The sequence below is a fragment of the Aliivibrio fischeri genome, assembly GCA_038993745.2.
Lineage (GTDB): Bacteria > Pseudomonadota > Gammaproteobacteria > Enterobacterales > Vibrionaceae > Aliivibrio > Aliivibrio fischeri_B.
Genome location: CP160629.1, coordinates 2,650,409 through 2,708,079 on the forward strand (window position 1 = coordinate 2,650,409; position 57,671 = coordinate 2,708,079).

Annotated in this window: 50 protein-coding genes and 6 pseudogenes (2 of these 56 running past the window's edge); 30 read left to right on the forward strand and 26 right to left on the reverse strand. The window is 40.2% G+C overall.

From position 1 onward, the window contains the following. On the forward strand, positions 1-59 hold the 3' end of the coding sequence (frdC, locus tag AAFX60_012690; GenBank protein ID XDF77482.1) for a fumarate reductase subunit FrdC. Its footprint begins 325 nt before the window's first position; only the last 59 of its 384 coding nucleotides appear in the window; its start codon lies off the left edge, out of view; it ends in the stop codon at positions 57-59. A gap of 11 nt (positions 60-70) precedes the next feature. Then, complete coding sequence (frdD, locus tag AAFX60_012695) at positions 71-433, forward strand: fumarate reductase subunit FrdD (protein ID XDF77483.1); 363 nt, start codon at positions 71-73, stop codon at positions 431-433. A 120-nt stretch (positions 434-553) separates the two neighbouring features. Here frdD and efp read toward each other — a convergent pair whose 3' ends face one another. After that, positions 554-1,120, reverse strand: a complete 567-nt coding sequence (efp, locus tag AAFX60_012700; protein ID XDF77484.1) for an elongation factor P — start codon at positions 1,118-1,120, stop codon at positions 554-556. Positions 1,121-1,152: 32 nt separating this feature from the next. Between efp and epmB the strand changes: the two genes are divergently transcribed. Beyond that, the gene (gene epmB / locus AAFX60_012705) at positions 1,153-2,175 is read left to right on the forward strand and encodes an EF-P beta-lysylation protein EpmB (GenBank protein ID XDF77485.1); all 1,023 of its coding nucleotides are present in this window, start codon (positions 1,153-1,155) and stop codon (positions 2,173-2,175) included. A 63-nt stretch (positions 2,176-2,238) separates the two neighbouring features. Here the strand turns inward: epmB and pfkA are convergent, their stop codons facing one another. The 3 genes from pfkA to AAFX60_012720 all read right to left on the reverse strand — a co-directional run bounded on the left by pfkA (position 2,239) and on the right by AAFX60_012720 (position 4,977). Then, positions 2,239-3,201, reverse strand: coding sequence for a 6-phosphofructokinase (pfkA, locus tag AAFX60_012710; protein XDF77486.1), 963 nt, complete (start codon positions 3,199-3,201; stop codon positions 2,239-2,241). A gap of 220 nt (positions 3,202-3,421) precedes the next feature. Next, positions 3,422-4,327, reverse strand: a complete 906-nt coding sequence (gene fieF / locus AAFX60_012715; GenBank protein XDF77487.1) for a CDF family cation-efflux transporter FieF — start codon at positions 4,325-4,327, stop codon at positions 3,422-3,424. Positions 4,328-4,485: 158 nt separating this feature from the next. Continuing rightward, complete coding sequence (locus tag AAFX60_012720) at positions 4,486-4,977, reverse strand: CpxP family protein (GenBank protein ID XDF77488.1); 492 nt, start codon at positions 4,975-4,977, stop codon at positions 4,486-4,488. Between the two features lie 204 nt (positions 4,978-5,181). On the opposite strand from AAFX60_012720, the gene AAFX60_012725 reads away from it, so the two are divergent. The 3 genes and pseudogenes from AAFX60_012725 to AAFX60_012735 all read left to right on the forward strand — a co-directional run bounded on the left by AAFX60_012725 (position 5,182) and on the right by AAFX60_012735 (position 7,857). Then, a complete protein-coding gene (locus AAFX60_012725; protein XDF77489.1) occupies positions 5,182-5,865 on the forward strand; it encodes a response regulator in 684 nt (227 codons plus the stop codon). A 3-nt stretch (positions 5,866-5,868) separates the two neighbouring features. Then, a pseudogene (cpxA, locus tag AAFX60_012730) lies at positions 5,869-7,256 on the forward strand (envelope stress sensor histidine kinase CpxA). Between the two features lie 121 nt (positions 7,257-7,377). Continuing rightward, the gene (locus AAFX60_012735; GenBank protein XDF77490.1) at positions 7,378-7,857 is read left to right on the forward strand and encodes a tRNA (cytidine(34)-2'-O)-methyltransferase; all 480 of its coding nucleotides are present in this window, start codon (positions 7,378-7,380) and stop codon (positions 7,855-7,857) included. Between the two features lie 99 nt (positions 7,858-7,956). Here the strand turns inward: AAFX60_012735 and cysE are convergent, their stop codons facing one another. The 4 genes and pseudogenes from cysE to AAFX60_012755 all read right to left on the reverse strand — a co-directional run bounded on the left by cysE (position 7,957) and on the right by AAFX60_012755 (position 11,015). Continuing rightward, positions 7,957-8,778, reverse strand: a complete 822-nt coding sequence (gene cysE, locus AAFX60_012740; GenBank protein XDF77491.1) for a serine O-acetyltransferase — start codon at positions 8,776-8,778, stop codon at positions 7,957-7,959. An 18-nt stretch (positions 8,779-8,796) separates the two neighbouring features. Next, complete coding sequence (gpsA, locus tag AAFX60_012745; GenBank protein XDF77492.1) at positions 8,797-9,828, reverse strand: NAD(P)H-dependent glycerol-3-phosphate dehydrogenase; 1,032 nt, start codon at positions 9,826-9,828, stop codon at positions 8,797-8,799. A 150-nt stretch (positions 9,829-9,978) separates the two neighbouring features. Then, the gene (gene secB, locus AAFX60_012750; GenBank protein XDF77493.1) at positions 9,979-10,449 is read right to left on the reverse strand and encodes a protein-export chaperone SecB; all 471 of its coding nucleotides are present in this window, start codon (positions 10,447-10,449) and stop codon (positions 9,979-9,981) included. A gap of 129 nt (positions 10,450-10,578) precedes the next feature. Further along, a pseudogene (locus AAFX60_012755) lies at positions 10,579-11,015 on the reverse strand (rhodanese-like domain-containing protein). A gap of 222 nt (positions 11,016-11,237) precedes the next feature. Between AAFX60_012755 and AAFX60_012760 the strand changes: the two are divergent. Next, a complete protein-coding gene (locus AAFX60_012760) occupies positions 11,238-12,383 on the forward strand; it encodes a peptidoglycan DD-metalloendopeptidase family protein (GenBank protein ID XDF77494.1) in 1,146 nt (381 codons plus the stop codon). Between the two features lie 62 nt (positions 12,384-12,445). Here AAFX60_012760 and AAFX60_012765 read toward each other — a convergent pair whose 3' ends face one another. Beyond that, positions 12,446-12,979, reverse strand: a complete 534-nt coding sequence (locus tag AAFX60_012765; protein ID XDF77495.1) for an FxsA family protein — start codon at positions 12,977-12,979, stop codon at positions 12,446-12,448. 432 nt (positions 12,980-13,411) lie between these two features. On the opposite strand from AAFX60_012765, the gene aspA reads away from it, so the two are divergent. Together aspA and AAFX60_012775 are read left to right on the forward strand one after the other, a co-directional pair. Further along, positions 13,412-14,863, forward strand: coding sequence for an aspartate ammonia-lyase (aspA, locus tag AAFX60_012770; GenBank protein ID XDF77496.1), 1,452 nt, complete (start codon positions 13,412-13,414; stop codon positions 14,861-14,863). A gap of 165 nt (positions 14,864-15,028) precedes the next feature. Next, entirely contained in the window at positions 15,029-16,330 is a 1,302-nt protein-coding gene (locus tag AAFX60_012775; protein XDF77497.1) for an anaerobic C4-dicarboxylate transporter, read from the forward strand. A 63-nt stretch (positions 16,331-16,393) separates the two neighbouring features. Here the strand turns inward: AAFX60_012775 and AAFX60_012780 are convergent, their stop codons facing one another. Further along, a complete protein-coding gene (locus AAFX60_012780; GenBank protein XDF77498.1) occupies positions 16,394-16,819 on the reverse strand; it encodes a universal stress protein in 426 nt (141 codons plus the stop codon). Between the two features lie 214 nt (positions 16,820-17,033). On the opposite strand from AAFX60_012780, the gene AAFX60_012785 reads away from it, so the two are divergent. Then, entirely contained in the window at positions 17,034-18,881 is a 1,848-nt protein-coding gene (locus AAFX60_012785) for a protein-disulfide reductase DsbD (protein XDF77499.1), read from the forward strand. Between the two features lie 108 nt (positions 18,882-18,989). Continuing rightward, the gene (gene nagB / locus AAFX60_012790) at positions 18,990-19,790 is read left to right on the forward strand and encodes a glucosamine-6-phosphate deaminase (protein ID XDF77500.1); all 801 of its coding nucleotides are present in this window, start codon (positions 18,990-18,992) and stop codon (positions 19,788-19,790) included. A 110-nt stretch (positions 19,791-19,900) separates the two neighbouring features. Here nagB and arsJ read toward each other — a convergent pair whose 3' ends face one another. The 4 genes and pseudogenes from arsJ to AAFX60_012810 form a co-directional block, all read right to left on the reverse strand. Continuing rightward, on the reverse strand, positions 19,901-21,106 hold the full coding sequence (gene arsJ / locus AAFX60_012795; GenBank protein XDF77501.1) for an organoarsenical effux MFS transporter ArsJ: 1,206 nt from the start codon (positions 21,104-21,106) through the stop codon (positions 19,901-19,903). A gap of 68 nt (positions 21,107-21,174) precedes the next feature. Then, positions 21,175-21,672 (reverse strand): cyclin-dependent kinase inhibitor 3 family protein, encoded by a 498-nt coding sequence (locus tag AAFX60_012800; GenBank protein ID XDF77502.1) that lies wholly within the window; start codon positions 21,670-21,672, stop codon positions 21,175-21,177. Between the two features lie 28 nt (positions 21,673-21,700). Then, positions 21,701-22,701, reverse strand: a pseudogene (locus AAFX60_012805) (ArsJ-associated glyceraldehyde-3-phosphate dehydrogenase). Between the two features lie 12 nt (positions 22,702-22,713). Further along, complete coding sequence (locus AAFX60_012810) at positions 22,714-23,043, reverse strand: metalloregulator ArsR/SmtB family transcription factor (GenBank protein XDF77503.1); 330 nt, start codon at positions 23,041-23,043, stop codon at positions 22,714-22,716. A 251-nt stretch (positions 23,044-23,294) separates the two neighbouring features. Between AAFX60_012810 and AAFX60_012815 the strand changes: the two genes are divergently transcribed. Beyond that, positions 23,295-24,269 (forward strand): sensor domain-containing diguanylate cyclase, encoded by a 975-nt coding sequence (locus AAFX60_012815; protein ID XDF77504.1) that lies wholly within the window; start codon positions 23,295-23,297, stop codon positions 24,267-24,269. An 8-nt stretch (positions 24,270-24,277) separates the two neighbouring features. Here AAFX60_012815 and AAFX60_012820 read toward each other — a convergent pair whose 3' ends face one another. Continuing rightward, positions 24,278-25,465, reverse strand: coding sequence for a glyceraldehyde-3-phosphate dehydrogenase (locus AAFX60_012820; protein ID XDF77505.1), 1,188 nt, complete (start codon positions 25,463-25,465; stop codon positions 24,278-24,280). A gap of 398 nt (positions 25,466-25,863) precedes the next feature. Between AAFX60_012820 and AAFX60_012825 the strand changes: the two genes are divergently transcribed. Continuing rightward, on the forward strand, positions 25,864-27,090 hold the full coding sequence (locus tag AAFX60_012825; GenBank protein ID XDF77506.1) for an NAD(P)/FAD-dependent oxidoreductase: 1,227 nt from the start codon (positions 25,864-25,866) through the stop codon (positions 27,088-27,090). An 84-nt stretch (positions 27,091-27,174) separates the two neighbouring features. Here AAFX60_012825 and glmS read toward each other — a convergent pair whose 3' ends face one another. Further along, positions 27,175-29,007 (reverse strand): glutamine--fructose-6-phosphate transaminase (isomerizing), encoded by a 1,833-nt coding sequence (gene glmS, locus AAFX60_012830; protein ID XDF77507.1) that lies wholly within the window; start codon positions 29,005-29,007, stop codon positions 27,175-27,177. Positions 29,008-29,099: 92 nt separating this feature from the next. Continuing rightward, entirely contained in the window at positions 29,100-29,861 is a 762-nt protein-coding gene (locus tag AAFX60_012835; protein XDF77508.1) for a DeoR family transcriptional regulator, read from the reverse strand. Between the two features lie 226 nt (positions 29,862-30,087). Between AAFX60_012835 and AAFX60_012840 the strand changes: the two genes are divergently transcribed. From AAFX60_012840 to AAFX60_012855, 4 genes and pseudogenes are all read left to right on the forward strand, one after another. Continuing rightward, on the forward strand, positions 30,088-30,717 hold the full coding sequence (locus AAFX60_012840; protein XDF77509.1) for a response regulator transcription factor: 630 nt from the start codon (positions 30,088-30,090) through the stop codon (positions 30,715-30,717). A gap of 124 nt (positions 30,718-30,841) precedes the next feature. Beyond that, a pseudogene (locus AAFX60_012845) lies at positions 30,842-31,464 on the forward strand (MarC family protein). Positions 31,465-31,647: 183 nt separating this feature from the next. After that, positions 31,648-31,914, forward strand: a complete 267-nt coding sequence (locus AAFX60_012850; GenBank protein XDF77510.1) for a DUF4212 domain-containing protein — start codon at positions 31,648-31,650, stop codon at positions 31,912-31,914. Between the two features lie 11 nt (positions 31,915-31,925). Next, positions 31,926-33,629, forward strand: a complete 1,704-nt coding sequence (locus tag AAFX60_012855; protein ID XDF77511.1) for a sodium:solute symporter family protein — start codon at positions 31,926-31,928, stop codon at positions 33,627-33,629. Positions 33,630-33,705: 76 nt separating this feature from the next. Here AAFX60_012855 and AAFX60_012860 read toward each other — a convergent pair. After that, a pseudogene (locus AAFX60_012860) lies at positions 33,706-37,145 on the reverse strand (PAS domain-containing hybrid sensor histidine kinase/response regulator). 119 nt (positions 37,146-37,264) lie between these two features. Beyond that, positions 37,265-38,406: pseudogene (locus tag AAFX60_012865) on the reverse strand (3-phenylpropionate MFS transporter). Between the two features lie 205 nt (positions 38,407-38,611). Between AAFX60_012865 and AAFX60_012870 the strand changes: the two are divergent. The 9 genes from AAFX60_012870 to fis all read left to right on the forward strand — a co-directional run bounded on the left by AAFX60_012870 (position 38,612) and on the right by fis (position 48,463). After that, entirely contained in the window at positions 38,612-40,444 is a 1,833-nt protein-coding gene (locus tag AAFX60_012870; GenBank protein ID XDF77512.1) for a putative nucleotidyltransferase substrate binding domain-containing protein, read from the forward strand. Between the two features lie 3 nt (positions 40,445-40,447). Further along, positions 40,448-41,089, forward strand: a complete 642-nt coding sequence (locus AAFX60_012875) for a 3'-5' exonuclease (protein ID XDF77513.1) — start codon at positions 40,448-40,450, stop codon at positions 41,087-41,089. Between the two features lie 204 nt (positions 41,090-41,293). Beyond that, positions 41,294-43,243, forward strand: coding sequence for an acetate--CoA ligase (acs, locus tag AAFX60_012880; GenBank protein XDF77514.1), 1,950 nt, complete (start codon positions 41,294-41,296; stop codon positions 43,241-43,243). Positions 43,244-43,698: 455 nt separating this feature from the next. Continuing rightward, positions 43,699-44,148 (forward strand): type II 3-dehydroquinate dehydratase, encoded by a 450-nt coding sequence (gene aroQ, locus AAFX60_012885; GenBank protein XDF77515.1) that lies wholly within the window; start codon positions 43,699-43,701, stop codon positions 44,146-44,148. 30 nt (positions 44,149-44,178) lie between these two features. After that, a complete protein-coding gene (accB, locus tag AAFX60_012890) occupies positions 44,179-44,634 on the forward strand; it encodes an acetyl-CoA carboxylase biotin carboxyl carrier protein (GenBank protein XDF77516.1) in 456 nt (151 codons plus the stop codon). An 11-nt stretch (positions 44,635-44,645) separates the two neighbouring features. Further along, the gene (accC, locus tag AAFX60_012895; protein ID XDF77517.1) at positions 44,646-45,989 is read left to right on the forward strand and encodes an acetyl-CoA carboxylase biotin carboxylase subunit; all 1,344 of its coding nucleotides are present in this window, start codon (positions 44,646-44,648) and stop codon (positions 45,987-45,989) included. Positions 45,990-46,105: 116 nt separating this feature from the next. Beyond that, positions 46,106-46,990 carry a 50S ribosomal protein L11 methyltransferase gene (prmA, locus tag AAFX60_012900; protein XDF77518.1) on the forward strand — a complete coding sequence of 295 codons (885 nt, stop codon included), beginning with the start codon at positions 46,106-46,108 and terminating at the stop codon, positions 46,988-46,990. Between the two features lie 185 nt (positions 46,991-47,175). Then, positions 47,176-48,144 (forward strand): tRNA dihydrouridine synthase DusB, encoded by a 969-nt coding sequence (gene dusB, locus AAFX60_012905; GenBank protein XDF78947.1) that lies wholly within the window; start codon positions 47,176-47,178, stop codon positions 48,142-48,144. Between the two features lie 22 nt (positions 48,145-48,166). Continuing rightward, positions 48,167-48,463, forward strand: coding sequence for a DNA-binding transcriptional regulator Fis (gene fis, locus AAFX60_012910; protein ID XDF77519.1), 297 nt, complete (start codon positions 48,167-48,169; stop codon positions 48,461-48,463). 178 nt (positions 48,464-48,641) lie between these two features. On the opposite strand, the gene AAFX60_012915 is transcribed toward fis, so the two are convergent. Further along, the gene (locus AAFX60_012915) at positions 48,642-48,950 is read right to left on the reverse strand and encodes a hypothetical protein (GenBank protein XDF77520.1); all 309 of its coding nucleotides are present in this window, start codon (positions 48,948-48,950) and stop codon (positions 48,642-48,644) included. An 89-nt stretch (positions 48,951-49,039) separates the two neighbouring features. Further along, positions 49,040-49,459: a Zn(2+)-responsive transcriptional regulator gene (gene zntR / locus AAFX60_012920; protein XDF77521.1), complete on the reverse strand. Its 420-nt coding sequence runs from the start codon at positions 49,457-49,459 to the stop codon at positions 49,040-49,042. Positions 49,460-49,737: 278 nt separating this feature from the next. Between zntR and purH the strand changes: the two genes are divergently transcribed. Both purH and purD read left to right on the forward strand, forming a co-directional pair. Then, positions 49,738-51,330 carry a bifunctional phosphoribosylaminoimidazolecarboxamide formyltransferase/IMP cyclohydrolase gene (gene purH / locus AAFX60_012925; protein ID XDF77522.1) on the forward strand — a complete coding sequence of 531 codons (1,593 nt, stop codon included), beginning with the start codon at positions 49,738-49,740 and terminating at the stop codon, positions 51,328-51,330. Positions 51,331-51,507: 177 nt separating this feature from the next. Next, positions 51,508-52,800: a phosphoribosylamine--glycine ligase gene (gene purD / locus AAFX60_012930; protein ID XDF77523.1), complete on the forward strand. Its 1,293-nt coding sequence runs from the start codon at positions 51,508-51,510 to the stop codon at positions 52,798-52,800. A gap of 64 nt (positions 52,801-52,864) precedes the next feature. Here the strand turns inward: purD and AAFX60_012935 are convergent, their stop codons facing one another. Both AAFX60_012935 and AAFX60_012940 read right to left on the reverse strand, forming a co-directional pair. Beyond that, entirely contained in the window at positions 52,865-53,569 is a 705-nt protein-coding gene (locus AAFX60_012935; GenBank protein XDF77524.1) for a DUF1481 domain-containing protein, read from the reverse strand. 39 nt (positions 53,570-53,608) lie between these two features. After that, positions 53,609-53,881: an HU family DNA-binding protein gene (locus AAFX60_012940; GenBank protein ID XDF77525.1), complete on the reverse strand. Its 273-nt coding sequence runs from the start codon at positions 53,879-53,881 to the stop codon at positions 53,609-53,611. A 221-nt stretch (positions 53,882-54,102) separates the two neighbouring features. On the opposite strand from AAFX60_012940, the gene AAFX60_012945 reads away from it, so the two are divergent. Continuing rightward, positions 54,103-55,173: a hemolysin family protein gene (locus tag AAFX60_012945; GenBank protein ID XDF77526.1), complete on the forward strand. Its 1,071-nt coding sequence runs from the start codon at positions 54,103-54,105 to the stop codon at positions 55,171-55,173. 80 nt (positions 55,174-55,253) lie between these two features. Here AAFX60_012945 and AAFX60_012950 read toward each other — a convergent pair whose 3' ends face one another. Then, on the reverse strand, positions 55,254-55,847 hold the full coding sequence (locus AAFX60_012950; protein XDF78948.1) for a DUF416 family protein: 594 nt from the start codon (positions 55,845-55,847) through the stop codon (positions 55,254-55,256). A 71-nt stretch (positions 55,848-55,918) separates the two neighbouring features. Here AAFX60_012950 and AAFX60_012955 point away from each other — a divergent pair, with 71 nt between their 5' ends. Continuing rightward, positions 55,919-56,833: a D-2-hydroxyacid dehydrogenase gene (locus AAFX60_012955; protein ID XDF77527.1), complete on the forward strand. Its 915-nt coding sequence runs from the start codon at positions 55,919-55,921 to the stop codon at positions 56,831-56,833. 45 nt (positions 56,834-56,878) lie between these two features. Here AAFX60_012955 and AAFX60_012960 read toward each other — a convergent pair whose 3' ends face one another. Both AAFX60_012960 and hemE read right to left on the reverse strand, forming a co-directional pair. Next, the gene (locus tag AAFX60_012960) at positions 56,879-57,331 is read right to left on the reverse strand and encodes a TerB family tellurite resistance protein (GenBank protein ID XDF77528.1); all 453 of its coding nucleotides are present in this window, start codon (positions 57,329-57,331) and stop codon (positions 56,879-56,881) included. A 115-nt stretch (positions 57,332-57,446) separates the two neighbouring features. After that, on the reverse strand, positions 57,447-57,671 hold the 3' portion of the coding sequence (gene hemE, locus AAFX60_012965; protein XDF77529.1) for a uroporphyrinogen decarboxylase. The gene runs 843 nt beyond the window's last position; only the last 225 of its 1,068 coding nucleotides appear in the window; its start codon lies beyond the right edge, outside the window — the gene reads right to left on this strand; the stop codon is at positions 57,447-57,449.

Genomic DNA, 57,671 nt, shown 5'->3' on the forward strand with positions numbered 1-57,671 from the left:
TTCTTGCACAATGGGCAGCAGTTGCTGCTATCACATTACTTGTACTGGTTATCGTTTAAGGAGAATTATTGTGGTAAATCGTAATCCAAAGCGTTCTGACGAACCAGTATGGTGGGGCTTGTTTGGTGCTGGCGGCACTTGGTTTGCAATGCTAACACCTGTAACTATCTTAGTTCTTGGTATCTTAGTTCCACTAGGTGTGATCGGTCCTGAATCAATGAACTACCTACGTGTTGCTGGTTTTGTTACTAGCATCATTGGTGCATTATTTGTTATCGGTTCTATCTCTATGCCAATGTGGCATGCGATGCACCGTTTGCACCATGGTATGCATGACCTAAAATTCCACACAGGTACTGCGGGTAAAATCGCATGTTATGCAGCGGCGGCACTAGCAACTGTATTATCTGTTGTGTTTATCTTCATGATCTAATTATCATCTAGATACGAAAAAAAGGTTGGCTTTATGCCAACCTTTTTTGTATCTGCTATGTAATAAAAAAGGCCACCGAAGTGACCTTTTATATAAAGCTATTCTCGATATAAATCGAAATTACTTCACACGACCAACGTATTCGCCAGTACGTGTATCAACTTTAACTACTTCACCGATAGCGATGAATAGTGGAACACGAACTACTGCACCAGTAGATAGCGTTGCTGGTTTACCACCAGTACCTTGAGTATCACCTTTTAGACCTGGGTCAGTTTCAGTTACTTCAAGTTCAACAAAATTTGGTGGTGTCACTGTAATTGGATTATCATTCCAAAGAGTCAGCGTACAAGTATCGTTTTCTACTAGCCATTTAGCTGTATCACCAACTGCTTTAACATCAGCTGCGATTTGCTCAAAGCTTACGCTATTCATGAAGTGGTAGAACTCACCATCGTTGTATAGGTAGTCTAACTCTACATCTACAACGTCAGCTAGTTCAAAGCTTTCACCTGATTTAAATGTTTTTTCTAGTGTTTTACCAGAAAGCAATCGACGAAGTTTTACACGGTTGAATGCTTGACCTTTACCTGGCTTAACATATTCGTTTTCGATAATTGAGCATGGCTCATTATCTAACATAAATTTCAAACCGCCTTTGAATTCATTGGTACTTACTGACGCCATGATTTCCTCTTAACATCGTTGAGTTATAAATAATGTCACACATGATAACCCGAAATGACGCTCCTGTTGAGCAAAACTGGCTCAAAGAACTAGCGAATGCGATCTCTAACCCTCATCAGCTACTTTCAACACTTGGTATTGATAGCGCTCCGTGGGAAAAAGGATTGGAAGCGAAAAAGTTATTTGCGTTACGTGTGCCGACAAGTTTTGTCGATAGAATGGAATTTGGCAACCCTTTTGATCCTTTATTACGCCAAGTATTGCCTTTAGATCAAGAATTCGAGGTACATGAGGGATATTCGAACGATCCTTTAAAGGAGCAAGACAACCAACAGCCAGGTTTATTGCATAAGTATAAAAACCGAGTTCTATTGATTGTTAAAGGGGGATGCGCTGTTAATTGTCGCTACTGCTTCCGCCGTCACTTTCCATATCAAGACAACAAAGGCAGCAAAACTATTTGGCAAGAGTCCATTGATTACATCTCCAACCACCCAGAAATAAATGAAGTTATTTTCTCTGGCGGTGATCCATTAATGGCCAAAGATCACGAACTTCAATGGTTAATTGACCATATTGAAGCAATCCCGCATATCAAGCGCCTTCGTATCCACTCTCGCTTGCCGGTGGTAATACCAAACCGTATTACCGATACGTTATGTCAACTATTTACAAAAACACGCTTACAAATCATTCTAGTGACTCATATCAATCATGCTAATGAAATTAGCCAAGAACTCATCAGTAGTATGCACAAACTAAAGCTTGCTCATGTCACTCTATTAAATCAAAGCGTGTTATTAAAAGGCGTTAATGATAATGCAGATACATTAACTCAATTAAGTGAAGCATTATTCGATGCGGGTATTTTGCCTTATTACCTTCATGTATTAGATAAAGTCCAAGGGGCTGCTCATTTCTTTGTTTCTGACGAAAAAGCCAAACAGTTAATGAGTGAACTGATAGAAAATGTATCTGGTTACCTTGTTCCTACATTAGCTAGAGAGATTGGTGGTAGAAAAAGCAAAACACCTCTCGACTTATATTTGGAATAATTACAGGCATAAAAAAACCGAAGCACTCGCTTCGGTTTTTTGTATCTAGAATTCAATCCTAAATTAAAATAACTCTTCAGCTACTTTGTATAGCTCAAGTTTTTCTGGACGACGCATGTTTTCAATTGCATCGATGATATCGTGGTGAACAAGTTGTTCATTTTGAATACCAACACAACGGCCACCGTGACCATCAATCAGCAATTTAACACCGTAGTTACCCATACGAGAAGCTAGGATACGGTCGAATGCACCAGGTTGACCACCACGTTGAATGTGACCAAGAACCGTTGCACGAGTTTCACGACCCGTTTCAGCTTCGATTTCTTTTGCAAGTTGGTTAACATCAGTCATCAGCTCAGTGATCGCGATGATTGCGTGTTTTTTACCTTTCGCAATACCATCTTGGATATTTTGAATCAGAGCTTCTTTGTTTAAACCTGTTTCAGGAGTAATAACGTACTCACAACCACCAGCAATTGCAGACATAAGAGTTAAATCACCACAGTGACGACCCATAACTTCTACAATAGAAATACGTTGGTGAGAAGAAGACGTGTCACGTAGACGGTCAATTGCATCAATAACAGTGTTTAATGCTGTTAGGTAACCAATTGTGTAGTCAGTACCCGCGATATCATTATCAATTGTGCCAGGAAGACCGATACATGGGTAACCCATTTCAGTTAATTTCTTCGCACCCATGTAAGAACCGTCACCACCGATAACGATTAGCGCATCAATGTCGTGTTTCTTAAGGTTTTCGATCGCTTTTTCACGAACAGCTACTTCTTTAAACTCAGGAAAACGTGCTGAACCTAAGAATGTACCGCCGCGGTTGATCATATCAGATACGCTGTGACGCTCTAATTTTTCGATACGATCTTCAACAAGACCTAAGTAGCCATCATGAATACCAAATACTTCTAGGCCTTCCGTCAATGCTGTACGAACAACACCACGAACTGCCGCATTCATACCCGGCGCATCGCCACCACTTGTTAAAACACCAATCTTCTTGACCATGGTTACCCTCTAAATATGGTTGGGAATTTCAATTTCAATTTTGAACACAGCAAGCAAACTCCCTAATCTGCTCACCATTAATAATCTGTAATTTTTTTTCTTATGTAAGAGTATTACCAGTTTACTGAAAAAGTTCGTTGATTCACATCAGAATCAATCATGACAATTTTATTTTTCTGTTACCAAAAAACAAAAAACGCTAATAATACTACGCAAACACTTAACTAAACTGTTGTTGCTCTCTGTCTGAGTCTAGCACAACTGATAATGGGTCTTGATGAATTATAATATCAGAATGTGGGAACACAGATAAAAGCTCATCTTCTACGGCATCTGCAATCTTATGTGCTTGAACTAAAGGCATTTGATCTGGAAGCTCTAAATGTAGTTGAATAAATCGAGTTGGGCCAGCTAAACGAGTACGTAAATCATGAATCCCCTTCACTCCTTCAACTCGACAACACGCTTCTCTTATTTGATCTAACTCTTCTGCCGGTAATTGTCTATCAAGTAATAATTGAATCGCTTCATAAGCCATTTTAAAGGCACTTACTAATATATACACCCCAATCACTAAAGCAAAAATAGCATCGGCTTGATGCCAACCGTACCAGCTCAACGCCAGTGCCAACATAATAGCTGCATTCATAAATAAATCCGTTTTATAATGCAGAGAGTCCGCAGCAATCGCTTGGCTTCCTGTTTGCTTAACGACCCACTGTTGAACCAACACAAGGCCAAGGGTTAAAACAATAGCAAAACCACTGACATACACACCTAACTCAGGAGCAATCACATCTTGAGGACGGAAAAAACGCTCAACACCATTCAGTAACAAGAAACAAGCAGAGCCAGAGATAAACATAGCTTGAGCCAATGCGGCAAGAGATTCAGCCTTACCATGCCCAAATCGATGTTCTTCATCTGGTGGCTGAAGTGCATAACGCACAACCAATAAATTGGTAATAGAAGCGCCCATATCAAGCAATGAATCAACGAGTGAAGCCAGTAAACTCACCGAACCGGTTACCCACCAAGTTCCTAATTTAAATAACATTAAAACCGTAGCAACTATAGTTGCAAGCCATGCAGCCATTGTTACTAAAGAGGCGTATTTCTGAGTCATGTTTTTCCCATTGCTTAAAAATCAATCCCTAGTATAAAGATTTAATCTCAAAATCGTAATTCCATTTTTTAATATATTTACAACAATATTGGCATAAACAAAAAAACGAGCCCCTACTTTCATAAGGACTCGTTTCATTTTTATTCGACTAAAGCGAATTAATGTGCGCAATCAGCAATATATTTATCTTGGTTTGCTTTAAATTCTGCTTTTTGTTCAGGAGTTAAAATGTTCATCATTTCGTGACGTTTTTTCATCATTTCTACACGACGATCGATCTGACGTTGTGACATTTTTTCAGCTAAATCACGTACTGCTTGCTCATCAAAGTTATCCGCTAAGATTAAGTCCTGCATAGCTTGGTGATCGGCTTTCATTTCAGCAGTTGGTTGACGATGCTCACCTCTTTTCGCTTTATGTTCAGCTTTACGCTCCTCACGCATTTTTTCAAATTTTGCTTTCTGCTCATCGGTTAAATCAAGATCTTTAAATGCTTTTTTATTAGCTTTCATCATGCACTTACCACCATGCATCCCTTCACCTTTCATTCCACCATCATGATGACCACCACCAAAAGCAAATGCCGATGTTGACGCTAAAGAAAGAGGAAGAACAACTGCGCCTAAAACCATTTTTTTCATCATATTCATTGTATTATCTCCGTTGAAGAAATCTTATTGTATGGGTACACAACTCTGCGTTGTTTGGTATGAGATAAGAATAGCTCAGTCAACGTAAATGAGTGTATTTTGAGCGTAAAGCAACGTAAAGGTTATTTTGAAGGTTGGTATTCCTTCGTTTATTTGGCGATACTATCATTACCAAATGGTTGGTAAGAAAGCGAGTAGATAAGAATGGCAAAGATTTTATTAGTTGATGATGATATTGAACTGACAGCTCTGTTAAAAGATATCTTAAGTTTAGAAGGCTATAACGTAATAGAAGCTAATAATGGTATTGAAGGTTTAGCTGCAATAACCGATGATCTTGACCTTATTTTGCTTGATATCATGATGCCTAAAATGAATGGCATGGATATGCTCCGTAAATTACGAGAGACAAATGAAACGCCTGTTCTTATGCTCACAGCCAAAGGTGAAGAAATTGATCGTGTGATTGGTCTTGAGCTTGGTGCAGATGATTACTTACCAAAGCCATTTAGCGACAGAGAGTTACTAGCTCGAATTCGTGCCATCTTACGACGTACTCAAGGCAAAACAAAAGAGAGTAATAGCGGCAGTATCAAATACCAAGATATTGAACTCTTTGTTGGCAAACAAGAAGCTTATCGCAATGGTGAACTAATGGAGCTAACAGGAACTGAATTCGGTCTATTATCACAGTTCATCCAAAAGCCAGGCGAAATCATATCGAAAGAAGATCTCAGCTTAGAGGTACTAGGCAAACGTCTTGCACCGTTTGACCGTGCTATTGATATGCACGTGTCTAATTTACGCAAAAAATTACCGCCACTATCAGAAGGAAAACCTCGAATTAAAACATTACGAGGCCGCGGCTATTTGTTTGTAGAGGAGTAATCGGTGTTTAAGGTAAATACTCGCTTCCCCCTTTTATCCAGCTTATATGGCCGGATCTTTGCCATTTTTTGGTTAACCTTACTATTGGTACTTATTGGGGTTGTTATTGGCCCCAACTTTGACCCCCGTTCTCGTCACAATATTGCAGCTGAGCATCTAACTAAAATGACTCAAATTGCCGCTTACATTACAGGAAAGTACTCTGAGCGTGATAATTTGAAAAAAACATTGAAAGAGATCAGTCACCGAGCGCATAGACACGACGAAAATCTTGATCTATTTTTCACCACCCCAACGGTGAAATTTTAGATAAACCAAGAGAACTTCGAGGAAGAAAAAAAGCCTTACTTAACTTTTTAACGCTGTCTGATAATCCCGAATTACCACAACAAAAACTTTATGGAAGAACCATGATGGCTGGTCCTTTTGATATCGTGATTGCCCATGAAACCGTTTATATGTATGTGGGGCGATATTGGAAAAAGCCACCACCATTTATTCTTAGAATATTAGATAAACCAGGGCAATTACTCTTAGTTACCATGCTCGTTAGTACGCCCTTTTTACTTTGGCTTGCTTGGGCATTAAGTCAACCTGCAAGACGTTTACAAAAGGCAGCAGAGCGCGTTGCTAAAGGCCAATTTGAAAAAGATAAAGATCTTGAAAAAGGTCCAAGAGAGTTTAGAAAAACCGGACAAAGCTTTAATCAGATGGTTGGCTCATTAAATACCATGATTTCGGGTCAACAGCGTTTACTTTCAGATATTTCACATGAATTACGCTCCCCGCTAACCCGCTTAAGAATGGCGACTGCTCTTGCCACTCGTAAACAAGGGGAAAGTGCAGAATTATCTCGAATAGATATGGAAGCGGATCGTTTAGAACAAATGATATCTGAGTTATTGGAGCTTTCTCGCATTCAAGTTAATAGTCATCAAGAGCGAGAAAAAACCGATGCTTACTCATTATGGTTTGATATTTTAGAAGACGCCAAATTTGAAGCCGAGCATTTAAATAAAGTACTGACTTACTCTGATTTAAAAGAAACGCCTATCTTTGGTAATCCTAATTTATTAATGAGCGCCGTAGAAAACGTTATACGCAATGCAATCAAATACGGTAACGATGTCGTTACGGTAAACATCAATGACAACGGTAAAATTCTCACCATCATCGTTGATGATAATGGCGAAGGTGTCCCTGAAGATGAACTACAAGATATCTTTAAACCTTTCTACCGTGTCTCTACCGCTCGTGATCGAAGCAGTGGCGGAACTGGGCTTGGTTTAGCGATTACTGAAAGTGCCATTTATCAACACAATGGGACAATTATTGCGAGCCGAAGTCCATTAGGTGGATTACGAATGACAATAACACTGCCAATAGAATAAATTCTTCAAAAACGAACACTCATGGCTTATATCAAACAAAACGAATCTCGATATAAGTCATGTGTTATTTGGATGAGTTTAGATATACTGCTTTTAATTTCCGTTTATTCAAGAGTTCATTATGTTTGATATTGCGCTGTACGAACCTGAAATCGCCCCAAATACGGGCAACATTATCCGATTATCTGCTAACTGTGGTGCAAACCTACATTTGATTGAACCACTGGGTTTTGATTTAGAAGAAAAGAAATTACGTCGCGCAGGTTTAGACTACCACGATTTAGCACACGTAAAACGCCACAAAAACTACGCCGCATTTCTTGAATATTTAGCCAATGACAGTGATGTAGAGCACCGTATCTTTGCTTGTACAACTAAGACAACTGGTCACCACACAACACCAACCTATCAGAAAGGTGATGTGTTGTTATTTGGTCCTGAAACTCGTGGATTACCAGCTGATTTAATTGATGGTTTACCTATGGAACAGCGTATTCGCATTCCAATGATGCCAGACAGCCGTAGCTTAAACCTATCGAACTCTGTCGCCATCATAGTATTCGAAGCATGGCGCCAAATGGGATTCGAAGGCGGGTTATAATCCTCGACAATAAGAGACTTCAGATACAAAAATAGCCACTCTATAGTGGCTATTTTTATGCGTATTCTTGGATGATCTGTTCTGTAACTATAATAGGTGTTAAATCCCATCACCAGCAACAAACGTTTGAGATTTACCGTTAAACTGTTGGTCCATATCAAGAGAAGGCATTTCAGAGCTCGGACGCCCAACGATTTTTGCAGGAACACCCGCAACCGTCGTATGAGGAGGAACAGCCTGCAATACTACAGAACATGAACCAATCTTAGCGCCAACACCCACTTCAATGTTGCCTAAGATCTTCGCACCCGCACCGATCATAACGCCTTCACGGATCTTAGGATGACGATCACCACACTCTTTACCTGTACCACCAAGTGTCACGTCCTGCAAAATAGAAACGTCGTTTTCAACTACCGCAGTTTCACCAATAACGATACCTGTAGCATGGTCAAACATGATCCCTTTACCGATGGTAGCAGCAGGGTGAACATCCACCTGACAAGCAACAGAAATTTCATTTTGTAGGTACGTTGCTAATGCAACACGGCCCTGTTTCCATAGCCAGTTTGATACACGGTAGCCTTGCAATGCGTGGTAGCCTTTTAAATACAACAAAGGCATTGAGTACATAGAAACCGCAGGATCTCGAGTCACGGTTGCACAAATATCGCATGCCGCAGCATCAGTAATCGTTGGATCTGAAGCAAACGCCTCTTCAACAACCTCACGAACCGCCATCGCAGGCATTGAAGCCGTAGCCAATTTATTCGCTAAAATATAACTTAATGCTGCCGCTAAATTTTCATGTTTAATGATGGTTGCATGATAAAAGCTTGCAAGCATGGGTTCTTGTTCTGATTGCTCACGCGCTTCTCGAACAATACATTCCCATACTTTGTGTTTCTTACATTCATTCATCTTAATACCATCCTTGAATTACGATTCTGATTTTTTGTCTCGCGCTAATAAGTCCTGCGCAGCAACTCTTGCATCTTTTCCTTGATACAATACTTGATAAATTTGCTCAACTATAGGCATTTCAACACCCATACGATTTGCAAGCAGCCAAACTTCTTTGGTATTGCGATAACCTTCAACCACTTGGCCAATTTCTTCTTGAGCGCTATCTACATCACCACCTTGACCTAAAGCCAAACCAAAACGACGGTTACGAGACTGATTATCAGTACAAGTTAATACTAAGTCACCTAAACCTGCCATACCCATGAAGGTTTCAGCTTCAGCACCTAAAGCTACACCTAATCGAGTCATTTCAGCTAAACCACGAGTGATTAGTGCCGTACGAGCATTAGCGCCAAAACCAATACCATCAGACATACCCGCACCAATGGCGATGACGTTTTTCACCGCGCCACCTAATTGCATTCCCGTAAAGTCATTATTTGCATAAACACGGAATGTTTTAGAACAGTGGATTTTTTCTTGTAGGTCTTTAACAAACTCTTTATCAGGAGACGCTACAGCGATCGCCGTTGGCATACCAGAAGCAAGTTCTTTAGCAAAAGTAGGTCCAGAAAGCACAGCCAGTGAATGCGATTCACCTAACGCCTCAACTGCCACTTCTTTTAATAAACGACCTGTTTCAGGCTCAAGCCCTTTTGTCGCCCAGCAGATACGAGAGTCATCACGTAAAAATGGTTTTACATTACCAAGAACCAAACCAAACACATGACTTGGAACCACAACAAGTAAATCACGGCTCGCTTGAACTGATTTTTCAAGATCAGTCGACATGATTAATGATGGTGGGAAAGCAACACCAGGTAAAAACTCTTCATTTGCGCGATCGGCTTCAAGACGATTCATATGTGCTTCTTCATGGCCCCATAAAATCACTTTTGCGCCATTACGAGCAAGAGAAATAGCCAGAGACGTTCCGTATGAACCAGCACCAAGTACGGTCATTGAAATATCAGAGTAATCAGTTTGTGTTGTCATTGTGACCATCCAAAACAAGTATCAAGAGATACAGTTATATTAAAAGCAAAATGCACTTTCTACCAAAATACAGAAACTATAAAGCGTATAGAAACCATATTAGATAAAAAAGTGCATTTATTCTCTACAAATTAATCAATAGCACAAGGCTATTCATTATTATGCTTCAGAAGGCGCAGCTGCGTTTTCTTGAGCTTGGCTTTGTAGGTAGTTCATGAACAATGCGTCAAAGTTAACTGGCGCAAGGTTTAGTTGTGGGAAAGTACCTTTAACTACTAGGCTAGAGATAGTTTCACGAGCATATGGGAACAGAATGTTCGGGCAGAATGCACCTAGGCAATGAGCTAGTTGAGCTTCTTCCATTTGACCAGCTGTAAAGATACCGCCTTGTTGAACTTCACAAAGGAATGCAGTTTCTTCTTCGTTCTTAACCGTAACAGTCAGACGTAGAACCACTTCATAAACACCTTCACCTAGTTCACGGCTTTGAGTATCAAGATCCAGCTTAACATCTGGATTCCACTCTTTTTGGAACATAGTTGGTGAATTTGGCGCTTCAAAAGATACGTCTTTTAGGAAGATACGTTGAATTGCGAAGTTTTGTTGTTGCGCTTGTGCTGCTTCAGCCATGGGAAAAGTCCTTTATGTAATATGTATATGAATGCAGAATAACGATGTCACCTTACTCTGCATTCGTGATATCTAAAAAATGAGCCAGATATCACATCAAAATGAATCAATTGCTTAGGAAAGCGGCAATTATTTTTTGCCTTTAACTAACGGTAAGTTAGCTTCATTCCAAGAGATTAGGCCATTCTTAAGTAATTTAACTTGCTCAAAGCCAGCTTTATGCAAATCATTTGCTGCTGCTTGAGCTGTCTGACCTGTTTTACATACAACAATAATTGGGGTTGTTTTTGAGTTTTCAAGACCAGACAAGTTACCTGCTTTAATGTCACTTGGTAAAATGTGACGTGCATCCGTAATATGACCAGATTTAAACTCATCTTTAGAGCGAATATCTAAAACAATCGCATCTTCACGGTTCATTAGTGTTGTTGCTTGTGCTGGGTCAACTTCTTGGTAACCCGCTGTTTTTGTTTTACTACGTTTTGAATTAACGCGACAACAATACCAATCCACACAACAGCTAAAATCATGTTGTTGCTTACAAAATCAATGATCGAGGTTTCCATATTCTTTATCTCTGATGTATTAGATAACTCAATACCACTAATCGGATCGGTTACCATAGGCTCTAAATTTGAAGCGAAAGTATACCCTAGGGTTTGTTCTGAAACTAGCAAGGATAAAAAAACTCGCTAATCCAAAGAAAATGCTGTGATATTGGTTTTACAATTGAGACCAAAGTTAAACTCTATCTAGTCAGAACCCACTCGATCTGAAATAATGCAGCGATGAACATATCCCTTTTAAACAATTCTTTCTTTTGTCGTCGATTAGCTACGACAGCGTTAGTATGTCTGGCATTTTCTTCTCCAATCTTGGTTCACGCTAGTGATGCCGAATTAAAGGGAATGAAACAAGAAATATCTCGCCAAAATACCGTATTAAGCAAACAGAAAAAAGAACTCTCTAGCCTTCAAAACAGCCTTAAAAAGCATGAAGTTTCGATAGCAAACGCATCGAAAAAAATACGTAATGCTGAACAAGAGTTAACGACATTAAAAAGCTCTATTAGCAACCTTAAGCAGCAACAATCTGAATTAACACAACAACAGATTGGACAGACTGAGATATTAAAAGACCTATTAGTAAACTATTACTTAACCAGTCGAAATAACCAGTTATCAAATGTGCTTAGCGGTGATGATGTGACCAAAATGGATCGTATGACTCAATACGCTCAACGTATATCAGAAGCTCGTGTTGGTGCCATCTCTCAATTAGAGTTCACCAATATGCAGCTTGAAGAAAAAGAAGCTGATTTACTTGAAAAACAACAACGTCAAAGTGAACTTCTCGCTCAATACAAAAAAGAGAAAGTAACACTTCAAACATCACAAAATAAACGTAAAAAGACCGTTTCAAGTATCAGAAAACGCATTACAAACGAAAGCAGCTATTTAAATGAATTGCAGCAAAATGAAAAACGTTTAAAAACAGCGATAGCTAAAGCAAAAGCGAAGAATAATGTACCAATGGACGGCATTGGCCGACAAAAAGGCCGTCTACCTTGGCCAATAAGCAACCCAAAAACATTACACAGCTTTGGTACCAAACAAACAGGTCAATTAACTTGGAAAGGTATGGTACTCGCTGGTGATTACGGAACGCCTGTAAAAGCAGTCTATTCAGGTAAAGTTGTTTTTGCCGATTGGCTACGTGGTTATGGCTTGATGGTATTAATCGATCACGGTAAAGGTGATATGACGCTTTACGGCTACAACCAAAGCCTAATGAAGAAAGAAGGCGATAAAGTACGAGCAGGAGAAACCATTGCGGTTGTGGGTGACAGTGGCGGTCAAGACAGACCTTCACTTTACTTTGAGATCCGTCGTAACAGTAAAGCACAAAACCCACGTTCTTGGTTAAGACGCTAACAATGAAATACTAAAAAGCCGCATAATGCGGCTTTTTTATTTAATTCGATAAATTAAGAGGACTATTTTAAGGTCTTATTCGGATCATCTTCTTTACGTTGGAACTCACCCTCAAATACATCCCCTTGTTGATCATCCTGGCGTGAATGGTCAAATGGATTACCTTGATTAAACGGGCCATTTTGATCAAAGCCACCACCAAATCCGGCATGAAAACCTCCTTGAGACGACCCCATATTATTCACTTTCACTCGACTCATTAGCTGTTTAGCTAAGTAAGCTCTTGGAGCAGGTAATAGTACCAACATACCTAAAGTATCTGTCATAAAACCAGGAGTAAGCAGTAATACACCAGCAACCGCTAACATAACCCCTTCAACAATTTGCTGTGCAGGCAATTCACCTTGCTGCAACTTAGATTGCACAGACATTAGGGTTTGAATCCCCTGACTACGCACTAATGATGCCCCAACAAAAGCAGTAATAAGAACTAATGCAATAGTTGGCCACATTCCTAACATTCCTCCGACTTGCACAAACAGGGCAATCTCAATGATAGGTACAAATATAAACATCACTAATAAAATAGGAAACACGGTTCACCTCTAACGGATTTAAGACTATTTGAACGCTTTATTTAATTCACTTAGTGTAGCAGGCAAATACTTCAAACGTTTTTTTCTCTCTCTAATTTGTTAAATGAGGCACACAGGCCACTTTTTCAACAAAAAAGACTGTAAAAGAGTGTAAACAGCAATCAAAGTTATTAACTCAAGCTGCAAGTTATATAACTTATAAAGTCAACTTATTAACAACTGGTGAGAGCGTTATCGCAATTTGATACAATTTGCAAAAACGAGACTTAAAAAGTGATCAAGTTAACATTTTTACCACTAAAGAGGTGTATGATTACTTCAAAACAAGGCATCAGGTACGATATTGATCAACTCTGACGAACGGACTCTACTCGCAGATATGATCACTTGGAAAGAATCCAATAATTAAATATAGAACCTTAAAGGCTTACTATGACTCAGATGCTTGATTTAGATACAAAGAATACTGCAGCAACTCGTATTGAAGAAGATTTGCTAGGTGAACGTCACGTTCCTGCTGAAGCTTACTACGGTATTCATACCCTTCGTGCTATCGAAAACTTCAATATTTCTAACGTAACAATTTCTGATGTTCCAGAATTTGTACGCGGCATGATCTACACTAAAAAAGCGGCGGCACTAGCGAACAAAGAATTGGGCGCTATTCCTTCACAAGTTGGTGAATACATCATTAAAGCATGTGACCTTATCCTAGAAACAGGTAAGTGCATGGATCAATTCCCATCTGACGTTTTCCAAGGTGGTGCTGGTACTTCTGTAAACATGAACGCTAACGAAGTTATCGCTAACGTTGCTCTTGAATTAATGGGCAAAGAAAAAGGCGAATACGACATCGTTAACCCTAACGACCATGTAAACAAATCTCAATCAACTAACTGTGCATACCCTACAGGTTTCCGTATTGCGGTATACAACAGCATGATGAAACTGATCGAAGCGATTGAATACCTAAAAGGTGCATTCGATCTTAAAGATCAAGAATTCCGTAACATCCTGAAAATGGGTCGTACTCAACTTCAAGATGCGGTTCCAATGACTGTTGGTCAAGAATTCCACGCTTGGGGTGTATTACTTCAAGAAGAAGTGAAAAACCTTCACTACACAGCACAACTTCTATTAGAAGTGAACATTGGTGCAACAGCAATCGGTACTGGCTTAAACGCTGCGACTGGTTACCAAGAAGCAGCAGTTAAACACCTATCTGAAGTAACAGGTCTACCATGTGTTGCAGCTGAAGACTTAATCGAAGCTACATCTGACTGTGGTGCTTACGTAATGATCCACGGTGCGCTAAAACGTACTGCGGTTAAGATGTCTAAGATCTGTAATGACTTACGTCTTCTTTCTTCTGGTCCTCGTGCTGGTCTAAATGAATTGAACCTTCCAGAGCTTCAAGCTGGTTCTTCAATCATGCCTGCAAAAGTTAACCCAGTAATCCCAGAAGTAGTTAACCAAGTGTGCTTCAAAGTAATCGGTAACGATACTACTGTTACTTTCGCTGCTGAAGCGGGTCAATTACAACTAAACGTAATGGAACCTGTTATTGGTCAAGCTCTGTTTGAATCAATCGACATCCTACGTAATGCATGTGTGAACCTACGCGATAAGTGTATTGATGGCATCACTGTAAACAAAGAAGTATGTGAAGCTCACGTATTTAACTCTATCGGTATCGTAACTTACCTAAACCCATTCATTGGCCACCACGAAGGTGACATTGTTGGTAAAATCTGTGCTGAAACAGGTAAGAGTGTTCGTGAAGTAGTTCTAGAACGCGGTCTACTGACTGAAGAACAACTGGACGACATCTTCTCTGTTGAGAACCTGATGCACCCAGAATACAAAGCAAAACGTTACGATTAATTCTTAACGTTCAATAGCGAGCTCTCAGGGGCTCGCTTTTTTTATTTGTAATTTCTTATTTATAAAATACTCAAAGTAATTATTCATATTTTTTCCCAATTACTATATATAGCTACTCAGTTAAAATATGAATAATTATTTAATATTAAAAAAGTGGAGTTTCATATGATTGCTGTACAACTTTTCGTAGTACTGCTGTTCATCTATTTAGGTGCGCGCATTGGGGGTATTGGTATTGGTTTTGCGGGCGGCGCAGGTGTGCTAGTTCTAACCATGATTTTAGGTCTAGACGCTGGTTCTATCCCAATCGATGTTATCCTAATTATCATGTCAGTTATTACTGCTATTGCAGCGATGCAAGTTGCTGGTGGTATGGATTGGCTAGTTGACCTAGCAGAAAAATTCTTACGTAAAAATCCAAAGCGCATTACTTTCTATGCACCTATCGTAACGTATTTCATGACAATGCTAGCTGGTACTGGCCACACGGCTTTCTCTACGCTTCCAGTTATTGCTGAAGTTGCAAAAGAACAAGGTGTTCGTCCATCTCGCCCACTTTCTATCGCCGTTGTTGCATCTCAAATTGCAATCACAGCGTCTCCTATTTCAGCGGCGGTTGTTTTCTTCTCAGGTATCCTTGAGCCTCTAGGTGTAGATTACCTAACGCTATTAGCTGTATGTATTCCTTCAACATTCCTAGCATGTATGGTTGGTGCTTTTGTTGCTAACTTCCTAGGTTGTGAGCTAAAAGATGATGTTGTTTATCAAGATCGCCTTCAAAAAGGTCTAATTAAGATGAATGGCACAGGTAAGCGTGAAATCTTACCAACGGCAAAAGCATCTGTTTACATCTTCTGTGCGGCAATCATTGCTGTTGTGGCTTACGCTACAATGATCAGTGGTAGTGTGGGCCTAATTGAGCACCCAACAATCGGTCGTAACGAAGCTATCATGGCTCTAATGCTAACAGCTGCTGCAGCAATTGTTACTTTCACTAAAATTGATGCGTCTAAAATTGCTAACGCAGCAACATTTAAATCAGGTATGAGTGCTTGTGTATGTGTGCTTGGTGTTGCTTGGTTAGGTGATACATTTGTATCTTCTCACATTGGTGAAATCAAAGAATTCTCTGCACACATTCTTGAACAATACCCTTGGATGCTAGCTGTTGTTTTATTCTTTGCTTCAATGCTTCTGTACTCTCAAGGTGCAACAACAACAGCTCTAATGCCTGCAGCTCTTGCTATCGGTGTTGCACCAATCACAGCTGTTGCTTCTTTTGCTGCGGTAAGTGCACTGTTCGTTCTTCCAACTTACCCAACACTACTTGCAGCGGTTGAGATGGATGACACTGGTTCAACTCGTATCGGTAACCTAGTATTTAACCACCCATTCTTTATCCCTGGTGTGGCAACTATCGCAACATCTGTTGCTCTAGGTTTTGCATTCGGTGGTATTATTCTTTAATAGGTGAATTGCAATAATATCTCTCAAAATGGCAGCTGATTAAGCTGCCATTTTTTTATGTCTTTATGAAGGGATTGGAACCACCAAAATATCGACAGGTGAATGGTTTATCAATGGTCGAGAATAAGAAATAATCTTACTCAGGAAGTCATGGTGATGACCACAAATAATAAGGTCGACGTCTGTATCTGTAACAGCAAGACTCACCTTATTACTCAAATCGCCAGTACCTACCCAAAAATGTTCAACTGGAAATATCGTATATTGTTGAAATTCAGTAAGCCACTTATTTGAAGGTTCATTTAATGGCTTTAATTCAGGTTCAGCCTGAATATCAATTAACTCTGGATAAATTTCTCCATGAGTCCCATCAATATGAATAAACGATACTTTTGCCCCCACAAGTTCGGCTAATGAACCTGCTCTATCAATCAATAAATGGCTTTCTTTTGAAAGATCCAGAGCAACTAGAATATGTTTGTATTTCATCACCACACCCTCTTTGAATTGTCATCCAAACAAGCATAGTTTTAGTATGAGAAAAATAGTGTCGTAGGGATCCCGAAACCGCAACAAATGACAATTTATTCTCATAATAAGCAAGAAGAGATAGATATAAAATCGTGCGAATTGATACTATACTTGTCGAACTCTTGACCGTTTCTATAGTCATATCCGTACCTATATTTATAAAGATTTTCACATGACGCATTTATATCGCTTTCGAACAGCCCTTTTATCTCTCTTTCTTTTGTTCACAACCTTGGTTCCTAACGCCAATGCTGCGTTTGATTTAACCAAACTTCAAGGAAGCCAAGATTCATCTTTTGTGACAGTAAATGAGGCTTTTCCTTTCAATTTTATGCAACAAGGCGATCGTGTTTATTTAGATTGGCAAGTAAAACCTGACTATTACCTATACCAACAACGCATCTCTGTAAAAGCCAATGGCGCTGAAATTGCTGATCTCGTAATGGAAGATGGAACCCCTCATAATGATGAGTTTTTTGGTGATGTGAATATTTACACTGAGCCATTAACTATTACTGTTCCACTGGTTTCAGTCAGTGATAACGCAGAATTAATTGTTCGATACCAAGGTTGTGCAAAAGCTGGATTTTGCTATCCACCTGAAATTCGTAAAATTCCACTATCTGCACTAAGCGCTCCAAGTAGCTATCAAAATGAAGTAGCAAAAACAGATGTGGTTGCCAAAAGTGAAAATGCACCGGTTGGAATAAAAACATCAGTTCAGCCAGCACCTGAAACACCAAAAACGCAAACTCAACAACAAGAGTTAGCGACCAATTTAGGTGATGCTTGGTGGACACCTTTCTTATTTCTAGCATTAGGTATCGGTCTTGCGTTTACACCTTGCGTACTGCCTATGTACCCTATCTTAACGGGGATTGTTTTAGGTGGCGGTAAATTATCTCATGGTAAGGCATTTAAACTCTCTTTTGTTTACGTTCAAGGCATGGCATTAACCTATACCCTACTTGGATTAGTGGTTGCTTCAGCTGGTCTTCAGTTCCAAGCGGCATTACAACACCCTTATGTACTTATTGGATTAAGCATTCTATTTGTATTACTTGCTCTTTCTATGTTTGGTGCTTACACCATTCAACTACCAAGTAGCATACAAACTAAATTAAATGACATCAGTAATCAGCAGCAAGGTGGTAACTTAGGTGGTGTATTTGCCATGGGAGCTATCTCAGGCTTAGTTTGTTCACCATGTACAACGGCACCACTCTCTGGCGCCCTACTTTATGTGGCAAAAAGTGGAGACTTACTAACAGGGGCTATTGCTCTTTATGCTCTGGCTATTGGTATGGGTATTCCACTGATCTTGGCGGCGGTATTTGGCAATAAATTACTACCAAAAGCCGGTGTTTGGATGACGCATGTAAAAACACTATTTGGTTTTATTTTACTTGCCGTTCCTGTGTTTTTATTAGAGCGAATTCTTCCACATGACATCACCCCATTTGTTTGGTCTGCGTTAGGTATTGCTGCATTTGGTTGGTTATATCATGTTAAAGCAACCATGCCTCAGTCATGGAAGACCAGTATTGTTGGCATTGTGGCCATTTTAGGTATTGTTGGTTCAGCTATTCCGGTAATTGATGCGATTTCTGGAAAAAGCAATACAGAGATAACAACAAAAACTCAAACTGTGACCTTTAAAAAAATCACTAATATTAATGAGTTAAACCAAGAACTAGAAATAGCCAAAGCACAAGGAAAACCAGTCATGCTCGACTTTTATGCTGATTGGTGTGTTGCGTGTAAAGAATTTGAAAAGTACACCTTCCATAATGAGAAAGTTGAGCCTGTATTATCTGAGTTTGTTTTATTACAAGCAGACGTAACAAAGAACAGTCCAACGGATATTGAGCTATTACAGCAGCTAAAAGTTCTTGGGCTACCAACTATCGATTTTTGGAATGCCAACGGAGAATATTTATCTGATTCCCGTTTAACTGGTTTTATGAAAGCCGATCCATTTATGGATCATTTAAGTACAAACGTGATCAATGTTAAATAATAATGTTTCTTTATTGAGCAAAATCATTGGTGATACGTGATAACTTATTTTATAATGCGAATTAATGATTTTTGATTCTACGACTTACGTTTTTTTTGAGGTATACAAATGAGATTAATCCCGCTAAACCGCGCTGAACAAGTTGGTGCATGGTCTGCACAACACATTGTTAACCGTATCAATGCATTCAACCCAACCGCTGATCGTCCATTTGTTCTAGGTCTACCTACTGGCGGTACACCTCTTAATACTTACAAAAAGCTAATCGAACTACATAAAGCTGGCGAAGTAAGCTTCAAAAACGTAGTAACGTTCAACATGGATGAGTATGTTGGTCTTCCAGCGGATCACCCTGAGTCTTACCGCACATTCATGCACGAAAACTTCTTCAACCACATTGATATTCAACCTGAAAATATCAACCTACTAAATGGTAATGCAGAAGATCACGAAGCGGAATGTCAACGTTACGAAGACAAAATCAAGTCTTACGGCCGCATTAACCTATTCATGGGTGGCGTGGGTAACGACGGTCACATCGCTTTCAATGAACCAGCATCATCTCTATCTTCTCGCACACGTATTAAAACGTTAACTGAAGATACTCGTATTGCTAACTCTCGCTTCTTCGGTGGCGACATGAACCTTGTTCCTGAGTACTCACTAACAATCGGTGTTGGTACTCTACTTGATTCAGAAGAGATCATGATCCTAATCACAGGCCACAACAAAGGTCTTGCTCTGCAAGCTGCTGTTGAAGGTTCTGTAAACCACCTATGGACTGTATCTGCACTTCAACTTCACCCTAAATCAGTAATCGTGTGTGATGAGCCATCAACACAAGAACTGAAAGTGAAAACAGTTAAATACTTCCAACAGCTTGAAGCTAAAAACATGGAAGGTTTTTAATTTACTGCATTAATTTCGCAATAAATTAAACAAAAAACCACCGTTTATCGGTGGTTTTTTTTGTAATAAAAAAAAGCTAAATATACACAGGTATCGGCATCCTATTCATATTAGTTTGATTTTGGTAGCTTAATAGATATCAATGCTGCGAGTAATAGGAACCCAAACGACACCCATAAACACGCAGCAAAACCTGCCACTTGAAAAACCCAACCAGATAGAATAGTACCCACTAAACGTCCCATGGCATTAGCCATATAATAGAAGCCTACATCCATAGACACGCCATCACCCTTGGCATAGCTCACAATCAGATAAGAGTGAAGTGAAGAGTTTACGGCAAAGATACCACCGAAAATCAACAAACCAATTACGATAACATATTCAGGTTGCCACTCAATTTGAACACTATAAGCAATAATTCCTGTCACTAAGGCTAATAAACTCACCCACCACATTGCAGCTCGGCCGTCAGGAACTTTCCCTTCCGCTTTACCTGTGATTTTAGGAGCAAAGCCTTGTACAAAACCATACGCAATTACCCATAACGCTAAAAAACCACCAACCAATGAATGATCCCAGTTAAACACGCTACCAAGGTAAATAGGTAAAGCGACAACGAACCATACATCTCTAGCACCAAATAAGAATAGACGAGCAGCCGAAAGCGTATTGATTTGTTCTGACTTTGAAAACAATTGAGTAAATTTAGGCTTTGATTTTGCTTTTCCCATATCACCATCAAGCAAAAGTACACTACCAACAAAGACCACAAATAGCACACTCGCCATTGCGATAACCGCAAATTGGAACCCAATCGTCGTTAACAATAATCCACCGAGGAAGAAGCCCGCACCTTTAAGTGCATTTTTTGACCCCGTAAGTATAGCTACCCACTTATACAAAGCTCCTTCTTGCTCGCTCGGTACCAAGGTTTTTATTGCGCTTTTGGCACTCATTTTATTCAGATCTTTAGCGATACCCGAGAATGCTTGAGCGGCCATCACCCAAGGAATGGTGAGCCAACTACTTGGCAGGGCAAGCATCAATAACGCACCAACCTGCATTAATAAACCAATATTCATGGTTTTATTTAATCCAAGCCTTGCGCCAAGCCACCCACCAATTAAGTTCGTCACCACACCAAAAAATTCATAGAAAAGAAACAGTGATGCGATGGCTAATGTGGTGTAACCCAAATCATGAAAATAGAGCACCACCAACATACGCAATGCGCCATCAGTGATGGTGAAATTCCAATAATTAAATGTCACAAGCATGTATTGACGTACGCTGTGACTTAATTGAGAAAACATAAAAATCACCTGTTTAAATAAAAAGATCTCAGAAGCACATCGCTTTCTGAGACCTTATCTAAAACACATTACTTACCAGCAACAGCATCAATGTATTCAATTTGTACTGGCTTAGTAAAAGCACCTGGACGCAATGCTTGAACTTGCTGTTTAATCACATCGAGATCCCAACCTAAATCCAATAATAAATGCGCTGCAAGCAAGCCTGTTCGACCTGAGCCTCCCATGCAGTGCATAGCAATTTTATCGCCTTGATTCACCTCAGAAGTCAATGAAGCAGAGACTTGTTTCCACTGTTCTAAAAAATCGGCATCTGGCGCACAATCATCTTCAATAACTAATTGAATCCATCTCATGCCTAAGTGTTCAGTTTGTTCACCTAGTGTTTCGACTCCTTTCTCTTTGAGTTCGTCAAAACTCAAAGCCGTTACAATCGTCGTCACTCCTTGTGCTTTTAGTTGCTCTAATGAGGTCACTAAATCAACCCCTTTAGTTCCTGGGCATGGAGTTAAAACCAATGCACTACCATTGTCAGATACAGGTAATTCCCAAGTAGGATGTGTCATTTAAAATTCCTTAAACCAATGATTACTATTAAGCTAAACCAACATTACGAACTAACTCAGCAGTACGCGTTGCATACCCCATTTCATTGTCATACCAAGCGTAAATTTTCACCATACGTTTACCTACAAGCATAGTAGATGGCGCATCAACAATCGTTGAACGTTGGTCACCCTTATAATCAATAGACACTAATGGACGCTCTTCGTAACCTAAAATACCTTTTAGATCACCCTGTGCCGCATCCTTTAATAACTGATTTACTTCTTCTACTGTGGTATCTCTTTTTACTTCAAAGATAATGTCGGTGAGTGATGCATTCGCTAAAGGAACTCGAACAGCATGGCCATCAATTTTATCTTTTAGCTCAGGGAAAATTTCTACAATCGCTTTAGCTGAACCCGTTGTGGTTGGGATTAAGCTCATGCCACACGCACGTGCACGGCGAAGATCTTTATGAGGTGCATCAAGAATGGTTTGTGTATTGGTCAAATCATGGATGGTTGTAAATGCTGCGTTTTCGATACCTAACTCCTTATTGATAGCTTTAACAATTGGAGCGAGGCAGTTTGTTGTACAAGATGCCGCAGTGACAATTTGGTGAACAGCAGGATCAAAAATATCATCATTCACACCAACGACAATGTTTGCTACCCTTCTTCTTTTACTGGAGCTGAAACAACTACACGCTTAACACCTTGAGCTAAATATTTATCTAAAAATACACGCTTGCGGTGTACCCCCGTCGCTTCAATCACAACATCACAGCCAGACCAATCAACCGCATCGATGTCTTTTTCTTGCGTTGTTTTAAGAGTTTGACCTGCAATGATCATGTCGCTTCCATTGCTTGTCACTTCATGGTGCCAACGACCCTGAACAGAATCAAACTCCAATAAGTGCGCTAAAGTATGTGCATCACCCGCAGCATCATTGATTTGTACAAATTCAAGTTCAGGCCAATCAAATGCGGCTCTTAGCGCCAAACGTCCAATACGACCAAATCCGTTAATACCTACTTTAATTTTCATCTTAATTATCCTTTAACAGCACGCTTTCATTGCGTTTAATTTATCAGTGTCTTTTTGATATTGAGCCTGCAAACAATTCGATTGCTTCAAACCCTCTATAATTTTATTTAGCCAACCCGGTAAATTTGAACTAACTTGGTAATACACCCACTGACCTTCACGGGTATCAACCAACACACCAGATTGACGCAACTGAGCTAAATGACGTGAAATCTTAGGCTGACTTTCATCTAGCGCTTCCGTTAATTGGTTTACGCACAAGCGACCTTCACGAGCAATAAGCAATAAACAACGCATTCGCGTTTCATCTGATAACATTTTGAAAAATTGATGAGGTAACATACTCGGCCTTTAAATATGGATATATGCATTTCCATATATATTAGCAATAAGAAAATGCAAATCAAGGAAAAAATCAATTTAATACACAAGCTGTTGAATAAAAAGCAACGTAAATATGACATATGAGCGCTTATTTTCTAAACTACTCAATAAACCAAACCATTTTAAGTACAGTGATTTACATCATTGCAATTCATAAATGATAGCTTTATAAATAAGATGCCGTACTAATGATCTACATGGATGTTTATATGAATAGCTACTTTCCTCATAATTTAGATACAGAAAACAGCATCATTGACTTATCAAAGTGGCAGGAACTTGCTGATTTGATCGTCGATATATTTGGTGCTGATTGCGGAGCGATCATTAAATTTACCGGGCATTCATTTACCACCATGCTTAGTAGTCGCAACGAAGCGAGCTTTCTACACCAAGGAACAGAATGGTCTAGTGATAGTAAAAGTTTTTGTCGTACGATAATAAAAACAGGCAAGCCTTTATATATTGCAAATGCAGTTGAAGATGAATATTGGTTTGATGCACCTCCCGTCGTTAATGGACCAGTTCGTTCATATTGTGGTGTTCCAATATTTTCTCCTGATGGCAGTATTTACGGAACCATTTGTGCAATCGACACGAAAAGCACTCGTTATGAAGACGCCTTAACCAAACTGCTTCTGCATTTATCAAAACTCATCACTTCCGATTTAAAAATAGCAGAAAAAGCGGAACAACACAGATTGATGGCTCTCACAGACCAAACGACGGGTTTGTTAAATCGAAGAGGGCTTAATGTCCTTAGTGAACAAAAATTTAAAGACGCTAAAAGAAATCAAGATCATATTGGCGTGTTATATCTTGATATAGATAACTTAAAAATTATCAATGACAATTTTGGTCATCTAGCTGGAGATAAGTGCATTAAATTACTTGCTACTATCCTAAAAAAAATGGTCAGACAATCAGACTTAATAGCACGTATCGGTGGTGATGAATTTACCGTACTTGCTTTAATTAACAGTGAAAATACAAATGAATTAGACCACTTATCCATGCGTATACGTGAAGTTTATCAAAACGAAATTAAAGATAATGCTGAATTAAATATGAGCAATATTAGTATAGGTCAGCATCTTGTCTCTTATGATTCAAATGCCTCTCTAAAAGAAATGTTAGCTAAAGCAGATTCGCTCATGTACCAAGAGAAAATTGATAAATCATAAAGTAATATTTAAATGCCCATCCCAACTTGGAAATAAAGAGCTGTATCTTCTTCGCTAAACGCTAAATCGATCCCTGTTTTCATACCATAGCGACGAGCAATTAAATAACGGAAACCTACGCCATAAGCGTATTGTTCATCGCCTTTAAATAATGATTGATGTTGTGATGATGCATAACCTAAACCGGCAAAAACATTACTCGACCAACGAATGTTCCATTGGTAATTAACTTGCCCTTCAAGCGATAAGGTTTGCTCTCCTTGATATCGGTTTCTTGCTATACCACGCAGCTCAATATCAGGGTAAGCAGGAGGTGGCAGAAAGTTTTCGTCGGTATAGAGTGATTTATAATAACCTCTAGCCGCAACAGACCACTCAGGTGTCAGCGTCCAATAATGACGGCCTTTAATATTTAACGTATCAAAATCATAGTCACTTCCAATACCATCTCTAAACCAAATATACTCAACGGTATAATTCACTCCTTCGATTGGGTTTAAGAAGTTATTTTTGGTGTCGTACTCCATTAATAAACCAAGGCCCGATGCTGTTGGTGTCGTATTCCCCAATCGATTTAAAATTTCATCAGCTTTAGGGTGACTATTAATGCTCAATTCTGGTTGGAAATATTTCTGCACCGCTCCCAAAAACAAAGGGGTATCATCAACACGAAACTGAAGCTGCTGCATACCACCACCGCCACGCATACCAAATTCCACACCACTATTTCCAACAATGGGTTCTAGCGCCCCTGCATTATTCTTTTGGCGATAGAAAGTCATATTCATATCACCATAAGCCAAGCCACCCATGTAACGGATGCTATCTTTATTCCAAGTTCTTCTATGTCCAATGAAGCCCATCCATGTGCCATTTTCTGTTGCTAAACCACCAGCCACCGTTATTGCAGGAGTTAATAACTGAGCACCTCCATCCAAAGAGGTTGCCGCTAATTGTTTACGCTTTTCTCTCTGCTGATCAGACTCATGCAAAAACACACCAGCAAAACCGAAGCCATAACCTAAAGCAGGTTCGGTGATTAAAATCGGTACTGGCAGAAAGCCATAAGCATTTTCTGCGAGGTACTCCCCCATATCCAGTTTCCCGTCAATGGGATCATTAAAATCAACAGCTGAAGAAGCAAAAGAAACACTTAAGCTCATTAATACTAATAACCGAGAAGTATAAAACGACATCTAAAACATCCATATTTAAGAAGCAAACACATTGGTTGAAACTGGTAATTTATCGTCTAATCAACTTCATGACGGAGATAAATCAACTGAATAAAGTATGGCAATAAACATAATAAAAACAAGCCTACAATCCAGATACGACCTATATCATCCAGAACTATAACCTAGTTCTAATTTATTTTCTTTCCAACAAAATCGATACTTAAACAACATATATTTATTACTCATACGTAAAAGTGATTTTCATTTATTAGCTATTATCACGAATTAAGAAATAAATATAATAGCCGCATTGAAACTCAGCACACACTGTTGCGCTCTGTAATAAAGATTATTCTTTGGTTTATTTTCGAGTGATTTAGCTCCTCTTTAAGCCAAAATATTGTGAGAAAAATGCTATGTCCCGAATCATTGTTGTAGGCGGTGGCGCTGCTGGTCTAGAGCTATCAACCTTATTAACTAAATCAACCCGTAAAGAAGATGAAATCATTCTAGTTGAGCCTGAAACACATCACTACTGGAAACCTCGTCTGCACGAAATCGCAGCAGGCACATTTGATAGTGATTTAGATTCGGTTTGTTATTTCACTCACGGAGCTCATCACGGTTACCAACATTATCAAGGTGCGATGACGGGAATCGATCGTGAAAATCAAACACTATTAGTTCGTCGTCCAGATGGCACAGAATCAGGCTTAAGTTATGATTATCTTGTGGTTGCTATTGGCGCAATCAGTAATGATTTTAATACCTTAGGCGCTCAAGACCACTGCCTATTTTTAGATTCAGCAGGTCAAGCACGCCAAGCGTGGAATCAAATTAGTCAAATCTTACGTGAAGGCAAAAACAGCACAATAAACATTGTAGGAGCTGGTGCTACTGGTGTTGAGTTAGCAGCTGAATTAGCTCGAGTAAGTAAAAAATTAAAACGCTATAACGCGTCATCTCTTAATATTAATTTAATTGAGGCGGCGCATCGTGTATTACCTAACAGCCCACAAAAAATGTCTGATAAGGTATTAAAAGAATTAGAAAAAAATGGCGTAAATGTATTACTAGAAACTCGCATTAGTGAAGTAACTGAAAACGGTATGCGAACGGATGTTGATAAGTTTCTTGGTGCTGATATCCAATTTTGGGCTGCGGGTGTAAAAGCGCCGGATTGGCTAAATGGTATTGGGAACTTAAGCTACAACCGTATGAACCAAATTAACGTGAACCAAAACTTAAGTTCAACCGAAGATCCTCGTATCTTTGCTATTGGTGATTGCGCAGCTATTCCACAGCCTGATGGTTCTTTTGTTCCACCAAAAGCTCAAGCGGCTAACCGTGCAGCAGTTCACTTAGCGAAGAGCTTAGGTCGTTATTTACGTGGAAAAGAGCTAACGGATTTTATCTTCCAAGACAGTGGAATGGTGGTTGCTGTTGGTCATCATTTTGCCGTTGGTACTTTTGCTCCAGGGACACGTTTAGAAGGAAAATTAGTGTTACAAGGTCGATTAATTCGCCGTTTATACGACACGATTTTCCGTCTACACCAACGCACTGTGACAGGAATGTTTACGGTCTCTCGTTTAATGATCACTAAACGCTTAAAGGCCTTCTTTAAACCGGCAGGAATTTAATTTCATGGTTCTAAAGAGATAAGTAAAAAACGGCAACCTTATTTTAGGTTGCCGTTTTTTATTCCATTATAAGGCTATTAAAGCTTACTCCACCGTCACCGCTTTAGCTAAGTTACGAGGCTGATCGACATCCGTTCCTTTGATTAGTGCAACATGGTACGAAAGCAACTGCATCGGAATCGTGTAGTAAATTGGAGCAGTAATATCACTCACATGAGGCATGGTAATGATCTTCATGCTTTCATCCGCTTCAAAGCCCGCTTGCTCATCAGCAAATACATACAATAAACCACCACGAGCACGCACTTCTTCTACGTTTGATTTTAGCTTTTCTAGTAAATCATTCGTAGGCGCTACCACCACCACTGGCATTTCTGCATCAATAAGCGCTAGTGGGCCATGCTTTAACTCACCTGCTGCATATGCTTCAGCATGAATATAAGAAATTTCTTTTAACTTCAGAGACGCTTCAACAGCGATTGGATAAAACTCCCCACGACCTAAAAATAAGGTGTGATGTTTATCTGCAAAATCTGGGGCTAACGCTTCAATCTCTTTATCAAATGATAATGCTTGCTCAATTTGAGCAGGTAACGCATGCAGCGCTTCAACAATCTCTTTTTCTTTCTCTTTTGAAATACGATTTTGTTGTTTACCTAATGCCGTTACCAACATAAGTAATGCAGCAAGCTGAGTCGTAAATGCTTTGGTTGACGCTACACCAATTTCAGTTCCTGCTCGTGTCATAAAGGCAAAATCTGACTCACGAACCAGAGAAGAACCCGCTACGTTACATACCGTCATAGCTCCCATGTAGCCACGCTCTTTAGCTAAGCGAAGTGCTGCTAACGTATCCGCCGTTTCACCTGATTGCGATAACGTAATTAATAAACTATTTGGACGGGTTACAAATTTGCGGTAACGGAACTCAGAAGCAATTTCCACATCACAACTAACACCAGCTAATGACTCAAACCAGTAGCGTGCTGTCATCCCTGCATTGTAAGAGGTACCACAAGCAATAATTTGTACGTGTTCAACCTTGTTTAAAATCTCAACCGCATTTACACCAATACTTTCTGTTACAACAGAATCATTAGTAATGCGCCCTTCCATGGTATTAATTAACGCTTTTGGTTGCTCAAAAACTTCTTTTTGCATGAAGTGACGATATTGCCCTTTATCACCCGCATCATGCTCTGCATTTGATTCCGTAATGGCACGTTCAACCTGCTCACCACGAGCGTCAAATACACGGATTTCACGACGAGTAATCTCTGCAACATCCCCTTCTTCAAGATACATAAAGCGACGAGTTACATTTAATAGCGCCAGTTGATCGGATGCTAGAAAGTTTTCACCAACACCACAACCAATAACAATTGGACTACCCGATCGAGCAACAACCAAACGTTCTGGCTCACGACGGTCCATCACTACTGTACCGTAAGCACCTTCTAGCTGAGTTGCTGTTTTCTGAACCGCTTCAAGCAATGAACCAGACGAACGCAATTCCCATTCAACCAAATGAGCAATAACTTCGGTATCGGTTTGAGATTCAAAAATATAGCCACGCTCTTGTAATAAAGTACGTAATGACTCGTGATTCTCAATAATACCGTTGTGAACCAGAGTAATATCCCCTGATACGTGTGGGTGTGCGTTCACTTCTGATGGTTCACCATGTGTAGCCCAACGTGTATGAGCGATACCTGTACCACCAACAACATGCGCAGTTTCAACCGCATCAGCAAGTTCTTTTACCTTACCTAAACGGCGAATACGCGTGTAATTATGCTCAGCATCAACAACGGCAACTCCAGCAGAGTCATAACCGCGATACTCTAAACGACGTAGGCCTTCAACTAAGATCTCAGCAACATCTCTTTGTGCTACCGCACCAACAATCCCACACATGGCGACACTCCATTATTCTAAATATATAATTTTTTTACTTTTAACCGTAACTCGACAGCAATAAAAACAACGGTTAAAACGAAACGTAATAGTTAAGCTCTAATCACTTTTACGTTGTGTGATTCAATTTTTTGCTGCTGCTCTGGGCTTAAATCATTATTGGTGATCAGCACATCAATGCTTTCCCATGGCAACTCTACATTCGGGATTTTTCGACCTATTTTTTCTGATTCAACCATCAAAATGACCTCACGAGCGACTTCTGACATCACTCGACTTAAACCAACAAGCTCATTGAACGTTGTGGTCCCTCGCTCTAAATCAATCCCATCCGCCCCAATGAACAACTGATCAAAATCATAGGATCGTAATACCGATTCAGCCACTTTTCCCTGAAACGAATCAGAGTGACTATCCCATGTTCCCCCCGTCATTAATAAGGTTGGTTCGTTTTCAATCTCTTGTAATGCATTCGCAACAGGCAATGAGTTTGTCATCACAACTAACCCATTTCGTTTCGACAACTGATTAATTAATGCAGCGGTTGTACTACCACTATCAATAATGATCCGATTATGATCTTTAATCAGTTCCACTGCTGCCACGGCTATAGATAACTTTCGATTCGAAACTTCTTCACAATTATCTTCTTGAATGATATTTGACGGCATTAAAACAGCACCACCATACTTACGCATTAGTAGCCCATTTTTCTCTAACTCAGTTAAGTCTTTCCTAATGGTAACTTCAGATATATCAAATAAGTCTGATAAATGTTCTACGCTCACTTCACCTTGTTCTGTTAATAAAGAAAGGATCATATGACGGCGTTGTTTTGTATTTCTTTTTGACATAAAAAACTCAATAAGTTTCGATTTGAAAGAAGTTTAGTTTCGTTTTATTTAATTGTCTAGCCCTTCAAATTAATTCGTTTTAAATATTAAGATCCTTATAAAAATGCGATTCAATGCTTTAGAGATAATGAGTTAGAGAGGCAGCTCAGATTTTAGCGACTAAAAATTGCTCAAAACACAAGAGGATGTTAATTTTATTTTATAACTTATAAGGAATCTTGTAGCCATGGACGACAACTACACTATTATCATTGCAGACGATCACCCCTTATTTCGCAATGCACTTTTTCAATCTATCCACATGGCAATCAGTGGTGCAAACCTACTAGAAGCTGATTCATTAGAGGCGTTATTAAAAGTATTAGAGAAAGAACCTGAACCTGATTTACTGCTCTTAGACTTAAAAATGCCAGGTAGTAATGGCATGTCAGGATTAATCCAATTACGCTCTCAATATCCTGATTTACCCATTGTGGTTGTCTCTGCGAGTGAAGAAGCAAGTATTGTCTCTCAAGTTAAAACCCATGGTGCATTCGGTTTTATTCCTAAATCCAGTGACATGAAGTCGCTTATCGGGGCACTTAATCAAATTTTAGCGGGGGATTCCTATTTTCCTGCAGGAGCAATTAAGAACTCAGCAGCTTGCGATGATTTAGCGACAAAAATAGCCGCGCTAACGCCTCAGCAATATAAAGTACTCGGAATGTTGTCAGATGGGTTGCTCAATAAACAAATTGCGTATGATTTAGAAGTATCAGAAGCCACAATAAAAGCACACATGACAGCAATCTTTAGAAAGTTAGGAGTGAAGAATCGCACTCAAGCCGTCATTCTTTTACAACAAACGGAAAGTTAACCAAGGTATAACACTCTAGACGCTAAAATAAATTAAACTCTCTTCTACGCTATACCAATCAATATGACTTCACATCATTGATTGGTATTCCATCCCTCTGTGTAACCTAACCTCTGGGAGAATCATGATAAGTATCCTCGTAACTCAATTTGTTGTTCTTTGGGCCGTAATTGACCCTATTGGCTCAGTTCCTGTCTACCTTTCACAAACTCAACACCTTTCAGCTAAGCAACGTAAACTGGTTGCCCTAAAAGCCGTTGCTATCGCTACTTTAGTTTTGCTCTTTTTCCTCATCGTTGGTCAATTATTATTAGAAGCAATGCAAATCCCATTACCGGCTTTTCAGGTTGCGGGTGGTTTAGTGCTATTAATTTTTGCTCTCACGATGATCTTTGGCGAAAGTAAACCAGAGCAAGAACAAAAAATGAGTGAGGAAATGAGTCATTCTGATCTTGCTGATCTTGCCGTATACCCTCTAGCTATCCCATCTATCGCTTCACCGGGGCTATGATGGCTATCGTCATGCTGACCGATAATTCTCGTTACTCCATACTTGATCAATCAATCACAGCGGGTGTCATGCTCGTTGTTCTATTGATAACGTTAGGTTTATTGCTTGGAGCTACATTTATTCAAAAAGTCATTGGTAATGTTGGGGCCGCTATTATTAGTCGAGTCATGGGGTTAATTTTGGCTGCTGTTGCTGTAAATAACTTACTCATGGGAATTAAAGATTTCTATTTTTAATCGTTAGACCTTGGTATTAATTAACACAGTATTAACATTGAAAATTCAATAACCACTTCACATAAAACGCTCATATTTTGGGCGTTTTTCTTTATCCGCTCGACTAAAGTTGCACTGTTTTCCTTTTATTCCGCTGCTAACCTCTTTTATGTTACAAACTTTTAACATAAAAAGGAGCTGGCTATGGCGTTTGAAACACAAGAACAAGCACAAGCCTACTGGAAAGAAAATTTGGGGATCATGGGCAGCTTGCTTGCGATTTGGTTCTTAGTCTCGTACGGCGCAGGGATATTATTTGTTGATGCACTTAATACCGTTCAATTTGGTGGATTCAAATTGGGGTTCTGGTTTGCTCAACAAGGTTCAATTTATACCTTTGTGGCACTGATCTTTATCTACGTTGCACGCATGAATGCACTAGATAAAAAATACAACGTACAGGAAGACTAAGAGGAATTATCATGGGTATCCAAACTTGGACGTTTATACTAGTCGGTATTACCTTTGCGCTCTATATAGGGATTGCGATTTGGGCTCGCGCCGGCTCAACAAGTGAGTTTTATGTTGCTGGTGGCGGGGTTCACCCTGTAGCTAATGGCATGGCTACGGCAGCCGATTGGATGTCTGCAGCTTCATTTATTTCAATGGCAGGTATCATTTCCTTTGTTGGTTATGATGGTGCTGTATATCTTATGGGTTGGACTGGCGGTTATGTACTGCTCGCTCTCTGTCTTGCTCCTTATCTACGAAAGTTTGGTAAATTTACCGTGCCAGATTTTATCGGTGAACGTTACTACTCCAAAACCGCTCGTATGGTTGCGGTATTCTGTGCCATCTTTGTTTCTTTCACTTACGTGGCAGGGCAAATGCGTGGTGTAGGTGTGGTGTTCTCTCGATTCCTAGAAGTAGATATAAACATCGGTATCATTATTGGTATGGGTATCGTATTTTTCTATGCGGTACTGGGTGGTATGAAAGGCATCACTTATACGCAGGTAGCTCAATTCTGTGTCCTCATTTTCGCCTTCCTTGTACCTGCAGTATTCACTTCAATCATGATGACAGGTAACGTATTCCCACAAATTGGTATGGGATCTACGGTTACTGGCTCTGAAGTCTACTTATTAGATAAGTTGGATGGATTAACCACTGAACTCGGTTTTACCCCATACACTGACGGATCTAAGAGCATGGTTGATGTCTTCTTTATCTGTGCAGCACTAATGGTGGGTACGGCTGGACTTCCTCATGTAATTATTCGCTTCTTCACAGTACCTCGTGTTAAAGATGCACGTATCTCTGCCGGTTGGGCATTACTGTTTATCTCATTCTTATACACCACTGCGCCTGCGGTTGCTGCGTTTGCTCGTGTAAATATGATTGAAACCATTAATGGTCCAGATAGCCAAGGGGTTGCAGCAGCAGATGCACCCAGCTGGTATAAAAACTGGGAAGACACAGGTCTCGTTGGTTGGGATGATAAAAATGGCGATGGCAAAATGTTCTACTCTGGTGATGAACGTAATGAAATGGACATCAACCGAGATATCATCGTACTGGCATCACCTGAACTGGCAAACTTACCAAACTGGGTTGTAGCACTATTAGCTGCCGGTGGCTTAGCTGCCGCGTTATCAACAGCTGCGGGTCTACTACTGGTAATCTCAACATCTATCTCCCATGATTTATTGAAGAAAGGCTTTAAGCCTAACATGACCGACAAACAAGAGCTACTCGCCGCCAGATTAGCTGCCATCGTTGCTATTGTTGGAGCTGGTTATTTAGGGATTAATCCTCCAGGCTTTGTTGCACAGGTGGTTGCCTTCTCCTTCGGTTTAGCCGCAGCGTCCTTCTTCCCTGCGATTATTTTAGGTATTTTCTATAAGAAGATGAATAAAGAAGGGGCGATTGCCGGTATGATTTCTGGTGTTACCTTTACCACGGCTTATATTGTTTACTTTAAGTTCATTAACCCAGCAGCAAGCACACCTGATAACTGGTGGTTTGGTATCAGCCCAGAAGGAATTGGTACGCTAGGTATGTGTGTGAACTTCATTGTTTCAATTGCAGTAAACAAAGTAACCGCAGAAGTACCTAAAGACGTTCAAGATTTGGTTGAATCTATTCGTTTCCCGAAAGGTGCAGGCGAAGCGCACGATCACTAATAACAAGTTAATAATGACTTAAATGAATAAGGGAGTAAGCAAATGCTAACTCCCTTTTTTATCACGTAAAAATAAACTAAGAGCTAGCATGACGGTTCAACACTGCTCTTAATTTCAATGGTTTTACTGGCTTTGAAATAAACCCAAACCCATTACTTTTGATGCTATCTAGCAATTCTTCAGTCTTATCTGCACTGATCATCACCCCTTCGAACTGGTTACCTAAACGCAAACGGCATTGCTGCAATACCTCTAATCCTGTTCTGTCGTTATCTAATCGATAATCAGAAAAAATCACATCTGGGATCCAGTCACCTTCCAAACAATGCAAGCTACCAAATAGATCCGTTGCGGTTTTCACTTCACAACCCCAACGAGAAATCAGAGACTCCATACCAACAAGAATATCAGGCTCATTATCAACACATAGTACTCGTACTCCACTTAATGGTAATTCAAGCTTTGGAGTTACCGTAGGCATTTTACTCTCAACCAGAACTCCTCTCTCAAGTGTCACCGAAAATACCGATCCTTTATCAAGCCATGAACGCAGTGAAATCGTATGCCCTAATACATGAGAAATACCACGAGCAATCGCCAATCCCAAACCTAACCCTTGATCTGCTCGACTTTGATCGACCCGAGTAAACTCATCAAAAATCGCCTGCTGTTTCTCTTCTGGAATACCGATACCATTATCCCAAACATCAATTCGGATTTGGTCTCCTACTCGCCTTGCTCCGAGCACCACTTTTCCTTGAGGGTTATATCGAAACGCATTAGTTAAAAAGTTTTGTACCACTCGACGTAATAATTTTGAATCTGACTCCACCACTACATCAGAATGAATCACTGAAAAATCAATATTCTGCTGCTTGGCTAAAGCCCCAAATTCCGCTTCTAAATTAGAAAATAATGTCCCTAATGAAAAACCTTGAATGTGTGTTTCTAACTTACCCGCTTCCAAGCGAGAGATATCAAGTAAATCACCAATTAACTCTTCTGCGGCTCCTAAAGCACTTTCTATATGCCCTGATATTTTTTGCGTTTCTTGATCTTTTGCAACTTCATTTAATGAAGAAGCAAACAGTCGAGCCGCATTCAATGGCTGCATTAAATCGTGACTTACCGCAGCAAGTAGACGTGTTTTTGATTGAGAAGCCAACTCTGCACTTTGGGTTGCACCAACCAATCGCTGATTTAATTTTTCTAATTCTTTGGTTCGTTCATGGACTCGTGATTCAAGAGTCTCATTGGTTTCTTTTAACGCTTTTTCTGCCTGTCTAAAGACGGTGATATCGGTAAAACTCATTACAAATCCACCATTGGGCATCGGGTTTCCCTGAACCTCGATAACTTGCCCATCAGCTCGAACACGAGAAGATACATGGCGAGTTCGCCTCTCCAAATGCTCTACTCGACGCTTTACGTGCATTTCAGGATCACCCGGCCCACATAACCCTTGCTCAGCATTGTGGCGGATCACATCGGCTATTGGTCTACCCACTTGAATTAACCCCGGAGGGAAAGTAAATAACTCTAAGTAACGTTGATTCCATGCCACTAATTTCATCTGCTTATCAACCACAGCAATACCTTGGCTAATATGCTCAATCGCCCCTTGCAACAATCCTCGACTAAAATCATACAACTCAGAAGCTTCATCAACGATGGTTGCCACCTCCTCCAACTGCATATTGCGACCCTGAAGTGCCGAAGTTAATACTAAACGAGAAGAAGAAGCCCCAAATACACCCGCCAAAACACGCTCGGTATGACGAATTAACGCAGAGCTAGCTTGCTGTTGTGGTTGTAATGTTTCACCTTGTTGATTCGAGAATTGACGAAAGGCTTTTTGTGCACGTCTACGCCCAACAAACCGTGAAGCTAACATTTCTAATTCACCCACCGTCACGCGAGTTTGATACACACTCACATCTTCATTTTCAGGCAATGGAGCACCAACAAAAGAAGCCGCTTGTAAACGTTCACTCAATGAGGCTCGAGTCACTAAAGAAACCAAGATAAAGAGAATAGAATTCAAACTAAGACTGAGCATCATTCCCCAATCCGATGTCATCACATTAAGAGATTGCAACCACTCAGGAGGGGTGATGACCCACAGCAAAAAGTTATTTTCAGCGCTGCCAGCAAGCATTTGAGTTTGGCTCATTAACGTGATTAGCCACACAAGGAAACCAATAATTAAACCTGCATATACGCCTTTTCTATTTCCTTGTCGCCAGTACAAACCACCGATTAATGCTGGGGCAAATTGCGCTATAGCAGCAAACGCCAATAACCCAATAACGGATAACGAATCAATAGAATCGAGGGCTTGATAAAACCCCCATGCTCCCAATAACAGAAGTAAAATGAGTGCTCGACGAATAGAAACAAGCAAATGAGAAAAATGACTAAAAGTACGTGATGTCGTTTTTACTTTGCGTAACAACAAAGGCAACACCAGATCATTAGAGACCATAATAGCCAATGCGATGGTTGATACGATCACCATTCCACTGGCGGCGGAAGTCCCTCCAACAAAGGCGAGCAACGCCATATTCTCAGCACCAACAGAGAGCGGAACACTAATAACAAAACTATCACTAACACCACCTGAGAGCAGCGCTTGTCCTGCCAAGAAATAGGTAAAACAAACAAACCAATTAAAACTAAATAGCTTGGAAACACCCAGCGAGCAGTTCTTAAATCCTGCGCTTGTTCATTCTCTACGACTGTCGTGTGAAACTGACGCGGCAAACAAACTATCGCCGCCATAGTTAAAATCGTATGAAATAAAAGCGTGATTACATTTGGAGATTGATACGTTTCTTTGGCTATAGAGAACAAATCCACCTTAGGTTCTGAGTAAGCCAAATAAAAAATAAACACGCCAACCATTAAAAAAGCAACGAGCTTAACGATCGATTCAAAAGCCACCGCCATCATCAAACCACGGTGATGCTCTGTAGTATCAATGTGTCGAGTTCCAAATAGGATTGTAAAAATCGCGAGCGCTGCACCAACAAACCAAGAGATATGCCCATCTTGATACCCAAAGTCTTGCGCTAAATTAGGCGCAACCAGATCGAGTCCCATGGTGATCCCTCGCAATTGCAAAGCGATATAAGGAAGAATCCCGATGACGGCAATGATGGTTATAACCCCAGCAAGACCTTGCGATTTCCCATAACGTGCTGCAATAAAATCAGCTATTGAAGTGATGTGCTCACGCTTGGCAATCAAAATAATACGAGCCAAAAAACGCCATGCAAAAACAAAAACAAAAATAGGAGCAAGATAAATAGGAAGAAAAGACCACGGGTTATTAGTGGCTTGGCCTACGGTGCCATAAAAGGTCCATGAGGTGCAGTAAACAGCAATTGAAAGGCTATAAATCCATGGGCGGTATTGAGCTAACCACCCTTTTTGACGATCACCATACCAGGCAATTAAAAATAATAATCCCAAATACGCCAGCGAAACTGGCACCACAATCCATCCTTGTGTCATCACTCATCCTTGGTGAGACCATTCTAGCGATATAAAAAACGCCAGAAGGTGCATTTATTCTGTAGCACCATTCTAGCGTTTAATTATTGCTTCGTTTTTATACAAGCTGACAAATGTGATTAAGACTTCACTTTATCGAGTTTAATCAACAAAGCGAATACCCCCATCGCTGCCATCAACCAGAATATATTCGCTCCCCACGCTTCGTACCCCAACCACTTAAGGTTGTCATTAATGCGATGAATGCGCCAAGCGGAATCGCATTATATAGCGCTTGTAATGCCACCATTTTATTTTGTGGGAATTTTTGAATGTATTGAATTGCTGCAAGGTGAGCCATTGCGAATGTCACGCCATGTAAGGCTTGCACTAATACCAAAGCAAATAATTCTGTGGTTGCGGCAGTTAATCCCCAGCGAATCACAACACCAATAGCAGCAACTTTAAATAAGGTTGATGTTTTCCAACCTGCAAATAATTGCTTACTAAACGCAAATACCATCACTTCAGCAACAACACCTAAGCTCCATAAATAACCAATGGTACTTTCTTGGTAACCAGATTCTTTCCAATAAATTGAACTAAAACTGTAATACGCTGCATGACTACCTTGAATTAATGCCACCAACACAATGAATTTCACAATTGGAGCTTCAGTTAATAGAGCTAATAATTTTGGTCGTTCATTATCTTCATCTGATACCGACACTGGCATTGGATTAGGATTTCGCATCACTAACACTAACGCCGCTAATATACCGGCAATCGCCGTGTAGACGATCATATCGGTACCAAAACCCGATACCAAATAACCAACAACAGTGGAACCAGCAATAAAACTAACTGAACCCCACAAACGCGTACGCCCATAATCTAATAAGTTATTTTTCGCGTAGTAGTTAGTCATCGCATCGGATAACGGAACCGCTGGACCACAGGATAAATTGAATAAAACGGTAACGATAGCAAGCCACCAAAAGCTCGCCCCATTAACTAAAAAGAGAGCAAGGGCTATCAAAGAGGCTAAGGATAATAATCGCAACGCAGGTACTATGTGTTCAACGCGATGCAACCTTGGTGTAATCACCAAATTAGCAACACAACGAGTTGCAAAACCTAACCCAATAAGAACACCAATATCTCCGGCAGAAACACCTTGTTCTTCAAACCATAACGCCCAAAAAGGTAAATAAACCCCATAAGCAAAAAAGAATCCGCCAAAATATTGAGAGATCCAAGCAAAAGGTGAAACCCGTAACATGATGATGTCCAAAAGGAAGTAAAAAGAGGCGGTTATTATGGCATCGTATTGATTTATAAAAAGGGAAAATAGAACAGAAGAAAAATGCACCTTTTAAAATGTGACTTTGGTTTCATATTCATACCAATCTCCTAGACTAAAGTCGTCTTCATTATTGCTCACTTTTTCATGAAAATAAGGGAAATTGCTGACTAAGGATGGGGCCATGCCAAATGACATTAACTTTTCACTTGCTCCGTTTAACCGACTAACTTCAGAGCAACAAGAAATAATCACGAAAAATACGGATATTGCTTACTTTCGAGTAGGCGATACGATTATTCATGAAGGTCAAACGTCAGACAATCTATTCATTATCATGAAAGGATCCGTTGAAGAGCGCTCAGATACCAGTGGGGAAATTTATGCCCACTATACCCATGACGATATTTTTGATGTGCGCTCTCAATTTGAACATCAAGTAAAACACAGTTATATCGCTCTAGAAGATACCCTTTGCCACCTGCTTCCTACTCAACTTTTTCTTAAGTTATATAATGAAAATCAAGCCTTTTCTGACTACTTCAATAGCAGTCTAGCCAAACGAAAAGCCTTACTTACTCAAGCTCATCAGCAACAGAACTTAGCCGAATTTATTCTCACAAAAGTCGATGATGAAACAACTCAACAATGCCTTATCGTCGATAGGAATACTCCCTTACAACAAGTTACTCAACTTCTGAAAGACAATAACATGGATGCGTTATTTGTTGAGTTAAACCAATATGATACTCGTCATCAAGAAGCTCAGAACAATTTACCTTTTGGTATTGTCACTCGCACAGACTTACTGCACGCCATTATGATTGATGGGTATGCGGCAAACCATCCTGTAGGAGCGATTGCAACTTATCCTATTGTGCATATTCAACAACAAGATTATTTGTTTAATGCCATGATGCTAATGACACGCCACCACGTAAAAAGAGTTGCAGTACTAAATAAAAACAAACTGATTGGCATGCTTGATATGACGCAAGTGCTAAGCCTATTTTCAACTCACTCACATGTTCTTACCTTAAGAATTGCTCGCGCCGAACATATTGATGAGCTTGTCTTAGCAGCAAATACTCAAACTCAACTCGTAGAGACCTTAATCAGTAACGGCATTCGAACGCGTTTTATTATGGAGCTTATTTCAACGGTAAATGAACAGATAATCGAAAAAGCATTTAGCCTAGTGGTACCCAAAAGCTTACATGATCATTGCTGCCTGATTGTGATGGGGTCAGAAGGTCGAGGTGAGCAAATTTTAAAAACCGATCAAGATAATGCACTGATCATAAAAAATGGTCCTGAATGGCATAACTTGCCCCAATTAATGAGCCAATTTACGCATACCTTACAGCAACTCGGTTATCCATTGTGCAAGGGAAATGTAATGGTCAGTAACCCTCTTTGGGTAAAAACAGAACATCAATGGGAGAAACATATTCAGAAACTGTGTGCCGAACCAAATACTGATAATATGATGAATCTCGCTATTTTCTCAGATGCTCAAGCTGTTGCAGGAAATCAAGCACTACTGTCTCCATTAAAGCAAATATTGATATCCAAACTCAAAGAGAATGAGATTGCTCTCAGTACTTTTTCTCGACCAGCCCTTCAATTTAATCTGCCATTAACATTTTTTGGAAATATCAAAACAAAAAAAGAAGGGATTGATATTAAGCAAGGAGGCATATTCCCCATCGTTCATGGAGTTCGAGCGCTATCTTTAGAGCAAGGTATTGAAGAAACAAACACTTTTAAACGTATCAATGCACTACGTAAACACAACGTATTAGAGCACTCTACAGCAGATAATTTAAATGAAGCACTAAAGTTGTTTTTTAAGTGGCGTTTGCGCCATCAACTACAAGAAAAAACAGGTATTCCAAGTAACCATATTCATATTGACCGCCTCGACCGTACTGAGCGAGACCTCTTACGCCACAGTTTACACATAGTAAAAAAATTCAAAGAATGGCTTGGTTATCATTACCAAATAAGGGATTAAAGTATGAATTATTTACAACGACTATGGTGGCAATATAAATTACGAACTCATGAAAATTTATCCCTTTTTCATCATTATTCTGGCGATGAGTTGGTGTCTATTGATTGTGAAACAACGAGTCTAAACCCCAACCATGCCGAATTGGTTTCTATTGCTGCTATCAAGATTAAAAATAACCGAGTGTTAACCAGTCAAACTATTCATTTAAAGCTGACGCCACCACAAAGCCTAAACTCCGATTCAATCAAAATACACCAACTAAGGCATCAAGACTTGTGTCATGGATTATCTGAACAACAAGCAATGACTCAATTGCTTGAATTTATCGGTAGTCGCCCTATTGTTGGATACCATATTCGCTATGACAAAAAAATTTTAGATCGAGCCTGCTTGCGTCATTTTTCTCACCCTTTGCCCAATTCACTGATTGAAGTTAGCCATATCTACCATAATAAATTGGAACGACTGCTACCCAATGCGTATTACGATTTAAGTATTGAAGCTATCTCCAAACATTTAGAGCTCCCACAAACTGAGAGGCATGATGCACTTGAAGATGCGATAGCGGCTGCGCTTATTTATGTTCGTTTAACCCATGGAGACTTCCCTGACATTCCCTCGAGTAAAAATGCCCATAGTTACTGATCTGTGTCTCAAAAAACGACTGATTTCCCCATCAATATTCAGTAAACCCTTCTTTCTCTGACTAAAGTCTAATTGTTGAAAAACCATTTCTAGCTGAAAGTAATATCAACCCTACAAATAAAAAAGCAGTGCCAATGACGGTGCTGACTGAAATCCAATAATAAAATGAATCTGGATATTTGCTGTATTCACAAGGAGAACAACATGAGTGAGATTCACGTGTACCCGGTCAATCAAGATATCGCTAATAATGCACACGCTGATGATGATAAATATCGTGAAATGTACCAGCAATCCGTTATCAACCCTGAAGGCTTTTGGCGTGAGCATGGACAAATTGTTGATTGGATGACTCCTTACACCAAAGTTAAAAATACCTCTTTTGATACGGGTCATGTTGATATTAAGTGGTTTGAAGATGGTGAGCTTAATGTATCGGCAAACTGTATTGATCGTCACTTAGCCACCCGCGGTAATGAAATTGCCATTATTTGGGAAGGCGATGATCCACAAGACGATGCATCTATTACCTTTAATGAGCTGCACGAACAAGTTTGTAAATTCTCTAATGCATTAAAAAGCCAAGGCGTTCGTAAAGGCGATGTGGTTTGTATTTATATGCCAATGGTAGCAGAAGCGGCTGTTGCAATGCTGGCTTGTACTCGCATCGGTGCCGTTCATACCGTGGTATTTGGTGGATTCTCTCCAGAAGCTCTCGCAGGTCGAATTATTGATTCAGATGCGAAAGTGGTAATCACTGCCGATGAAGGCGTTCGTGGCGGGCGTACCGTTCCACTGAAAAAGAATGTCGATGATGCACTGAATAACCCTGAAGTCACTACCATTGAAAAAGTCGTTGTATTCCAACGTACAGGCAATGACATTGAATGGGTTGAAGGACGTGATGTTTGGTGGCATGAAGCAACCGCGGTTGCTTCCCCTCATTGTGAGCCTGAAGCAATGAATGCCGAAGATCCACTATTCATACTCTATACCTCGGGTTCAACAGGAAAACCTAAAGGTGTACTTCATACCACTGGCGGCTACCTTGTTTATGCTGCAATGACCTTTAAATATATTTTTGATTATCAAGAAGGTGAAGTGTTCTGGTGTACCGCAGATGTAGGCTGGATCACAGGCCATACTTACTTAATTTATGGTCCTCTTGCTAATGGTGCAAAAACGATATTGTTTGAAGGTGTGCCTAATTACCCAAGCACGAGCCGCATGAGTGAAGTAGTAGACAAGCATAACGTTAATATTCTATACACTGCACCAACAGCCATCAGAGCACTAATGGCTCAAGGTACTGAAGCAGTTCAAGGTACATCGCGCAGCTCATTACGAGTAATGGGTTCAGTAGGCGAACCAATCAACCCTGAGGCGTGGGAATGGTATTACAATACCATTGGTGATGCTCGCTGCCCGATTGTTGATACATGGTGGCAAACAGAAACTGGCGGCATTTTAATTTCCCCTCTTCCTGGTGCAACGGCCTTAAAACCAGGTTCAGCAACTCGTCCATTCTTTGGTGTTCAACCCGCTTTGGTGGATAACATGGGCAATATCATTGAAGGTGCTACTGACGGTAACCTTGTTATTACCGACTCTTGGCCGGGACAAATGCGTACCATTTATGGTGATCATGACCGTTTTGAACAAACCTACTTTTCTACTTTTAAAGGCATGTATTTCACCAGTGATGGCGCTCGACGCGACGAAGATGGTTATTACTGGATCACAGGACGTGTTGATGATGTATTAAACGTATCTGGCCACCGCATGGGAACAGCCGAAGTTGAATCTGCATTAGTGGCGTTTGATAAAATTGCTGAAGCTGCAATTGTTGGCGTACCACATGATATTAAAGGGCAAGCGATTTATGCCTATATCACCCTAAATTCGGGCGAAATTCCAAGCGCAGAGCTACATAAAGAAGTCAAAGACTGGGTTAGAAAAGAAATTGGACCGATTGCTACTCCTGACTTTTTACATTGGACTGATTCATTACCTAAAACCCGTTCAGGCAAAATTATGCGTCGAATCCTTCGTAAAATAGCGACAGGTGATACCTCTAATCTAGGAGATACCTCGACACTAGCTGATCCAAGTGTGGTTGATAAGCTGATCGAAGAGCAAAGAAAGATAGCTTAACTAAATATAAGCGTTCTAAAACATAACATTAACGCGTAAATTTTAATTAAAAGTCATCATAGATTTTCTGTGATGACTTTTTTGATGTGACGTTTAGCTCAAATTTACAGATCTCTTATTTCTTTCCTTATTCCTTGCTAATAAACAAAATCAAAAACAGTATAATTACTCAACAAGTTAGAAAGTATTTGTTAACTAACAGATAATACTGCAGAACTTTGTTACTTTCTTTGGCTCTAATTATCACTTTTGAGTCAAAATGTGTTCTATTCTCTATACTCGATATGAAACTTAGAGCTGATAAGACCAGTATTTTGCTGCGATTTGCTGTGAATTGTCTATAATTGCTTTTTATGTGGTATTGCAAAGTGAAAAATTGCAATAAACCAACAAATCGAATATAAAAGATGTGCTTTTTTTACTTTAACCGTAAAAACAAGGAATTTAGCATCACAATGTCTACTCAATCGCGAATTTTAGTTCTTAATGGACCAAACCTTAATCTATTAGGTTTGCGTGAACCTGCTCATTATGGCAGTCAAAACTTAGAGCAAATTGTTAATGCTTTGACTATTCAAGCCGATGCTTTGGATATAAAACTCGAACATTTACAATCTAATCGTGAGTATGAGTTGATTGAAGCTATCCATAATGCTTATCAACGTATTGATTTCATTATCATAAACCCTGCAGCTTTTACGCATACGAGTGTTGCCTTACGCGATGCTCTACTTGGGGTTAATATTCCTTTTATTGAAGTACATTTATCGAATGTCCACGCTCGTGAACCCTTTCGCCACCACTCTTATCTTTCCGATAAAGCCGTTGGTGTCATTTGTGGTTTAGGGGCCGATGGTTACGAATTTGCTTTGAATGCAGCAGCAAAACGTCTGCGTTCAAATTGATCACTGAATATAAACAGAAGAGATTACAAAATGGATATCCGCAAAATTAAAAAACTGATTGAACTAGTTGAAGAGTCTGGCATTGCAGAACTTGAAATCGCGGAAGGTGAAGAATCAGTACGCATCAGCCGTGCGACTGCACCTATTGCTCAAGTAGCTCCTGTTCAAACGGTTGCGGCTCCTGCTGCACCAGTAGCTGCACCTGCTCCTGTAGCATCAGCTCCTGCAGTTGAAGCTCCTGCAGAAGTAGCTGGCCACACAGTACGCTCTCCAATGGTTGGTACTTTCTACGGTGCACCAAGCCCAGATGCAAAACCATTTGTTAAAGTTGGCCAACAAGTAACTGCTGGCGATACACTATGTATCGTTGAAGCAATGAAAATGATGAACCAAATCGAAGCAGATAAATCAGGTGTTGTTACTGCTATTCTTCTTGAAGATGGTCAACCTGTTGAGTTCGACCAACCTCTTGTTATCATCGAATAATAGAGGCTGTTATGTTAGATAAATTAGTTATCGCAAACCGTGGTGAAATCGCACTACGTATTTTGCGAGCATGTAAAGAGCTTGGCATCAAAACAGTTGCTGTGCACTCTACTGCTGACCGAGATTTAAAACACGTACTGCTTGCTGATGAAACGATTTGTATCGGTCCTGCACGCGGTATCGACAGCTACCTAAACATCCCTCGTATCATCAGTGCAGCTGAAGTTACAGGTGCGGTTGCTGTTCACCCAGGTTACGGTTTCTTATCTGAAAATGCTGACTTCGCAGAGCAAGTTGAGCGTTCTGGTTTTATCTTTGTTGGTCCAAAAGCAGAAACTATCCGCATGATGGGCGACAAAGTATCAGCAATCACTGCAATGAAAAAAGCAGGCGTACCTTGTGTACCTGGTTCTGATGGTCCACTAGATAACGATGAAGCGAAAAACAAAGCACACGCAAAACGCATTGGTTACCCAGTAATCATTAAAGCGTCTGGCGGCGGCGGTGGTCGTGGTATGCGTGTTGTTCGCGCAGAAAAAGACCTTGTTGAAGCAATTGCAATGACTCGTGCTGAAGCAAAAGCATGTTTCAATAACGAAATGGTTTACATGGAAAAATTCCTTGAAAACCCTCGTCACATTGAAGTTCAAGTTCTTGCTGATGGCCAAGGTAACGCAATTCACTTAGGTGAACGTGACTGTTCTATGCAACGTCGCCACCAAAAAGTAGTTGAAGAAGCGCCAGCTCCAGGTATTACTGAAGAGATGCGTAAATACATCGGTGAACGTTGTACTCGTGCATGTCTTGAAATTGGTTACCGTGGTGCAGGTACATTTGAATTCCTATATGAAAACGGCGAATTCTACTTCATCGAAATGAATACACGTATTCAGGTTGAGCACACTATTACCGAAATGGTAACAGGTATCGACCTAGTGAAAGAGCAACTACGTATTGCTGCGGGTCAACCGCTATCTTACACACAAGATGATATCAAACTGCGTGGTCACTCAATTGAGTGTCGTATCAATGCTGAAGATCCAGTTCGTTTCCTACCTTCACCAGGTAAGATTGAACGCTTCCATGCTCCAGGTGGTATGGGTGTACGTTGGGAATCTCACATCTACACAGGCTACACAGTTCCACCTCATTACGATTCAATGATCGGTAAGCTAATTACTTACGGTGAAAACCGTGACGTTGCTATCGCTCGTATGAAAAACGCATTAGGTGAAATGATTGTTGAAGGTATTCACGTGAATACACCACTTCAATTAGCAATCATGAATGATGAAAACTTCCAACATGGTGGTGCAAATATTCACTATCTTGAGAAGAAACTAGGCCTACAATAAGCCTTTTCTAATCATTCAATAAATAAGAACGAATTAAAGACGGTGAGTATGATTACTCACCGTCTTTTTTTGTGTTAAAATCGCCCACATTTTCGACTAAAACAAAAGTGATCCCCATGCCTTGGATTCAAGTAAAACTAAATGCAACCTCTGAAAACGCTGAACAGATCGGTGATATGTTAATGGAAGAGACTGGTGCTCTATCTATTACTTTTTTAGACGCTAAAGATACGCCTGTATTTGAACCTCTTCCGGGTGAAACTCGCCTGTGGGGTGAAACGGACATTCTTGCTCTTTATGATGCAGAAGCGGACATGGATTTTGTTATTACTCAATTAAAAGCAAGCCGTCTTCTTGAAGAAGGTTTTGCACATAAAATTGAACAACTTGAAGATAAAGATTGGGAACGTGAGTGGATGGATAACTTCCACCCGATGCAGTTTGGTAAACGTCTATGGATTTGCCCAAGCTGGCGTGAAATTCCAGAGCCCGATGCTGTAAATGTAATGCTAGACCCAGGCCTTGCTTTTGGTACTGGTACACACCCAACAACGTCTCTTTGTCTTGAATGGCTAGAAGGATTAGATCTTGAAGGCAAAACCGTTGTCGATTTTGGTTGTGGTTCTGGCATTTTAGCGATCGCTGCGATCAAATTAGGTGCAGCTAAGGTTATCGGGATCGACATTGATCCTCAAGCAATCTTAGCATCAAAAGACAACGCAACTCGTAACGGCGTTGCAGATCAAATTGAACTATACCTTCCTCAAGACCAACCAGAAGGTCTCATCGCTGACGTAGTTGTTGCAAACATTCTTGCAGGTCCACTACGCGAGCTTTCAGGCATCATTACCTCTCTAGTTAAGCCACAAGGTCAGCTAGCTATGTCAGGTGTATTAGACACGCAGGCAGAAGATGTAGCGTCATACTATGCTGAACAATTCGACTTAGATGTGATTGTTGAGCAACAAGAATGGTGCCGAATCTCAGGTAAAAAGAAATAAACACTGCGCTTTTTTGATAAAACTTCAATGCCTCAATACTAAATTTGAGGCATGAAACCGCCTAATTGACTGAATTATAGACAATTTACAAAAAGAAAATGTAAATGCTCAAAATTTGCTCTTTTCAGGCGGGGAAAAAATGCGTAAAATGCGCGCCCTTGCTGACACAAACGTGTGTGGATGTTTTGCAGATAGGTCAATATACATTAAAAAATAATCTTATCGTTGCACCAATGGCTGGTGTTACTGATAGGCCCTTTCGTGAGTTGTGTATGCGTTATGGCGCAGGCATGGCTGTGAGCGAAATGATGTCTTCTAATCCGAAACTGTGGAAAACATCTAAGTCCCAAAACCGCATGGTACATGAAGGTGAATCTGGTATTCGCTCGGTACAAATTGCAGGGGCTGATCCAAAGTTAATGGCGGAAGCAGCGCAACACTGTGTTGAAACCGGTGCGCAAATCATCGATATCAACATGGGATGCCCTGCAAAAAAAGTGAATAAGAAGCTAGCAGGCTCAGCACTATTACAACGCCCAGATCTTATTGAAGAGATCTTACTGGCTGTAGTTAATGCTGTTGATGTTCCTGTCACTCTGAAAACTCGCACAGGCTGGGATCCAGACAATAGAAATTGTGTTCAGGTTGCAAAAATGGCTGAACAATGTGGCATCCAAGCTTTAGCGCTTCATGGGCGTACCAGAGCTTGTATGTACAAAGGTGAAGCTGAGTACGACAACATCAAAGCGGTAAAAGAAGCGATTTCTATTCCGGTTATAGCGAACGGTGATATCGACTCGCCGGAGAAGGCTCGTTTTGTGCTTGATTACACAGGCGCAGACGCTTTGATGATCGGCCGTCCTGCACAAGGTAGGCCATGGATTTTTAAAGAAATCCAACATTACTTAGAAACGGGCGAACTCATGCCACCTCTTCCAATTGAAGAAGTGAAGGCCACTTTACTTGGCCATGTTCATGCGCTTCACCAATTTTATGGTGAGTTTTTAGGTCCTCGCATTGCACGTAAGCATGTGGGTTGGTACCTAAAAGAGCATGAGCAAGCAAATGATTTCCGCCGCAGCTTTAACGCGATAGAGGATGCTTCATTGCAACTCTCTCAACTTGAAAGCTATTTCGACCACGTTGCATCATAATAAAAGAAGAGCTAAACAGAATATGTTCGATCAATCTATGACTTCAGAAGCATTAACAGTTACAACAGTTACAGCACAAGACCAAATTACTCAGAAACCACTACGTGACTCTGTTAAGGCTTCGCTGAAAAACTACTTAGGCCAACTAAACGGTCAAGAAGTTAACGACTTATATGAATTAGTATTAGCTGAAGTAGAGCAACCTCTACTAGACATGATCATGCAGCATACTCGCGGCAACCAAACAAAAGCAGCAAACATGATGGGTATCAACCGTGGTACTCTTCGTAAGAAACTTAAAAAATACGGCATGAACTAATCCACGCCTTATTTGAAAAATTTAAAGCAGTGTTAAGCAATTAACGCTGCTTTTTTTATATCTGCCAAATAAATAATACCAATCGTAGTAAATAACTGATCACTTACAGTGATTGGTATAACAGATATAAAAAAACCGATACACATTGCTGCTGTATCGGTTTTTCTTGTTTACTCTACTATGGCGGCCATGCTCGTTTCTTGCCACCACCAGCGCCTGCGCCCGAGCGAATAAGCTCTACTGCTTTTGCTGTTTTTTCTTCAATACCTTTTAAACGCTCATCAAGTTCACTTAAATCAGCTGCGGCTCCCGCTGTACTCGTACCTCGAGTACCACCACCATCAACCATTTTCGCGATCTTGGCGTTCTGAGCTTCAATACGCTTAATGCGAGCATCAAGCTCCATTACCGCTCTACCTTGCTCACTGATTTTTTTATCGATAACTTTCAGAGCGGAAAGCAATTTCATTACGTATTGTTTTTCCATTAATCGGCTCTCACCTAACTTTCGCTCATATTGGTCTATTGTAGTTATCGACTATTTTATCAACTTCTTTAATAAACACGCACAACTATTTAGTCTTTTTTCTCTTCTAATTCAGCTAACGCAGAAAGAATAGAACAGTGAGAAGCATCTTCATCGACATGACCACAGCAAGCATCATTTATACTCTTTAATGCAAGGCGAATGTCTGTTAGTTGAGCGATCTTTTCGTCAATAATATTTAACTTAGATTGAGTAATGGCTTTTACTTCTGCACAACTGTGTTTTGTTGCTTCTAATCTAATCGCTAATAATTCTTGAATTTCATCCAATGCGAGACCAAGTTGCTTCGCCTTTAGAATAAAACGAATTTGAGCCAGATTGTCATCATTATACAAACGGTAACCACTGCTACTTCTTCCTGATGGTACAAGAAGACCGTTTTTTTCGTAAAAACGTAATGTGTCGCTCGTAACATTACATTGTTTAGCTAACTCACCAATTAAATACATTTTTGCTTCTTATTCCTCTTTACTTCACTCTATTTTGATTCTTTTTAAAGAAAAAGGGCATCTTTTTTGCGAATGCAATCGATTGCGCGAGCTTTTTTGTTTAACTTTAGTTAGAATATTCGCCAATAGGTTGATCTGATGTTTCGCACTTTACTCTTTTTAGGGTGTTTTCCAAAACTGGCCAATTGCTGTTTATTGATTCATATGAAATGAAAAATAACAGAACAAGTTCATTTTTGGCAAAAATCCTAACTTAATTCTAAAGGAAGAAAGTAGCAATGAATAACGCACGTCCGATCCGTCGCGCGCTGATTAGCGTATCTGATAAAACTGGTATTGTAGAATTTGCTCAAGCATTGGCTGAACGTGGTGTAGATATTTTATCTACTGGCGGTACAGCACGTCTGCTTGCTGAAAAAGGCATCTCAGTAACTGAAGTATCTGATTACACTGGCTTCCCTGAAATGATGGATGGCCGCGTTAAAACTCTTCATCCTAAAGTTCATGGTGGTGTACTTGGTCGTCGTGGTCAAGATGATGACATCATGGAACAACACGGTATCAATCCTATTGATATGGTTGTTGTTAACCTCTACCCATTTGCAGAAACCGTAGCAAAAGAAGGCTGTACCCTTGCTGATGCTGTTGAGAACATCGATATCGGTGGCCCTACCATGGTTCGCTCTGCAGCGAAAAACCACAAAGACGTAACTATCGTAGTAAATGCTCACGATTACGACCGTGTTATCACTGAAATGGACGCTAACGATAAATCTCTAACACTAGAGACTCGTTTTGACCTAGCTATCGCAGCATTCGAACACACGGCGTCTTACGACGGCATGATCGCAAACTACTTCGGCACTATGGTTCCATCTTACGGTGAGAACAAAGAAGGTGATGAAGAGAGCAAATTCCCTCGTACGTTCAACCAACAGTTCGAGAAAAAACAAGACATGCGCTACGGTGAAAACAGCCACCAAGCTGCGGCATTCTACGTTGAAGCGAATCCTGAAGAAGCATCAGTATCTACTGCTCGCCAAATCCAAGGTAAAGCACTTTCTTACAACAACATCGCTGACACTGACGCTGCACTTGAGTGTGTGAAAGAGTTCGACGAGCCAGCATGTGTAATCGTTAAGCATGCTAACCCATGTGGTGTAGCACTGGGCGAAAACATCCTAGAAGCTTACGACCGTGCATTCAAAACAGACCCAACGTCTGCATTTGGCGGCATCATCGCATTCAACCGCGAACTAGACGCAGCAACAGCAACGGCTATCACTGAGCGTCAATTCGTTGAAGTTATCATTGCACCTTCTGTTTCTGCTGAAGCTGTAGAAATCGTAGCGGCTAAGAAAAACCTTCGCCTTCTTGAGTGTGGCGAGTGGACAACTAAGACAACTGGTTTTGACGTGAAACGCGTTAATGGCGGCTTATTAGTTCAAGACCGTGACCAAGGCATGGTGTCTGAAGATGACCTACAAGTTGTTTCTAAGCGTCAACCTACAGCTGAAGAACTAAAAGACGCGCTATTCTGCTGGAAAGTAGCGAAGTACGTTAAATCTAACGCTATCGTTTACTCGAAAGGCGACATGACTATCGGTGTGGGCGCTGGCCAAATGAGCCGCGTTTACTCTGCGAAGATCGCTGGCATCAAAGCTGCAGACGAAGGTCTACAGGTTGAAGGTTGTGTGATGGCATCAGATGCATTCTTCCCGTTCCGTGACGGTATCGATGCGGCAGCAGAAGCTGGCATCAAATGTGTTATCCAACCGGGCGGCTCAATGCGTGACAATGAAGTAATCGAAGCTGCTGATGAACACGGCATGGCGATGATCTTTACTGGCATGCGTCACTTCCGTCACTAGGAAAGACAGTAACGAGAGCGCTTCGCTTCTAGAAACTAGAACGCTGCGCTCCTATAAGAGCAAAAGAGTACACTCAGTGAGCTTAATATTGCTCTTATAGTTTCTCGCACACTGAACTTTGTATTCACCGATTTAAATAATTTATCCCCATTACAAAATGGTATTAAGGATTAAAACATGAACGTATTGATCATTGGCGCAGGCGGCAGAGAGCATGCTTTAGGTTGGAAAGCAGCACAAAACCCAAATGTTGAAACAGTATTCATCGCTCCAGGTAATGCAGGTACAGCGCTTGAAGCAAAACTAGAAAACGTCGCTATTGATGTTGAAGATATCGCTGCTCTTGTTGCTTTTGCAAAAGAAAAAGCCATCGAGCTGACCATCGTCGGTCCTGAAGCACCATTAGTTATTGGCGTTGTTGATGCATTTCGTGAAGCTGGCCTTCCTATCTTTGGACCAACTAAAGCAGCGGCTCAACTTGAAGGTTCTAAAGCCTTCACCAAAGATTTCTTAGCTCGCCATGACATCCCTACAGGTTCTTATGCAAACTTCACTGAGATTGAACCGGCATTAGCTTACGTTCGTGAACAAGGTGCTCCAATCGTAGTTAAAGCTGACGGCCTTGCGGCTGGTAAAGGTGTTATCGTTGCGATGACTCTTGAAGAAGCAGAAGACGCAATCAAAGATATGCTGGCAGGCAATGCGTTTGGTGAAGCAGGTAGCCGTGTTGTTATCGAAGAATTCCTTGAAGGTGAAGAAGCCAGTTTCATTGTAATGGTGGATGGTGCAAGCGTACTTCCTATGGCAACAAGCCAAGATCACAAACGCGTTGGAGATAAAGATACAGGTCCAAATACAGGTGGTATGGGAGCATACTCTCCAGCTCCTGTGGTGACTCCTGAAATTCATAATCGTATCCTTGAAGAAGTTATCTACCCTACAGTACGTGGCATGGATGCAGAAGGTGCACCTTATACCGGTTTCCTTTATGCAGGCCTAATGATCGATGCTGAAGGTACACCAAAGGTAATCGAATACAACTGTCGCTTTGGTGATCCAGAAACGCAACCTATCATGATGCGTATGGAATCAGACCTTGTTGAACTTTGTCTAATGGCTATCGACGAGAAACTGGACGAAGCAGAATCTAAGTGGGACCCACGCGCTTCTATTGGTGTTGTTCTTGCTGCTGGTGGCTATCCAGCAGATTATGCAAAAGGAGATGTTATTTCGCTGCCTTCAGAAGAAACTGAAGGTCAAAAGATCTTCCATGCAGGCACCACAAATAACGATGCTGGTGATGTTGTGACAAACGGTGGTCGCGTACTTTGTGCTACCGCATTAGGTAATACCGTATCAGAAGCTCAAGAGCGTGCTTATGAGCTTGCTAAACAAGTAAGTTGGAATGGAATGTTCCATCGTAATGATATTGGTTACCGTGCTATTGCTCGTGAATTAGAAACCAAATAACTTTACGGAAAATAAATAATAAAGGCGCTGTAATAGCGCCTTTTTTCGTTCGACTTGATTAATCTTAATCTTCAATCAATTCCGGGCGCTCTACACATGAATAACTATCATCTGTTAATAGTAATAGCTCAGACATCTTTAACTCATTTTTATCTCTACGAGTTTCTTGGCCTAAAAATGAAATAAAACTATCTAAGCCAGATAATCTTGCCACCACGAAATTAGGTAGTATTTGGTTAAACTCTAATTGATCGTATTGTTTACCATCACAGGAGTAAAAAGTCTCACCATCCCATTCGCCTTGGAATAATTTAATATCGTCTTTATTTAGAGCCTCAACCTTAGTGACCAAATATTTAGATTGATCTTGAAATTGTGTTAATTGAGCAGGCATTAATGGCAAAATACGCCCATCTTTATCATAACGTTGATAAACAGCCTCACCATTACCGTTATAGCGAATATGCATAGAATAAGGGATTAACTCACTCTCAGAATCAAGCATTTCTCCTTCACGGACAGCTTCAACAAGAGTTTCTTTTTCCCAACGATAAGTAGTTTTATACCAACCATAATCACCCATAGTGACATAATCAGATGCTACAATAGGTTGCTGTAAACGACGGGTATACCAATAATAACTTGTTGCATCACCTTGGATTTGACCACCGGTTAATGTAACAGATTTGATGCGTTGTTCATCAGATGGATTAGACGAACAGCCAAACAGAAAAGTAGATAGAAGTAAGGTAGATAGAATGCGCTTCATAAAAATGCCGAGTTAAGGATTAACTCGGCAAAGTATAGCTTAGTTTACTGATTCTTTCAGTGCTTTACCTGCAACAAATGCAGGAACTTTAGCCGCTTTGATTTGAATCTCTTCACCAGTCTTAGGGTTGCGACCAGTGCGCGCAGCGCGATTGTTAACTTTAAAAGTACCAAAGCCAATAAGTTGAACTTGCTCGCCATCTTTAAGAGCGCCAGTTACGCCTTCTAGAGTCGCTTCAAGAGCTGCTTTTGCTTGTGCTTTTGATAGGTCTGCTTTTTCAGCAATAGCATCAATTAACTGGGTTTTATTCATTAGGGTTTCCCTTCTATTTTTTTAAAATCCTAGTAACTCTAATGCATAAAGACCCCATCTGGCAAAGGTTTGTGCCCTTTCTTGCTGTAGAATGCGCGTTCTTTAGACATAAACTGAGTAACGTCTCACAATTTGTTACTATTTTTCATTAATGAGTCATTGTATTTTGGTTATTCCGTACCCATTTTATAGTGGCTTGCTTATTTTTTTTGAGATTAATAATGTTAATTTTATCCATCTATATAGCCATTTCTATTGGTGTTTCTTTCATTTGTTCGGTATTAGAAGCGATTCTTCTTAGTATCAGCCCAAGCTACCTTGCAAAATTACGACAAGAAAACCACCCCGCTGCACCTCGATTAACAGCATTGAAAGATAATGTTGATCGTCCTTTATCATCAATTTTAACGCTAAACACGATAGCTCACACTGCAGGTGCTGCTGCATCTGGTGCTCAAGCATCAATTGTTTTTGGTAGTGAATGGTTAGGTGTTTTTTCAGCTTTCCTAACTTTTGCCATTTTATTGTTCTCTGAAATTGTTCCAAAGACAATCGGAGCAACTTACTGGCGTCAACTTGCTCCTATGGCAGCGACAATGCTTCATTGGATGGTGTTATTGCTAAGTCCAGTGGTTTGGATGTCAGAACAAATTACAAAACGACTTTCTCGTGGCCATCAAGCACCAAAATTGCGTGATGAAATTACAGCCATGGCGACATTGGCAAAAGAAAATGGTGAATTTGCAGAAGGTGAGTCAAAAATATTAAACAACATTCTTAATATTCAAGATGTGCCTGTTACCCAAGTAATGACACCAAGAACTGTATTATTTCGTGTTAACGCCGAAATGACGGTTGAACAATTCTTAGAAAACCATTCAGATACACCGTTTTCACGTCCATTAGTTTACAGTGAAGATAGTGATAACATCATTGGCTTTACTCACCGATTAGAACTTTTCTCAGCAATGCGTAAAGGGCAAAGTGAGCGACCTCTTGGTGCGATGATGCGTCCAATTCAGGTTGTGATAAGTACTTCAACACTACCAAAAGCGTTTGAGCAACTAATGAAACACAGAGCACAACTGGCATTAGTTATTGACGAGTACGGTACCGTTCAAGGCTTATTAACACTAGAAGATATCTTTGAATACATGGTCGGCGAAGAAATTATCGATGAAGCAGACAAAACAACCGATATGCAGCAACTTGCTCAACAACGTTGGACAAATTGGAAAAACAAGCATGGTGTAATCGATAATACCGATACTGAAGAAGAAGAGAAAGAATAATAAAAGGTGTTAGCAAGCCCCTTTTAACAAACAAAAAAAAACCGATGAGCAATCATCGGTTTTTTTATTAAATTAGAAAATCAGTACGTTAACTCTAAGCCAATATTACTGATATTCTCATCTCGTAATTCTTGTCGTAAATCTTTAATTAAATCGATATCACGCTCTTCAGCTTCGCGTAATGGGCGGAAAATAGCCCACTGAACATCCCACTCTTCACAAATCACATCGATCTCTTTTTGATTTTCATCTGTCACTTCTTCACCGGTTTGAGCTTCAACAAGTTGAGCAACCGTCATTACAGAAAGTTGACTGATCTTAAACATCGCCTCTTCTAACTCATCACGATCTAAAATACCATGTAAGAAAGTAGATAGTGCAACACAAGCATCAATTGCTGGGTAAGTAAGATAAATTGAATCATCATTAACTTCTGGGATCATCTCTTCCAGTTTTTCTAATTGACGTTCAAAATTAATCTTGGCATTTTTTACGGTTAATAGCTCCCAAATACTATCAAGAATTACTCGATAGGTTTGTGGTTCAGCAAAACCTGTAGCCTCACAGTAATGTGCGTAGTTTGGATACATACGTTCACACAAAGAAGCCATAAAAGTAATTTGTTGCCATGGTTCAAACTTTTCTAAACGAACTTGGATCGGGTTGCGTAACATAGACGATTCTGCACTATTCAAAAAGGACGCTTTAAGTGTACTTGATAACCGCGAATGACAAAAGGAAGGTTATGAATAAATTACTTATCATTTCAAAAGAAAAAGAGAAATACCTCTCACTTTTAGAGCAAGCGGATCTCCCGGATCTTGAAATTTGTCACGATATTAGAAAAGCAGAGATCCTTCTTGCCGATCCACCACTGGTGATAGATCTCCTAGACCAATTCAAAAATCTAAAATGGTTACAGTCTACTTTTGCGGGTGTTGACTCTCTAATCCAACCTAATTTAAGAACCGATTACCATTTAACCAATGTTCGTGGCATTTTCGGACAACAAATATCAGAATATGTTTTGGGTTACTCCATTCAATACTTTCGTCATTTCAAACAATATGCTGAACAGCAGAAAAAGAAACAATGGCAGCCCCATACATACTCTTCATTAGTCAATAAGTGCATGGTTATTTTAGGAACAGGTTCAATAGGAAGTGAGTTAGCCGCAACCGTTAAGCAACTTGGCTTTATCGTTTATGGTATTAACCGCTCAGGGATCCCTCCTAAAGATTCTCCCTTTGACTGTATATTCCATATTTCAGAAATTGAAAATGCTTTTCAATATGCAGATGTGATTGTAAGTACATTACCAAAAACTGAATTAACTATGGACTTACTAAATAGTCAAACCTTAAAAAAATGCAATGGTGCATTGCTATTTAATGTTGGACGAGGAGAAGTTCTGGAAAATTACGGTTTACTAAACGCTCTTGAGTCTGGCTCTATTTCTCATGCATTTTTAGATGTGTTTGCTCATGAACCACTGTCTCAAGAATGTCCTTACTGGAATCACCCAAATATAACGATTACACCACACATTGCAGCACTCAGCTTTCCTGAGCAAGTGTTTGAGCAGTTCTATGACAACTACTTACGTTGGCGAGATGGGTTCTCTTTAATTAACTCTATAGATTTTACTAAGGGCTATTAGAATAGTTAGCCTGTTGTTTCTCGTTTAATTAACAGGCTAAGTATATTAATCCTTAGGTGCAGCCGCTAATTTAGCTCGAATAAACTCTAAGTGATCAAGATAAATTAACTCTGATACTTGACGAATCACCGCCTCTTCCATTGGCTCTATCACGCCATCAGCGTAAGCCACTTGCCACATTGCTTCTATTAAGTGATAACGCTCTTCGGGCATCAGTGATCTTAATTTAGTTGTAAACTCATACAAGGATGTGGAGGCTTTACTTTTTTGCATCGCTTCTAATAACAATAATTTTGCTGACTCTTCGTTAAGGTCAAGAAGCTTCATTAGTAACTGTAATTTTGCGGTATCTTCTCTCTCATCACTCTGATGATCCGCGTTTGATACTTCACACAAAAGTGAGGCCATTGCTAAGTGCATCGATGCGGTTTCACTTGCCCCACTTTCTGTCGCCTCATGAATCACTTTCTTCAATAATGTACGTAATTGTTTAAACATAACCGACTCTTGATTGCTCTTATCTTTAATTATGACAATAAAATTATAGTTCTGTTCCAATAAAAAAGGAGACCTCATTGAGTCTCCTTTTTATTTAGAATCTTAATTTAAGATTTTATTTATGATACGGCTTAGATAAGTCATGAACAGCATCAACAAACACACCCGCATTTTCAGGTGGAACGTCTAGATGAATACCATGACCTAGATTGAATACATGTCCTGTGCCAGCATCACCAAAACCTTCAAGGATGGTTCCAACTTCTTGGCGAATACGTTCAGGTTGTGCATACAATATTGATGGATCCATGTTTCCTTGTAGAGCGACTTTATCTCCAAT

Coding starts and splice junctions, on each gene's coding strand:
- efp (XDF77484.1), bottom strand. CDS start 1,120: ATGGCGTCAGTAAGTACCAATGAATTCAAAGGCGGTTTGAAATTTATG.
- epmB (XDF77485.1), top strand. CDS start 1,153: ATGTCACACATGATAACCCGAAATGACGCTCCTGTTGAGCAAAACTGG.
- pfkA (XDF77486.1), bottom strand. CDS start 3,201: ATGGTCAAGAAGATTGGTGTTTTAACAAGTGGTGGCGATGCGCCGGGT.
- fieF (XDF77487.1), bottom strand. CDS start 4,327: ATGACTCAGAAATACGCCTCTTTAGTAACAATGGCTGCATGGCTTGCA.
- AAFX60_012720 (XDF77488.1), bottom strand. CDS start 4,977: ATGAATATGATGAAAAAAATGGTTTTAGGCGCAGTTGTTCTTCCTCTT.
- AAFX60_012725 (XDF77489.1), top strand. CDS start 5,182: ATGGCAAAGATTTTATTAGTTGATGATGATATTGAACTGACAGCTCTG.
- AAFX60_012735 (XDF77490.1), top strand. CDS start 7,378: ATGTTTGATATTGCGCTGTACGAACCTGAAATCGCCCCAAATACGGGC.
- cysE (XDF77491.1), bottom strand. CDS start 8,778: ATGAATGAATGTAAGAAACACAAAGTATGGGAATGTATTGTTCGAGAA.
- gpsA (XDF77492.1), bottom strand. CDS start 9,828: ATGGTCACAATGACAACACAAACTGATTACTCTGATATTTCAATGACC.
- secB (XDF77493.1), bottom strand. CDS start 10,449: ATGGCTGAAGCAGCACAAGCGCAACAACAAAACTTCGCAATTCAACGT.
- AAFX60_012760 (XDF77494.1), top strand. CDS start 11,238: ATGAACATATCCCTTTTAAACAATTCTTTCTTTTGTCGTCGATTAGCT.
- aspA (XDF77496.1), top strand. CDS start 13,412: ATGACTCAGATGCTTGATTTAGATACAAAGAATACTGCAGCAACTCGT.
- AAFX60_012775 (XDF77497.1), top strand. CDS start 15,029: ATGATTGCTGTACAACTTTTCGTAGTACTGCTGTTCATCTATTTAGGT.
- AAFX60_012780 (XDF77498.1), bottom strand. CDS start 16,819: ATGAAATACAAACATATTCTAGTTGCTCTGGATCTTTCAAAAGAAAGC.
- AAFX60_012785 (XDF77499.1), top strand. CDS start 17,034: ATGACGCATTTATATCGCTTTCGAACAGCCCTTTTATCTCTCTTTCTT.
- nagB (XDF77500.1), top strand. CDS start 18,990: ATGAGATTAATCCCGCTAAACCGCGCTGAACAAGTTGGTGCATGGTCT.
- arsJ (XDF77501.1), bottom strand. CDS start 21,106: ATGTTTTCTCAATTAAGTCACAGCGTACGTCAATACATGCTTGTGACA.
- AAFX60_012800 (XDF77502.1), bottom strand. CDS start 21,672: ATGACACATCCTACTTGGGAATTACCTGTATCTGACAATGGTAGTGCA.
- AAFX60_012810 (XDF77503.1), bottom strand. CDS start 23,043: ATGTTACCTCATCAATTTTTCAAAATGTTATCAGATGAAACGCGAATG.
- AAFX60_012815 (XDF77504.1), top strand. CDS start 23,295: ATGAATAGCTACTTTCCTCATAATTTAGATACAGAAAACAGCATCATT.
- AAFX60_012820 (XDF77505.1), bottom strand. CDS start 25,465: ATGTCGTTTTATACTTCTCGGTTATTAGTATTAATGAGCTTAAGTGTT.
- AAFX60_012825 (XDF77506.1), top strand. CDS start 25,864: ATGTCCCGAATCATTGTTGTAGGCGGTGGCGCTGCTGGTCTAGAGCTA.
- glmS (XDF77507.1), bottom strand. CDS start 29,007: ATGTGTGGGATTGTTGGTGCGGTAGCACAAAGAGATGTTGCTGAGATC.
- AAFX60_012835 (XDF77508.1), bottom strand. CDS start 29,861: ATGTCAAAAAGAAATACAAAACAACGCCGTCATATGATCCTTTCTTTA.
- AAFX60_012840 (XDF77509.1), top strand. CDS start 30,088: ATGGACGACAACTACACTATTATCATTGCAGACGATCACCCCTTATTT.
- AAFX60_012850 (XDF77510.1), top strand. CDS start 31,648: ATGGCGTTTGAAACACAAGAACAAGCACAAGCCTACTGGAAAGAAAAT.
- AAFX60_012855 (XDF77511.1), top strand. CDS start 31,926: ATGGGTATCCAAACTTGGACGTTTATACTAGTCGGTATTACCTTTGCG.
- AAFX60_012870 (XDF77512.1), top strand. CDS start 38,612: ATGCCAAATGACATTAACTTTTCACTTGCTCCGTTTAACCGACTAACT.
- AAFX60_012875 (XDF77513.1), top strand. CDS start 40,448: ATGAATTATTTACAACGACTATGGTGGCAATATAAATTACGAACTCAT.
- acs (XDF77514.1), top strand. CDS start 41,294: ATGAGTGAGATTCACGTGTACCCGGTCAATCAAGATATCGCTAATAAT.
- aroQ (XDF77515.1), top strand. CDS start 43,699: ATGTCTACTCAATCGCGAATTTTAGTTCTTAATGGACCAAACCTTAAT.
- accB (XDF77516.1), top strand. CDS start 44,179: ATGGATATCCGCAAAATTAAAAAACTGATTGAACTAGTTGAAGAGTCT.
- accC (XDF77517.1), top strand. CDS start 44,646: ATGTTAGATAAATTAGTTATCGCAAACCGTGGTGAAATCGCACTACGT.
- prmA (XDF77518.1), top strand. CDS start 46,106: ATGCCTTGGATTCAAGTAAAACTAAATGCAACCTCTGAAAACGCTGAA.
- fis (XDF77519.1), top strand. CDS start 48,167: ATGTTCGATCAATCTATGACTTCAGAAGCATTAACAGTTACAACAGTT.
- AAFX60_012915 (XDF77520.1), bottom strand. CDS start 48,950: ATGGAAAAACAATACGTAATGAAATTGCTTTCCGCTCTGAAAGTTATC.
- zntR (XDF77521.1), bottom strand. CDS start 49,459: ATGTATTTAATTGGTGAGTTAGCTAAACAATGTAATGTTACGAGCGAC.
- purH (XDF77522.1), top strand. CDS start 49,738: ATGAATAACGCACGTCCGATCCGTCGCGCGCTGATTAGCGTATCTGAT.
- purD (XDF77523.1), top strand. CDS start 51,508: ATGAACGTATTGATCATTGGCGCAGGCGGCAGAGAGCATGCTTTAGGT.
- AAFX60_012935 (XDF77524.1), bottom strand. CDS start 53,569: ATGAAGCGCATTCTATCTACCTTACTTCTATCTACTTTTCTGTTTGGC.
- AAFX60_012940 (XDF77525.1), bottom strand. CDS start 53,881: ATGAATAAAACCCAGTTAATTGATGCTATTGCTGAAAAAGCAGACCTA.
- AAFX60_012945 (XDF77526.1), top strand. CDS start 54,103: ATGTTAATTTTATCCATCTATATAGCCATTTCTATTGGTGTTTCTTTC.
- AAFX60_012950 (XDF78948.1), bottom strand. CDS start 55,847: ATGTTACGCAACCCGATCCAAGTTCGTTTAGAAAAGTTTGAACCATGG.
- AAFX60_012955 (XDF77527.1), top strand. CDS start 55,919: ATGAATAAATTACTTATCATTTCAAAAGAAAAAGAGAAATACCTCTCA.
- AAFX60_012960 (XDF77528.1), bottom strand. CDS start 57,331: ATGTTTAAACAATTACGTACATTATTGAAGAAAGTGATTCATGAGGCG.